Source organism: Rhodococcus sp. WS1, from assembly GCF_003797745.1.
Lineage (GTDB): Bacteria > Actinomycetota > Actinomycetes > Mycobacteriales > Mycobacteriaceae > Rhodococcus_F > Rhodococcus_F erythropolis.
The window spans coordinates 114,295-167,365 of the sequence record NZ_RKLZ01000005.1; the positions used below are offsets into that span (position 1 = coordinate 114,295).

The window sequence follows — 53,071 nt, forward strand, 5'->3', positions numbered from 1 at the left end:
TTGACCGCAGGACGCGACGGAAGATGCGTTCGTCTACGTCGATGCCTGAGAAGAACGACAGCGTGGTGGTGGATGCATGGGATGCGAGAACGAAGGCTAGATCAATGTCCGAGTGGGGAAGTCGCTGGACAACACCGGAGACGATCCTGTCGAACAGATCGATCGTCTGTGGCCGGTATGGGCCGTGTAGGTAGTACGACGATAGTCCGACGTTCTCCACGGCGAGGTTCCGCAATTGCCCATTTACCTCGACGAGGTAGTTGATCCAGTCGTCGGAGGAGTCCACCACCGTGTCGATGGAGTCGAGTAGTCGGGCAGCCGTGCGCCCGCGCAACTCCTCCCGACTTCGGACGTAGTTGTACAACGTGCCCTCGCTGACGCCGAGATGATTCGCGATCTGCGCCATCGTGAATGTGTCGAGCCCGAAGTGCAACACCGCATCGAGTAGCGACCCGAGGTCGAGACGCTTGGGACGGCCAACTGCCCTTTTTCTCGGTTGACTCGGTGTCGTATTCACTGAACCAGTCTAGGCAGGCCGATGGATGCAGAGCAGACCTCTGTCTGCCTTGGTGTCGGCGTAGTTTATGAGTGTTCCTCATTAATAGGTTACCCTTACTGTATGCCTCGAACAGTGATGATGAAGGAACCTCCCCGAACAATGCTTGCGCGCCGCAATGCCGTTTGTCGCGCTGCAGCGATCGCGTCAGCAATTGCAGTGGTGCTGACGGCGGTAGTTGGCTGTAGTGCCGATGTCGGTGAAAACAAAGTGATGGAGACATCGACGTCGAACGCTTTTCCTGTCACCGTGGAGCACGCACATGGTGAGGTGACGATCGAAACCGCTCCGTCCAGGGTTGTGGCTCTGGGTGCGGGGGACGCTCAAATTGCGTCCGCTTTGGGAATGGAAATTGTTGGGGCGGTGCGTAATCCGTCGTCGCTGGACGGAAACTGGTCGGGGATGATCCTTCCATCCGAAGTTCTCACATTGGATTCGACAACCCCGAATATCGAGGCGATCGCAGCACTTGATCCTGACGTCATTCTCGCAACTACGGCGCAGGCCGAGTACGACAAGGCCTACGAGGTGCTCAGCCGTATCGCGCCGGTGATTTCCTACAAGACTGCGCTCCTTCAAGATTCGGGTGATGAATTGACCGAGTTGATCGGTATGGCTCTCGGTCGCAGGGGAGCGGCCGAATCCCTCGTGGTTCAAGCGAGGGGTGCAATTGCTGATTTCAGATCGAGTCATCCAAATCTGGAAGGGAAGTCGTTTGCGTACGGTCAATATGCAGGTGGGACATTGTATTTGCTTGGCCAGGAGAGCAACCCGTCTGCGCGGTTCTTGTCGTCGCTAGGTATGAGGGGATCTTCCGCGGTATCGGCGGCAGCAACCGAATCAACGGCGGCTTTTGTGAAATTCTCCCCGGAGGGTTTCGGCATACTGGATACCGCCGACGTAGCCATGATCAGTACATACGGTGAAGGTTCGACCGAGGAATTCCTATCTCTCCCGACCGTGACAGGTCTCGTTTCGACAGGGGAACATAGGTTGATCGTGATCGATCAGGAACTTTCGAGTGCCCTACTGTTTCCCAATCCGGCGACTACCGAGTTTCTATTGGATCGGATGTCCGGAGTACTTGCCATTGAGGATCGGGCCGGAGGGTGACGTCGGTTCGACGTGCGCTGCACCGCCTACTTTCGGATCCTTCAGAGTATCCGTTTCATGGTGAAGCGGTGGTTCGCGAAGTGTCCAGGGTGGGTGCGAACTTCATTCGGCTCACACTGCATAGCAAGGACTTCGATCGATACCAGGACCCCGCGCCTGGTGACGCGATGAAGCTGCATCTTGCACCCGGTGAGCATCGCGTCTATACAGTCAGGAGGTTTATGCGTTCTGAATCCATCGTCCTGGTCGACATTCTCGATCACGGCGATGGGCTCGGTGTAAGGTGGGCTGTCGCTGTCAGGCCAGGGGACACGGTCGCCTTCACCGGCAGGCGTCCGGAATTTCTTCCGTCGGATGATGTCGACGGGTACCTCTTCCTTGCCGACTCTGCTGCTGTTCCGGCTATCGCCGCGATCTTCGAGAGTCTTGGTGAAACAGACTCGGTCACTGCGGTTCTGAAGACGCCGGCATATGAGGATCGCGCTCTGGTTCGGGTCTGTCCGCGCTGGGATGTGGAGTGGTTGGCCGCTGGCGACTCTCTCGTGGACGCAGCCAGATTGCTGTCTCCGACGCCCGCTCGACTGCAGGGGTGGATCGGTACCGAAACAGTTACTGCACACCAGTTGAGGGAATTGATGCTCGACAGGTACATGCACATCGACGATCTGAAGGCAGGCGTGTATTGGTCCAGTGAAGAAACCTGGACCGAGAGCTACAACCGATCCGTGGAACGATTTCTACGACTGAAGGCGGAGGGGCAGGACATGACCGATCCCAACGTTCTCGAAAAGCTGACCTTCGACGATCGGCATTCATGAAGCACCTACGGAAAATGGGGCCGACAATGTCGGCCCCATTTCGAGTTACGCCCTGGCAGGGGTGTGGTGCAAGCGAATCAGCTGAGGTTGAGCTTGGCGATCAACGGCTGGACGACCTTGATGATGTCGATGACGGCGCTGAGGGTGTTGATGGAACCCATGTTTCGGTCCTCCGTGTCGTATGTACAGGTTTGTATGTACAAGGTTGTGTCTGCGTGGTGTTTCTGTACGACCTTGTGTCGCAGACACAAGTTAGCAAACTGGACGCTTGTTTTGGTCGAAATGACCACTTTGCGCTGAAGTTGCTGAAAAGTTCACGGATTGTTCAGGAGCGGAAACAAAAAACAGGCCGGACTCCCCGAAGTCCGGCCTGTCGATGACGCTTTGCGATCAGCTGAATGCCGAAAGTGCGCTGATGAGGCCGATGCCCGCAACTGCGACCTTGAGGACACTCAAGACGTCTTCGAGCTTGACACCCTCGGGCAATACGTTTTCGACAGACTCCATGTTGGATCCTTCATGTGTTGGGGTCGTGGTCCAGCGCCACTGCAAGCAAGATACCCAATCGTGACCACCTGTGAAACCCCGGCGCGAAGATCACAGTTTTGTTGCGCCGGACTCACTGGCCGTCGCAGCCATGGTGGCCGCCACTATTTGTTCCACGCTGATGCCCGCCGCCGGTAGGCAGTGGTAGAAAATTCGTTCGCAGAGGTCGACCATCTCGCCTCGTTCGAGGGTCGGCTCGTCGATCCAGTTGACGACTATTTCCTCCATGAATGCCTGCCACCCGGCGATGGTCGCCTCGACGGTCGCATTCGATTCGATGCCCAAATTTGTGAGCGCGGCGACGATCCATGTGGTGAACGTTCGGCGCATCCCGCGATAGATCGTGCGCATCCGGACGTCGCCACTGCCGGCCATACGCATCACGGCGAGGTAAATGGTGGGGTGCTCGATAACGGCATCGACGAAAGTTTCGATACCTGAACGCAGCTGGGACGTGATCGGTAGTTCGGGATCCGGTCGCATTCGATCTTCGAGATCGGCCGAGGCAGCCTCGAGGATGGCGTTCTGGAAACCCTTCTTGTTCTTGAAGTAGTGAAACAGCAGTGGCGGCGAGACACCGGCCTCGGCTGCGACGCGATCCATCGACAGTTGGTCGAAAGGCTCGGTCCGCAACATGTGTACTGCTACCTCGAGGATTTGCCTCTGACGGTCTTCGGGGGAGCGGGGGACTGCGGCCATTCCGACATCTTATGTATTGGTTCGGAAGGTTCATTGACTTTTACTCAACGCTGTCTATAACGTGAGGTAACACATACGTGAGGCGAGGAGTCCGACAGTGTCTGCTTTCGACATCGTGGTCAACGACGGGTTGTGGTTCGACGGGACGGGGGCTCCTGGTCTGCGTCGAAATCTCGGAATTCGAGACGGCGTGGTCGCGGAGGTGTCCACGACGCGCCTGGAGATCGGGCCGGACACCGAGGTGATCGACGCGGCCGGCAAGTGGGTTCTCCCGGGCTTTGTCGACGTCCACACGCACTACGACGCCGAAGCCTTGGTCAGTCCAGGCCTCCCGGAATCGGTTCGCCACGGCGTCACTACGGTCGTGCTCGGCAATTGCTCACTGTCGACGGTGTATTCGACCCCGCGTGAAATCGCTGACCTGTTCAGCCGGGTCGAAGCAGTTCCCCACGACGCGGTGCTGCGCATCCTCGAAGCGAACAAGACCTGGACCGGTCCCGCGGCCTACACCGCCGCACTCGAAGCCCTTCCCCTCGGACCCAATGTCGCGGCATTCATCGGCCACTCCGACATCCGCACGCACGTACTCGGATTGGGGCGCGGCACCGACAAGAAGGTCAAGCCGACCCGCTCGGAACTCGGCCGGATGGGCTCGATGCTCGAGGACGCCATCGATGCGGGGATGCTTGGCCTGTCGTCGATGACCAATGCCCTCGACAAGATCGACGGCGACGAATACCGTTCTCGCTCTTTGCCGTCGACGTATGCACGGTGGAAAGAGCTCCGATTCCTCAACCGCATCCTTCGTGATCGCGGAAAGATCTTGCAGAGCGCTCCGACCATCAACCTGCATCCGAACGTCGCGGCGTTCTTCGCCGAAAGCTCCGCCATCGGACGCAAGAAGCCGCTCAAGACGTCGCTGCTCTCCGGTGCGGATTCGAAGGCCTACCCGGTGATCGTGTACTTCATGCTCGCTGCGGCCCCACTGCTCAATCGCTTCGCGAAGACCGATTTCAAGTGGCAGCACCTTCCGGTTCCCTTCACCGTCTACGCGGATGGAATTGACCTCGTCGTGTTCGAGGAGTTCGGTGCCGGCGCCGCCGCTTTACATCTCAAGGACCAGGTGGAGCGCAACGAACTGCTCCAGGACGAGTCGTACCGTCGCGCATTCCGTAAGGACTACGACAACAAGTTCTCACCCCGCATCTGGCATCGCAATTTCTACGATGCGGTCATCGTGGGATGCCCGGACGAGACGTTGATCGGCAAGAACTTCGGTCAGGTCGGTGACATCCGCGGAGTGCACCCGGTGGACGCGTACCTCGACCTGGTGGTGAAGTACGGGCGAGATCTTCGCTGGCGCACCACCATTGCCAATCACCGGCCCAAGTTCGCGAAGAAACTCGCCGCGAGTTCCGGTGTGCAGATGGGCTTCGGCGATGCCGGCGCACATCTGCGCAACATGGCGTTCTACAACTACCCGGTGCGACTCCTCAAGCGCGTCAAGGACGCTCAGAGTGACCGCAAGCCGTTCCTCACCATCGAGCGCGCAATCCACCGCCTGACCGGTGAACTGGCGGACTGGTACGGCATCGACGCCGGACATCTACGCCAGGGCGACCGCGCGGACTTCGTTGTCATCGATCCAGCCGGGCTCGACGAGTCGGTCGACGGCTTGTTCGAGGCAACCGTTCCCGAGTACGGCGGGATCAGTCGAATGGTCAACCGCAGCGACGATGCGGCCGTCGCGACAGTGATCAACGGCCGACTCGTCTACCGCGAAGGTGAATTTGCCCCGGGATTCGGCATCGAAAAGACAGGCCAGTTCCTGCGCGCAGGTGAAAAGGCTCCGATTACACGGGCCGCGAAGACTAGCGTGGCGCTATGACTACGCCGGCGGATCGCCTCACCTCGTACTCCCGGTCCGGGCTGACTTTCGACGTACGCGACGAAGGACCGGCAGACGGTCCGGTCGTGGTCCTCCTGCACGGATTTCCGCAGGATTCCCGCTCATGGGATCACCTCGCGCCGTTACTGCACGCCCGCGGCTTCCGCACCGTGGCGCCGGACCAGCGAGGGTACTCACCCGGTGCCCGGCCGAAAGCGCGCTGGGCCTACCGCGGGTCCGAACTCGCCGCCGACACTGTCGCGCTGATCGACACACTCGGTGTGGGGAAGGTGCACCTGGTCGGCCACGACTGGGGTGCCGCGGTCGCGTGGCAGGTGGCTGCCGAACGGCCGGATTTGCTCGATACCGTTACCACGGTGTCGGTTCCGCACCCGCTGGCCTTCATCAAGGCGATGGTGACCAGCACTCAGGGACTGAAATCGTGGTACATGGGGGCGTTCCAATTACCCTTCGTTCCTGAGAAGATTCTGGCCTCGTCATCGCTGGGCGAGAAGTTCCTGGTCTCGAGTGGGCAGACGCCGGAGAATGCGCGGCGCGATCTGAACGCCATGCTCGCTCCCGGCAGACTGCGCGGCGGTCTGAACTGGTACCGCGCGATGTGGATGACCAAGCCGAACCCGGCAGCTGCCCGGGTCACCGTGCCGACCCTGCACGTCTGGAGTGACGGCGACGCCGCCATCGGGCCCAAGGGTTCTGCCCTCACTCCCGCGTTTGTCGACGGTCCGTATCGGTTCGAAGTTCTCCGGGGTGTGAGCCACTGGATTCCCGACGAGGCGCCGACGGAGTTGGACCGGTTGCTCAGCGAGCATTTCAGCAGCTGACCGAGTTGCGGACTGAAGCCCCCGCCGTCCGGCGGGGGCTTCAGTCGTCAGCGAGGTCGTCGACCAGCGGTGGTCAGCGAGTTCCGAATCGCTCCTCCACCTGTTCCTTCGTCAGGCCGAACTCCTCGAGCGTGTACTTGTGCGACGGTTTGCGAGCACCCGAGCGGCTTTCCTCGTGCATGGCCTCCATCGACTGCTGGGCGGTAGATGTCAACGGGATGTCGAAGTGCGTGTAGATGTTCTCGACGGTTCCCAGTGGATCGGTGACGAAGTCCTGATAGTCGACGTCGATGAACTGCGCGGGATTGTGGTGTGCGCGTGCACTGTCGAACTGCTCGAGCCCCCTGGCCCACAATTCGAGCTGACTTTCGCCGATCACCTTGTCGGTGAACGTGTTCGACCAACCCTCTGTCGCCTGGGCGGCCAGGCTGCATACCGACGGAATGATCGTCGTAGGGGAGCGGTGAGTCTGGATGACGAGAGCGTCGGGGTACGCCTCCATCAATTCGTCGAGCGCAAACAGGTGGCTCGGGTTCTTGAGGACCCACCGTCGATCCTGATCGGGCAGACCGATCAGCTGCAGGTTCTTCTTGTGTCGTGCATAGGCGTTCGACCACTCCTGGTCCTTCAGCCATGCGGAGTACGTGGGTAGATTCGCCAGGCACTCGTACGACACGGACTTGAACGTCTGACGCAAGAGTTGCCAACATTCTTCGACTTCACTGGCCGACATGTAGTGCACGCCCATGAATTCGGGATGCTCGACGTGGTGTTGACCGAATGTCTCCTCGATCTTGGCGAAGACCGGGTTCGATTCCCACGTATCGCGAGGCGGGCGAGGCTGAGGGAACTCGGTCAGCCACATCTCGAGGCCCTGGTGAGCCGGGTCGACCGTGAGGAGGCGGTGCAAGGCAGTGGTGCCCGTGCGTGGCAATCCGGTGACGAAGATCGGCCGCTCGATCTTGACGTCGGCGTGTTCCGGATGCTCCTTCCACGCCGATTCGCTGAGGAGACGGGCCACCAGGGCGCCGCGAAGGAATACCCGAGAGATCTTGCTGCCGAAGGGCGTCAGATCCTCGTCGCGGTCGTAAGACTCGAGGAGGACCGACAGAGCCTCGGTGTAATCGTCGACGCCGAAGTCCGTCAGGCCGGTCATCCGCGTCGCCGAGGCATGGAGATCCTCGACGGTGCCGACGTGAGTGCGTTCAGTCATGGTGCTCCTAGTGATGGAATTCGCCGCAGTTGACGTCGATGCATTGGCCGGTGATCGCGCTGGCCATCGGGGACGCCAGGAAGATCGCCGCATCGGATACTTCATCCGTCGTCGGCAGGCGCTTGAGGTCGGTGTTCGACGCAGTGTGCTCGTAGATCTGCTCGACAGTCATGCCGAACTTCTCCGCCTGGTGCGCGAAGTAGCCCTTGAGGGTGTCGCCCCAGATATAGCCGGGTGCAATCGAATTGACACGAATTCCCTGCGGGCCGAGTTCGGTGGCCAGGGACTGCGACATGGCGAGCAGGGCCGACTTCGCCATCTTGTAGCTGCCGTAACGCTCTTGCGAATGCCGCAACACCATCGAATTGATGTTCACCACGGAGCCGTCCGACTCGGCAAGTGCCGGCGTGAACAGCTGAGTCAGGCGCAACGCCCCGAGAACGGTCAGTTCGATGCTGTCGCGGATGTGCTGGTAATCGGTGCGAGCCAACGGTTTCATCGACGGAATCGAGAATGCATTGTTGATCAGAGTGTCGACTTTGCCGTAGGCGGCAATGGACTCGGCCACCAGATTCTCGGCGGAAGCCTGGTCGGTGATGTCGGTGGCAACGGTGACGGCGCGCCCACCGGCATCGACTATTTCCTTCGCAACGTCGTCGAGTCGCGATTGAGTACGTGCTGCGAGAACAAGACTCGCGCCGGCCGACGCACATCGAAGGGCCAGAGCGCGGCCGAGTGCCGGGCCGACTCCGGAGATGACTACTACACGGTCTTCGAGCAAGGCGGTCATGATTACCCCAGCATTCGGTTGTCGATGGCGGCCTGGCGCTGGGCAATGCGCGCTGCCCAGTCCTCGGCGGTGATGGTGTTGGTGTCGAAATGCGGCAGGTGCTTCGCAATATCTGCGACGGCGACAATTTCGACGGCGGGACCGTCCTGCGGCGTCAGCTCGCGGGACACGCGCTGCCAACGGAACTGCAGAATGCCGCGCGGATGTCCGACGGTTTCGATCCAGTTGGTGACACCGGGGTTCTTCTCGCTGACCACGATTCGGACCATCCCGTCCGGATCGACCTGTGCCTGGCCGTTGTTGAGGGAGGTCTGATGATTGAGGTAGTCCAGTGAGATGTACCAGAGGCTCCCCAGTTGGAAGCCGAGATACGGTGCGTCGGAGGCGGGAACGGTGATGATCATCGCCTGCTCGTCGGTGAGTTCGTAATGTCCCACCGACGAGTACTGCGTTGCCAGCCCGCCCGGTGTCAGGCGTGGTTCGGTCATGGTGTTGACCGTGAGCTTGAGGTAGAACCACTCCGGGAACTGGAGCCACGTCTTGACCCGCGTGACCAGTGCCTTCCCAGCCCGGGCGTAACGCTTCTCGGTCTCTTCGGCGGTGAGAGGTGGCGGCGCGATCCCGATCGAATCGGTGCGCTCGATGCGGATCACGCCGCGCTGCTGACTCCAGTCGCTGTAGACCTCGCGAACGACCAGCTGCGAGGATCCGGGGGCCAGGGTGTAGTAGTTGGCTCGTCCGTCGGCGGGGCCGGGGCCGAACCAAGCGACGAAGTTGCCGTCGTCGTCTATCTCCAGCTCGCGGTCGTCGAAGGCGATTTCGCTGCCGGGAACGTTCGAGTTGGTGTAGTTCCCACTCAACACCTGGAAGCTGAGATCGGCTGTGGTGCCGCGCTTTCCGGTGACCTTGTATTCCTTGTCGTCGTTGATACGGGCGCCGAAGTAGAGGGTGTCCGGGTTGTCGAGACCCATCTTGGTGAATGGTCCGGTGCCCTGGATGAAACTCGGATGGGTCTTTTCGCTGGCCCAGGCGGCATGCGTCGTCGCGATGATTCCGCCTGCCAGATATTGGTATCCCTCCAGTAGATCCTGTTCGGATCTGATGTGCGGCGCAGTCTCGATCAATTTCTCGGCTTCGGCGATCGCCTCGGCAAACGGGTCCGTCAGCACGCTGGCTCCTCACAGTTCCGACTATGTCGCCGGTCCAGAGCGTCGTGGTACAAATATGTACCTATTTGGTAGATGTTGGGTATTTCGACAATAGAACGCGTTCTAGGGAGTGGTCAATGGGTGGACCGGAGAAGACGCCTGAAGAGGGACGCCCGCGGGGGAGGCAATCGCCTCCCACCGAACGGGTGGTTCAGGTGCTCGACTACCTCGTCGGCCGCCCTGATCAGCGGTTCGGGCTGTCGGAACTGGCCCGCGCGCTCGAGATCAGCAAGCCCACCTGCCTGGGAATCCTCACGGCGCTGGCTGATCGTGGATACCTGACTCGGGACGAGGTGTCGAAGACCTATGGGCTCGGTCCGGCCTTGATCGCGGCCGGACGTGCAGCTCAGCGAGGATTTGCCGTCGGACCCATTGCCCGCACCCATCTGGAGAAAGTGAGCACGGAGTTCGGAACGACGTGCACGGCGTCCGGTGTGATCGGTGATCAGATCAGCGTTCTCGAAGTGACCGGACCGATCGGAGCGCGTCGCGCTGCCAAGGTCGGTCAGGTGTACCCGTTCGCACCACCGGTCGGACTGATGTACGTCCTCTGGGGTTCGGATCACGACATGGACAGTTGGCTGAGCAAAGAGCCGAGCCTGCCGGTGCGCTTGGATCGCGAGCGTCTGTGGAACGTGGTCCGCGAGTGTCGCGCTGCGGGGTATCTGGTCGAGAGTCTGGATCCAGTCGGGCAGCGACTGCACACGTTGATGGCGGGCGTTGCGACGCACGATCTTCCGCCGGAGGTGCGTGAACTGCTCGGGGAGATGGTGTCGAGCCTGGGCGAGAGGGTGTACCTCGGGCGCGACATCAGCTCTGACGACGAGCATCCCGTCAGTCTCATCGCGGCCCCGACCTACGACGCCGAAGGGCATCAGGCCCTTGTGCTGACACTTTATGTGGGCGGGGCGATTACGGGCGCCGAGATCGAGCGAAGGGCTGCGGCGCTGGTTGCGGCGGCGGATGCGGTGACGGCGGAAGTTGGTGGCCGGAGTCCGGTTCGCGGTTTGTGACGTCTGATTGCCGGTCATTGACCTTTGGGTAGAACGAGTTCTATTCTGTGATTGCGTTCAATTTAGAACCAGTCCGGTACATAAATGTACCGATGCGGAAATGGTGTTCCGCACGGAGTACGTGATGCTCAGGAGCGAAAGACATGGCAACACTCCAGACCCCGCCCGCCTACGAGTTGTCGCATTTGCGGGCACTCGAAGCGGAGGCGGTCCATATTTTCCGCGAAGTCGCAGCGACTTTCGAAAAGCCGGTCCTCCTGTTCTCCGGAGGTAAGGATTCCGTCGTGATGCTGCACGTAGCGGCCAAGGCATTCTGGCCTGCTCCATTGCCGTTCGCCGTGATGCACGTCGACACCGGTCACAACTTCGACGAGGTGATCGAGTTCCGCGACCGCACGGTCGATCGCTTCAACCTGCGTCTTGTCGTCTCCAGTGTGCAGGACGACATCGACGCCGGACGCGTCATCGAGGACACCGGAGTGGGTTCCAGTCGCAATCGCCTGCAGACGCACGCGTTGCTGCGCGGAATTCGCGACAACAAGTTCGACGCCGTGTTCGGTGGTGCTCGCCGAGACGAGGAGAAGGCGCGCGCCAAAGAGAGGGTGTTCAGCTTCCGGGACGAGTTCGGGCAGTGGGATCCCAAGGTGCAGCGACCTGAACTGTGGAACCTGTACAACGGCAAACACCGTAAGGGTGAACACATTCGGATCTTCCCGCTTTCCAACTGGACAGAGCTCGACATCTGGCAGTACATAGAGAAGGAACGGATCGACCTTCCCGGCATCTACTACGCCCATCGTCGCGAAGTTGTTCCGCGCGACGGAATGTTGTTGGCACGCACCCGCTTCCTCGAACTTCGTGCCGGCGAGGAGTCCTACGAGGCGTTGGTGCGCTTCCGTACGGTCGGCGACGCAACGTGTACCGGATGCGTCGAATCGTCGGCCGAAACACCGGCCGCTGTCGTGGAAGAAGTTGCGGCGAGCCGTATCACGGAGCGTGGCGCAACCAGAGCTGATGACCGGATTTCCGAAGCTGGCATGGAAGATCGTAAGAAAGAGGGGTACTTCTGATGCCGCAACTGCTGAGAGTCGCTACAGCGGGCAGTGTCGACGACGGAAAATCGACACTCATCGGCCGGTTGCTCTACGACTCCAAGTCGATCTTCGAGGACCAACTCGAGGCCGTGGAGCGGAGCAGTCGAGAACGCGGCGACGAGTACGCCAACCTCGCGCTACTGACCGACGGATTGCGCGCCGAGCGTGAACAGGGCATCACGATCGACGTGGCCCACAGGTATTTCGCGACCCCTCACCGGAAGTTCATCATCGCGGACACACCCGGGCACGAGCAGTACACCCGCAACATGGTGACCGGCGCTTCGACGGCCGACCTTGCCCTGATCCTGGTGGACGCACGCAAAGGTGTGCTCGAACAGACGCGACGGCACGCTTTCTTGTCGACTCTCCTGGGGATACCCCACCTCGTGCTGTGTGTGAACAAAATGGACCTCGTGGGCTGGTCTCAGGAACGGTTCGAGGAGATCAAGGAAGAATTCCGGCAATTCGCGATCAAACTGGACGTCCACGATCTGACGTTCATTCCGGTGTCGGCGCTGTTGGGGGACAACATCGTTGCCCGGACCGAGAACATGTCCTGGTACGACGGGCCTTCTCTGCTGCACCATCTCGAGCAGGTGCACATCGCTTCGGATCGCAACTTGATCGACGCGCGTTTCCCGGTGCAGTACGTGATCCGTCCGCAGAAGCAAACGGATGCCGACCTCCACGATTTCCGGGGATACGCCGGAACGGTTGCCAGTGGCGTCTTCAAGCCCGGCGATGAAATCGTGGCATTGCCTTCAGGATTCACCTCGACGGTGAAGGCAGTCCACGGGCCGGGCGGTGACGTGATCGACGAGGCGTTTGCGCCCTCGGCCGTATGCATCGAGCTGGCCGACGATCTCGACGTCAGCCGAGGGGACCAATTGTGTCGGCTCAACAACCGGCCGCAGGTCGGGCAGGAAATTGATGCGATGGTCTGTTGGTTGACTGAACAGACCACCCTGTCGGAGAACAACCGCTACTCGTTGCTGCACACCACGCGCTCCACGAAAGCGCAGATCGTCAAGCTCGACTATCGCCTGGACGTCAATTCTCTGCACCGCGACGAGAAGGCAGAATCTCTGTCCCTCAACGAGATCGGTCGCATCTCGATCAAAACGCAGCAGCCGTTGATGTTCGATCCCTACCGCCGCAACCGCGTGACAGGCAGCTTCATCCTCGTGGACGAGACCACGGGCAATACCGTCGCAGCCGGAATGATCAACGGTCCGACACTCAAGGAATCGCGCGTCGTCTGGCACAGTGCGGAGGTTTCTCGCGAGGAACGTGCGACTGCCGGCGCCACCGTCTGGCTCACCGGTCTCTCGGCCTCGGGCAAGTCGACGATCGCCGTGGAACTCGAACGCCGCTTGGTAGCCGCGGGTATCCCGGCGTACCGCCTCGACGGCGACAACCTCCGGCACGGATTGAACGCGGATCTGGGATTCAGTGCCGAGGACCGAGCCGAGAACGTCCGCCGAGTCGGCTCGGTGGCGCAGTTGTTCGCTGATTCAGGTGCAGTGGCGGTGGCCTGCCTGATCAGCCCGTACCGCGAAGATCGTGATCGAGTGCGGGCGGCTCACGAGGCCGCCGGGCTGAAGTTCGTCGAGGTTTACGTCGACACCCCGATCGAGCAATGTGAAGCCCGCGACCCCAAGGGTATGTACGCCAAGGCCAGGGCCGGGGAAATCAAGGGTTTCACCGGAGTCGACGATCCGTACGAGGCTCCAGCCAGTCCCGAGCTGGTGATCAGACCCGAAGACGGAACGCCTACCGAACTTGCGCTGCGAATTATGGAAGTGTTGGACCGGTGAGCGAATCCACACACAGCAGAATCGCCGACGAGGCACTCGCGGCGGAATTGGCGCAGGCCGCTGGTGCGATCCTCCTGGGGATCCGAGCCGAGGGCCTGGGTGTCGACGACGGTCGTGAGCTAGGTCGCCGGGGCGACAAGGCCGCCGATTCCTACATCCTCGACCGGTTGGCCGCCGAGCGGCCGGAGGATTCCGTGCTCTCGGAGGAGTCTGCCGATGATCGCAATCGTCTGGACGCATCCCGGGTTTGGATCATCGATCCGCTGGACGGCTCCAAGGAATACGGCTTGCCGGATCACGCGGATTGGGCAGTGCACGTGGCGCTTTGGGAGCGCGGTAGCGGAATTACCGCAGCCGCGGTTGCTCAGCCGGCGCTCGGAGCGGTGTACTCCAGTGGCGACGAGGCCGATTCGGTTCCCCCGAATTCGCCGCTCCGCGTAGTAGTCAGCGGATCGCGACCACCCGCATTCACCGAGGCGGTGGCAGCCGAACTCGGCGCCGACGTGGTGCACATGGGATCGGCGGGCGCCAAGGCGATGGCGGTGGTGCGAGGCGAGGTCGACGCCTACCTGCATGCCGGTGGGCAGTGGGAATGGGATTCGGCCGCACCCGTCGGCGTCGCACAGGCGGCCGGGCTGCATTGCAGCCGCATCGACGGTTCGCCGCTGCTCTACAACGAATCTCACCCCTACCTTCCGGATCTCGTGATCTGCCGACCGGAGTTGGCTGAGTCGATCCTGGGTGCAATTGCCAAGCACTCCACGGAGTCTGCGGTCAGTGGGCGCGTCGCCATGGCGCGTGAATACGTGAACGCGTTGCTCACTCACGACGCAACGAAGGTCCGATTCGCCGCTGACGCCTGGCGGGTCGAGAACGGTCAGCGAACCGGTGACACCGGCGCTTTCATCAGCAACGAGCTCGAACAGGGGCAGCAATATCGCGGAATCGTGGCGATACGTGAACTCGCGCTGCGTGAGTGGGGCGAGAGCGTCGTCGCGCGGTATCTGCTCGACCTCGGAACACCTGGCCAGGCACCGGCCGTCACAGTTTTCGTCACCGAGTACTTCGGGATACCGGCAGGCGAGATCGAAAGCATCCTGGCAATCATCGAACCCTACGACAACGATTCGAAAGAGGATGGAACACAATGACATCGGACAAGCTGATCACCGATTTCTGCGCGCTGTGGGCGGCCGCCGATGTTGCAAAGATCGTCGACTACTTCACCGATGACGTCGTTTATCACAACATTCCGATGGAGCCCGTGGTCGGTCGCGAGGCCGTCCGGGCGTTCATCGAGCAGTTTGTCGGTGCCTTCGGCAACATCGACTTTCAGATCAAGCGTCAGGTCGCGGACGGCAACACCGTCATGAACGAGCGCGTCGACGTCTTCACCATCAACGGCGCCGAGGTAGCGCTCCCGGTCATGGGGGTATTCGAAGTCGAGGACGGAAAGATCAAAGCCTGGCGCGACTATTTCGACATGGCACCGATCAACGCGGCAGCCGGCCAGGCCTGATCGGGGCGCCTATTCCGCGATGACAGCGTGCGGGTAGTCCGCCGAACGGTGCTGGAAACGCGTAATGGCGGGATTCACGATGACGCCGTCACGGATTTCGATGGCGCGGTCGACGGTCTCGTCTGCCTTCCAGGCCGTCTCTCCTGCCATCACAGTGGGCAGGTAGGGAAGAAGTGATTCGCTGATCTCCCACGACGCGGAGTTCCACAGGTACGACGGGCTGTGATCGACGCCGTAGTAAGTGATGTTGTCGCCGACGATGAAGGTCGGATCCGCGAACGAGGTGGGACGAGCCCAGCTGAACCCCATGCCTTCGTCGCACGAGACGTCGACGATGAGGCTTCCGGGTTGGAAGTCCATGAGATCTTCCTCGGTCAGGAACGTCAGCGGGGCATCCGTGTTCTGCAGTACGCAGTTGACGACGATGTCGTGCTCGGCCAGGAAGCCCGGTACCGGCACGCTGTGGTTGTCGAGCATGACGTGGCTGCCGCGGACATCGCCGTTGTTGTTGTCGAACGAGACCATTCGCGCCGAGTGGATGGGGGAGCTGACGGCGGTGACGCCGCGCTGAGTCAGTACGTCCACTTCGTGGATACCGTGCGCCTTTAGTGCAGTGACAGCGCCGCGTGCAGTGGCACCGAAACCGATCACGGCGGCAGTGAGACGGCGGCCGTAGTCTCCGGTGGAACCGATCAACTGCAGGGCGTGCAGTACCGAGCAATAGCCGGCCAACTCGTTGTTCTTGTGGAACACGTGCAGATTGAACGATCCGTCGCTGTGCCAGAAGTTCATCGCTTCGAAGGCGATGAGAGTCAGTTTCTTGTCGATCGCGATCTGTGTCAGCTCGGTGTCCTGGACACAGTGCGGCCAGCCCCAGAGAACCTGACCCGACCGTAGTTCGGCGAGGTCACGCACCAGCGGCTTCGGTAGCAGAACCACATCGGTTTCCGCCAAAATCTGCTTGCGCGTGCGGATTCCGGCCACCAGACGCGAGAGGTAGTCGTCGGAGTAGCCGAAGGGGTGGCCGTAACCCTCTTCGAGGTAGATCCGAGAACGTAGTTCGGCATCGATGCGATCGAAATGCGCAGGATGGATCGGCAACCGGCGTTCTGCCGGTTTGCTCGACTGTCCGATGACTCCAAGGGTGCGTGCGTTGTTCAATTGTGTATCTCTCGATAGGAGCAGGTAGAGATGTCAGGCAGGCGCCTGAGGGACTAGCAGAAGCCGCAGGAACGCTGGCAGATTGCCTCGGCCAGGATCGCGTGAAGGCGTGCCGGCTGCGCTGCTGTCGATCGCCGACGGCAACAGAAAGGCGCGCCGGTATGTGCTCAGTCTAGTCCTGAACGGTCCTCGCCCGGCGGCCGGGCGAGGTGCGGTGCTGCTCCGACGTAGGGCTACTGCTCGCGCAGGCGTGAATCCAGCACGGCCAGTTGAATTTTGCTGGCATCCGTGTGTACTTGACGACCTTTGTCGGTGACGTCGATGAAGACTCCGCGCCGGTCAGCCTCGCACAGTGCTCGCTGAACCAGTCCGGCCTTCTCGAGGCGGGCGACGCTGCGGGAGAGCGCACTGGGACTCAGGTACATCTCCGAAGCCAGATCCTGCATCCGTGGACGCTCACACGAGGTGTCCATGAGTCGGTCGAGGGCCTCGAAGTCGCTCATACTCAGGCCGTGCGCCGACTGCATCTGGCGATCGAGTTCGCACGCGATGTCGTTGTAGCTGGTCGACAACGAGCGCCAGGTGTTGCGCAATTCCGATTCCGACGTCACGACCGCATTCTAGTTGAAGACTCGATTACGTGCAATTGCATTAAATGCTTGTGCATTAAGTGCATGTGCATCTATTCTCGCTGACGTGACTTGCACAGACTCGACACTCAAACCATTCGATTCGCCGGAATCCCCGGGTTCTACGGAATCCACGGATCCGGCCACAGGAGAGGGCTGGTCCCTCAAGCTGTGGGGCATCCTCGCGGTGCTCTGCCTCGTGTTGTTCCTCGACGGTCTCGATGTGTCGATGGTGGGCGTCGCTCTACCGTCCATCGGCAACGAACTGGGCCTGTCCACTACTTCGCTGCAGTGGATCATCAACGGCTACGTCCTCGGATTCGGCGGCTTGTTGCTACTCGGCGGACGTACCGCCGATCTTCTCGGGCGCAGGAAGGTCTTCCTGATCGCGCTGACCGTGTTCGCAATCGCTTCGCTGGTCGGTGGCCTTGTCGACAACGGAACACTGCTGATCGCATCACGATTCGTGAAGGGACTGGCGGCGGCCTTCACTGCGCCGACTGCAATGTCCATTCTCACCACGACGTTCAAGGAGGGTCCGGCCCGTAACCGTGCGCTGTCCGTGTTCTCCGTGTTCGGCGCCAGTGGTTACTCGTCGGGCCTGATCCTGGGCGGGCTGTTGACCAGTGCCGGTTGGCGATTCACGTTCCTGATGCCGGTCCCGTTTGCCGTCATCGCTCTGATCGGTGGGTACTTCCTCATTCCGCGGGACCGTCCCGCAGATGCCGGGGGACACGACCTCGTCGGCGCCGTCACCCTGGTGACGGGAATGCTTCTCACGGTGTACACGATGGTTTCGGCTCCGACTCGTGGATGGGCACACCCGATGACGCTGGGTTCGTTCGCCGTCGCTGCTGTGCTTCTGGCGACGTTCTTCTTCGTGGAGAAGAAGGTGGCGCATCCGCTTGTGCGACTTGGGCTTCTACGCGTCGGCACCATCGTTCGTGCGAATCTGGCCATCATCGCGCTCTTCGGTTCCTACCTGAGCTTCCAGTTCATGATGACGATCTTCCTGCAGTCGGCCCTCGGCTGGTCACCCCTGAAGATGGCGATGGCACTGCTCCCCGCGGGCATCATCGTCGCCTTCGGATCGCCGTTCGTCGGACGGCTGGTCGACTTGTACGGCAGTGCCAAGCTCATCATCGCGGCACTGACCTCGCTCAGCGTCGGGTACCTCTGGTTCCTCTTCGCGGGCAGCGATTCACCGTCGTACGTCGTGGCGATTCTGCCGAGCGTCATCCTGCTCGGACTCGGATTCGCGTTGGGCTACACCTCGATCATGGCCCAGGCCACCTCGGGTGTCGACGACTCGGAGCAGGGTTTGGCGTCCGGGCTGGTGAACACCTCCGCTCAGGTCGGTGCGGCGCTCGTACTCGCTCTGACTACCGCCCTCGTGACCGCCGGATCGCACACCGCGTCCGGTGCCGGTACCGCCGGATTCGAACAGTTCCATCCCGGATTGATCCTGGTTACCGGAGTCGCGCTGGTGGGCTTGGCGATCACCGTCTCGCCGCTGGTACGTGGAAGGTCGCTGCGGGGAAGATCCGTGCGTGAAAGGCGCGCTGAGGAAGAAAAGGAATTGGCCGAGGTCAACTGAATACTTGCTTCATCCGCGAATGCGCTCGGCCGCGTAGGAGACAATCCTGCGCGGCCGAGTTGCTGTGTCTGAACTATCGGGTGGCAGATTTCAGGGCTGCGTCTTTCGGGGCTGCGTCTTTCAGGGCTGCGTCGAAACTCGTCGACGTAGCTTGCGAACCGAGAATCAAGGCAAGGCGCACCAACATGGCTTCGCGGTCGGACGGATCAGCCTGATCCAGTGCATTCGACAGTGTCAACCAGACGTGCTCGCGGTGGCCCTCGTCGTCGATCACCGCAGTTGTCGCCGACTGTGCCGTATCGAAGTGTGTCGGCGCAGTGCCGGCGGTGAGGTGCTTGGCCACGTCGTTCAATTGCGTGGGATCGCTGATGCGGCAGAGCGCCAATCCGTCGGGCCGAATCACGAAGATCTCGCCGACACAAGCACCGAGGGCAGATGCGAGATTGCCTTCGGCATCGGGAATCGTGGAGTCAGTAGTTCCCGCGGTGATCACCCGTACGGTTTCCGGTGCAAGGGCCTGAGCAAGGATTTCGGCTTGCGTGTCGAGTTCGGATACCAGCTCAGCTGACAGTCCGAAAGCCAGCAGGCCGAATCCAGTACCGCGCAGACTGTTCAAGGAGGTTTTCGAACCGTCCGCCGAGACCTGGACGACTCTGTCCTCCAGCGGATCCCCGGGTAGTACGCCCTCGGTGCCCGCAGCTGTGGGCCACGTCAGCGGCGAGAGACGGGCGTGCGTTGCACTCGACTGGCGCGGGTTGATGAGGTGCGCGAATTCGCTTCGCTTGGTGGCGAGTTCGAGTACGGCGTCGCGGGTGGTCCGGTAGCCGTGACTGCCGGGCGACATGATGAGCGTCGACTTGCCTGCATTGTCGACGTTCTGCTGCCACGCGCTACGACGTTCCTTCGAATACGCGTCGAGGATGGCGGTATCGGCAGCTCCGTTGATGACGGCCGCCAGTTGCCACACCAGGGTCTCGGCATCTTCCATGCCAGAGTTGAGGCCACGAACACCGAAGATCGGAACGAGATGCGCGGCGTCGCCGGCAAAGAGCACACGGCCGTGAGTGAAATCTTCCAGGGCGAGTGCATGGGCGCGGTAGAAGCCGAACCATTCCAGGGTCCAGGGGATATCGCTCTCGAGCCATTCGAGGTGACGCGTGATGCGGTCACGGATGCGATCTTCTTGCGTCTCCGCCTCCGGATCGTCCGACGCGTCGAGCTGGTAGTCGATGCGCCAGATGTCCCGTGGTTGGCGGTGCATGATGATCGTGGAGCCCGGGTTGCTGGGTGCGTCGAACCACACCAGACGCTCGGCCGGGAGTTCCGATTCCCAATGAATGTCGGCAATGACGTAGTTGCCCTCGTAGCTGTTGCCCTGCAAGCGGATTCCGCTGAGTTCGCGCATCTTGCTGCGTCCACCGTCGGCAGCCACGACCCACGCCGCACGCAGTTCGCGGGTTCCGAACGCGGTGTCGACGGTCAGAGTTACCTCGTCGTCACCGCCGGAGATGCCGGCGATCGACGACGACCAGTGGAAGTTCACCAGTGGGTGGGCGAGCAATTTGTCGGTCATGATCTGTTCGAACTCGGATTGCGAGACGTTGACCATGGGTCCGCGCGCGTCGTGCTCGGCGGATGCCATCCGGAACTGCAGTACTTCCTGATCGCGGTAGTAACTCCGACCACCCACCCACGGCAGAACGATGTCTTCGAGCTCGGCACCGAAACCAAGGCGTTCGGCAACTTCGAGGCTGTGCCGTGACACGCAGATCGCGCGACTGCCGAACGAGACCTGATCGGCCGCTTCGAGAATCGTGACGGCAATGCCGCGCTGCGCCAAGCCCATGGCTACGCCCATGCCGACTGGGCCGGCTCCGACGATCACGACGGGAAGTGCGTCGGCCGAAGGCGCCAGGGAAGCGAAGTCCTCGGGTGCGTACTTCTTCGGATGAAAGTAGGTCGACATGGTCACGAGGCTTTCTGTGCGGCAGTGTTTTTCGGGATCAGTTGAGGTTCCGGGAGTAGCAGGATGGAAACCAAGCTGATCACGGCAATGATCACGAAGTAGACGGTGATGGCGAACGAGGTGTCGAAGGCGGCGTAGAGCGCGGTGGCGATCATCGGGGCCAGACCGCCGCCGAGGATTGCGCCGATCTGGTAGCCGAGTGACGCTCCGCTGTAGCGGATGTGTGCGGGGAACAATTCGGCGAACAGCGCCGCTTGTGGGCCGGCGCAGCAGCCGAGCGTGAAGCCGAGGGCGATCATCGATACGAGCATCACCGGGACGATCGCTGTGTCGATCAGCGGAAAGAACACCGCCGCCGCCACTACCAGGGCGATCGAACTGCGGATGTAGACGGTCCGGCGTCCGAGAGTGTCCGACTTGTGAGCGCTGAAAGCCATTCCCGCCATCCAGAACGGGCAGGATGCGATGAGGAGGAAGAGCATCGTGGTTTTGCTGAAGCCGAGTTCGGACTCGCCGTATTTGAGCACGTAAACCATGTACGCGTAAGCAATTCCGTTGGTGGCGATGAAGGTTCCACCGGCGAGGAGCACTGTCTTCCAGTGTCTGGTGAGAACCTCGAGAATCGGCATGGACTCCGCCGGTGCTTCGGACTTCGAAGCGGTGAACTCGTCACTTTCCTCGAGGCCGAGACGGATCCACATCGCAACGCCCACAAGAACTGCGCTGAGCAGGAACGGGATTCGCCATCCCCAGGAGTTGAATGCATCGTCGTCCATGAAGGCGGCGAGGGGGAGATAGACGAGATTGGCCACCAGTACGCCTGCGGGAACACCGATTTGTGGTGCGCTGCCGTACAGCCCCTTCTTGCCCTCCGGTGCGTTTTCGGTGGCGACCAGAACTGCGCCGCCCCACTCGCCGCCGACACCGAGTCCCTGAACGAATCGCAAGGTCACCAGGAGTATGGGGGCGAAGACGCCGATGGCGGCGTAGTTGGGTAGCAGGCCGATGGCAACGGTGGCGCAGCCCATCAGCATCAACGAGGTGACCAACATGGATTTGCGTCCGATGCGGTCGCCGAAGTGGCCCATCACGATTCCGCCGATGGGACGCGCGACGAATCCGACGGCGAGGGTGGCGAAGGCGGCCAGGGTGCCGGCCAGATCGGACGTGCCGGGGAAGAACTGCTTGCCGAGCACGAGCGCGGCGGCGGTGCCGTAGATGAAGAAGTCGTACCACTCGATGGCGGTGCCGACAAAGCTGCCGAGTGCGGCCTTGCGCGCCTTGACCGTCGCGGCGGTGCGCGTAGCGGTCGGTGAGGCGATGGAGGTCATGAAGTGCCTTTCGAGATGAATGTGGCTTGAAGAAACAATGACGTGCGCCACAACAATTGAAAAGCGAAAGAATTGGAGGTTCTTGCACGGAAAATCCGTGGAATCAGCTCCGCTGCCTGGTAGTGGGACTATTGGGCAGGTTCCGAGGGTGAAACGAATTCTATGAAAGCGCGTGCGACGCGGCTGAGGCGAGTGTTCTGGTGCCACGCGAGAACTACGTGCACCGACGGCACGACAGGGGAAGCGATGGTCTTGACGACTACCTCGAGCCCCTCGTACGTGACGTCCATCTTGGGGCGCTGGAGCAACAGCGTCCAGCCGAGTCCGCGTCCGACAAATGCCCGCGCCGTCTCGAAGTTCGCGGTTCTGTATGCAACCTTCGGGATGAATCCGCCTGCGCGGCAGACGTCGAGCGCGTGTTTGGTGCTCGGCGGCGCGTCGAGGAGAACCATCGGGTGTTCCGCGAGATCCGGAAGATGGATCGGTCGCTCGGACCGCGCGAGTGGGTGTTCTGCACCCAGGACGATCAAGGGTTCGCGGATGGCCAACGGAACTGTGCGCAATTGTGGAGACAGGTCCAGGTCGTAAGCGATCGCGAGGTCCAACTCGCCGTTCTCGAGATGTGCCTGGAGCCGATTCTGAGTGTCCTCGCGGAACTCCACCTGCGCGTCGGGATTCTCACGGGTGAACCCGGCGATCATCGACGGCAATACCGTCGGCCCCAGAGCGGGATAGCAACCGATCGCGATGGGCCCCGACACGCTTCCGCCGGTTCCGAGCGCATCGGATTCGAGCTCCCCGGCTTGCTGAAGTAGCGCCCGGGCGCGCACCAGAACGGATTCACCGGTGCGGGTCAGTTGAATGCCGAATGAGCGACGGCGAACGCACAGTTGAACTTTGAGCGCGCGTTCGAGTTCGGTGAGCGACGCGGACAGGGCGGAGGGGGAGAGGTGCAAGCGCTCGGCCGCGCCGCTGATCGTCCCGGTCTCGGCTACCGCGACAAACGCAGCCAGCTGACGCATCGTGTACGTGGGAGCAGGATCGATGCGAGGCATGAGATCGACAGTAGTCGGATAGATTGCCCTGAAATGTTTGGTGTGGCACCGTGAAGTGGTCGATGATCAATCGCTGACCTGCGTCTTCGTGGTGCCCCCGGCAGGATTCGAACCTGCGACCTTTCGCTCCGGAGGCGAACGCTCTATCCCCTGAGCTACGGGGGCGCACCGAACTTTCGGTGTGCCGATTGGGCTGCGTTAGCGTAGCGCATCACGGGGGGCCAAGACCAAACCGGCACCCGTCTCGGCATGGCGTCGTCGCGGGAGGCAGTCGAGGATGCGGCCGGGGACCATGGTCGTCGAATCATCTGTACCGACTGACTCGGATGCTTTTTACGCCTAGGCTCGGCTCTGAGCACAGGCTCGGGCGGACTGCTCGGGCACCCTCGTGAGGTACGGGAGTCGTTGATGACCGATCACCACTATTCCGAAGACCAGCTCGCGCTCGACCTGAAGTGGTGGGCAGCGGCCAACTACCTGACCGTTGCGCAGATCTATCTGAAAGACAACACGCTTCTGCGGGAACCGTTGCGAGCCGAGCACATCAAGCCTCGACTGCTCGGGCACTGGGGGACCAGCCCCGGCCTGTCGATGATCTACACGCTCCTCAATCGGCACATCGTCACCACTGATGCTGACTGGCTGTACGTCACCGGCCCGGGGCACGGCGGCCCGGCGCTGGTCGCGTCGACGTATCTCGAGGGAACGTATTCGGAGATCTATCCGGAAGTCTCGGACGACGCCGAGGGTATCCACCGGATGTGTCGGCGATTCTCGGCTCCCGGCGGAGTGCCCAGCCATGTGAGTGTGCAGACACCCGGAAGCATCCACGAAGGAGGCGAGCTCGGCTACGCCCTTGCGCATGCGGCCGGCGCTGCCTTCGATCATCCGAACCTCGTGGTGGCCTGTGTGATCGGCGACGGCGAAGCGGAGACCGGGCCGTTGTCCGGCTCGTGGAAGCTCCCGGCGTTCTTGAATCCACGACGCGACGGCGCGGTGTTGCCGATCCTGCACGTGAACGGCGCCAAGATCGCGGGCCCGACCGTGTACGGGCGCAGCAGCGACGAAGACATTCAGGCCTACCTCGGCGGCCAGGGGTGGGCGCCGATCGTCGTCTCCGGTGACGACCCCGACGTCGTGTTTCCTCAGTTGTATCAAGCGATCTCGCAGGCACACGAGAAGATCCGCGAGATGCAGGGTGCCGCACGCCGCGGCGACGAGTGGACGGGTTCGTGGCCGGCAATCGTCTTGCGGACGCCGAAAGGATGGACCGGTCCACACACCGTCGACGGAATCTTGGTCGAGGGCACACATCGTGCGCACCAGGTGCCGTTGTCCGGCGTGCGAACCAACGAATCGCATCTGCGGCAACTCGAAGAGTGGATGCGGTCGTACCGTCCGGACGAGTTGTTCGACGCCAACGGATCACTGGCCGCGGAACTGGCGGCGCTCTCGCCGGCGGGGGACAAACGCATGGGGAGCACTCCCTACGCGAACGGTGGGCGACTTCGCGTCGATCTCCCGATGCCGCCGCTCGAAAAGTACGCGCTTCCCATCCAATCCCCGGGTTCGACCTTCCACGAGACGACACGAGTTCTCGGCGAGCTTCTGCGCGACATCTACGCCGCCACGGAAACCGAGGACAGCGGCGGGATCTTCCGACTCTTCTGTCCGGACGAGACGTCGAGCAATCGCCTCGGCGCCGTGTTCGAGACAACCGACCGCTGCTGGCAACTGCCGATCACCGACTACGACGACGGGCTGTCCGCGGACGGTCGTGTCATGGAGGTCCTCAGCGAGCACCTCTGCGAGGGGTGGCTCGAGGGTTATCTGTTGTCCGGTCGACACGGGATGTTCGCGAGCTACGAAGCATTTGCGATGGTGAGTGTGTCGATGCTCATCCAGCACGCCAAGTGGCTCCAACATGCCGTCGACCTGCCGTGGCGGGCGTCCGTCGCTTCGCTCAACGTGCTGCTGACCAGTACATGCTGGCGCAACGATCACAACGGATTCAGTCATCAGGGCCCCGGCATGATCGACGCCGTTATTCCCTTGGCACCCAGTGTGATCCGCGTGTGGCTGCCGCCGGATTCCAACACCTTGCTCTCGATCTCGGATCACTGCCTGCGTAGTACCGACCACGTCAACTTGATAGTCGTGGACAAGCAACCGCATCTGCAGTACCTCACGCTCGAGCAAGCGCACGAGCACTGTGCGGCGGGCGCTTCGGTCTGGGAATGGGCCGGAACCGAGGCTCGCGGACAGGAACCGGACGTGGTGCTGGCCGCTGCGGGAGATGTGCCGACGCAGGAGATCCTGGCTGCCGCGCAGTTGCTGCGCGATCACACACCCGAACTGATCACCCGCGTCGTCAACGTCGTCGATCTGATGGCCTTGCTGACGCCAACCGAGCATCCCCACGGATTCGGGGAGCGGGTCTTCCTCGATCTGTTCACCGCGCAGACCGACGTCGTGTTCGCATTCCACGGGTACTCGCGTGCGGTGCACGAACTGATTCACGGGCGTCCGAGTCCCGAGCGCTTCCACGTTCGCGGATTCAGTGAACAGGGAACAACCACAACACCGTTCGACATGGTTGTCCTCAACAAGATGAGCCGCTACCACCTGGTGATCGAGGCGCTACGACGCTCCAAGCGTCGGCCGGCCGGGGCTTCCGAGTTGGCGGAGTTCTGCCGGACACAGCTCGAAAAGCACTCGCGTTACATCGTCGAGCACCTCGAAGACATGCCGGAGGTAGAAAACTGGACCTGGTCCTGAAATTCAGGACCAGGCCCAGTTGGGTCTGAACATTCTCGGTTCAGTGCAGTGCAGTGCAGCTCAGTTCATGGGCAGCGGCACTGCGCCGCGAGCCGCCAACATGTCGGTCATCAGCTTGGACTCGCTCTGCTGCGTGTTGACCATGGTCTGTGCCAGGCTGCGCACCGGACCCTCGGTGGCGTCGGCAGCTGCGTACTCCATCATCGGAAGCCCACCTTCGTGGTGACGAAGCATCAACTGCAGGAACAAGGTGTCGAGTTGCAGGCCTTCCGCCGCGCGGAGAGCCGCGAGGTCCTCGGGGGACGCCATGCCGGGCATCGTGTCGACCGGGCCGGAATGAGCCATGTCCATCGTGGCCGAAGTCCCGTGCGATCCGTGGCCGGAGCCCGAATCCGACGACATCCACTCCATGTACGGACCCACCTTGGACAGCGGCTGATCCCACATGGTCAGCCACGCCTGCATCTGACCGAGCTGGTTCTGCTGCGTGGTCAAGATGTCGAACGCCAGCGTGCGTACGTCGTTGTCCGTGGACTTCGTCAGGGCGATGGACGCCATGTCCACGGCCTGGCTGTGGTGCACGCTCATGTCCTGAGCGAAGCCCACGTCCACCGAATCCGAGGCCGGAACGGTCAGTGACGACTTCGCATCGGGTCCGAGGAGGTTGGTCAGTGCGCCGAGGGCAAAACCGACGGCGATCGCGCCGATCAGACCGATGATCAGCAGCGCGGTGCGCTGACTCGGCTTCGAAGGCTGATCGGTGGTCTCTGAACTATTCACCGGACTATCCACCGGCGGGAATCTGCTCGTCGGTGGCCGGGGTAGCGCCCGTGCCGTCCATCTGGATGGCGTCGGCGCCCGGAGGCGTCGGATCGAACGGCGACGTCGACGGGGTGAACAGCGGGTTGGTGCAGCTCGCTCCGACCTCGGGGTAGACGTTCGGGTTCTGGTTCAACGCGGTGATGAACTGATCGATGCGATCGTCGTCGGCCTTGTCGATCTCGAGGCGATGGCCCCACGACTGCAGAGAAATGGGGCTGCTCTGACCGGGGTACGGCGACATCAGCATGTAGGACTTGCCGTTGACGCGTGCGGCGAGGCTGTCGATCTGGTCCTGGTCGACGAGATCGGGGTTGTACGTGATCCAGATGGCGCCGTGCTCGAGCGAGTGGACTGCGTTCTCGGTGCGAATCGGGTCGGCGTACACGGTTCCGGTGCAGTTCGCCCAGGTGGCGTCGTGCGGGCCACCGAACGGCGGAGTCTGGTCGTACGCCACGCGCTGAGTGGAATCGACGTGCTGGCCGGCCGGGTACTCGATCTTGAGGACGCCGTCGATCTTGTCGGACGGATCCTTGTTCTCGGAGCTGTACTTGTACGGCTCGAGGGCCTGCCGCTCCTCGACCTTGGGCCACAGATTGATACCGAGCACGGCGATGAGTGCGAGCACAGCCACACCGGCGCCGATCGACAGCCAGGGGATCTGGCGGGGAGCGGGGACGCCGCCCTTACCCTTCTTGGCCGGCCGACTGTTCTTGTTGGCGGCCTTGATGGCCTTGGCTGATTTGGCCCCGGAGTTCTTGTTGGGACCGCGACTATCGGAACCGCTTGGCATCGATTGGGCTCTTTCGGTGTGTGGGCTTGAGGTGTGGCGCGCCCGCGCATGAAGGTACGCGGTGGTAGCTCGGGCATTACCACTGTACTTTCCGAGTCTGAGGGCAAACTTTGAGAGTGGCGTGCGACACGCCACAGCGGCCCCGCGCACGTTCACGGAGAGCGAGGCGTGAGGCGAGTCTCCACTTCCGGTGTGCAGGCAATAGGATGAATACCTGTGACTCCAGCTGACCTTGCCGAACTGCTCCGCGGAACCGCAGCGAGCGTCCTTGCCGATCGTGGCCTCGACGTATCCGTGCTGCCCGAAACCCTTACCGTCGAGCGACCACGCAACCCCGAGCACGGCGATTACGCCACCAACATTGCCATGCAGGTAGCCAAGAAGGTCGGCACTAATCCCCGCGAGCTGGCGGGCTGGATCGCCGAAGCCCTCACCGCTGCCGACGGAATCGAATCCGCCGAGATCGCCGGACCCGGCTTCCTCAACATTCGGTTGGACAAGGACGCCCAGGGCGCGATCGTCGTGTCGGTTCTCGAAGCCGGTGCGTCGTACGGCTCGGGCGACTCTCTCGCCGGCAAGAAGATCAACCTCGAATTCGTCTCGGCCAACCCCACCGGACCGATTCACCTCGGTGGAACCCGTTGGGCTGCAGTCGGAGACGCGCTCGGACGCATTCTGTCCGCGCAGGGTGGATTGGTCACACGTGAGTACTACTTCAACGATCACGGTGCCCAGATCGACCGCTTCTCGCGTTCGCTGATCGCTGCAGCGAAAGGTGAACCTGCTCCGGAAGACGGTTACGCCGGTGCATACATCGCCGACATCGCCGCCTCGGTTCTGAAGCAGCGTCCCGACGTCATGGAGCTGCCCGCCGACGAGCAGCAGGAAACCTTCCGCGCCATCGGCGTCGAATTGATGTTCACGCACATCAAGCAGACCCTCCACGACTTCGGCGTCGACTTCGACGTCTACTTCCACGAGAACTCGCTCTTCGAATCCGGTGCGGTCGAGAAGGCCGTCGAATCCCTCAAGGGTTCGGGCAACCTCTTCCACGAAGACGGTGCGTGGTGGCTCAAGAGCACCGACTACGGCGACGACAAGGACCGCGTCGTCATCAAGAGCGACGGCAACGCCGCCTACATCGCCGGTGACATCGCCTACTTCCAGAACAAGCGCGCCCGCGGGTTCGACCTCTGCATCTACATGCTCGGTGCCGACCATCACGGATACATCGGCCGTCTCAAGGCTGCCGCGGCCGCATTCGGCGACGATCCGGACACCGTCGAGGTGCTGATCGGCCAGATGGTCAACCTCGTCAAGGACGGCACTGCCGTCAAGATGAGCAAGCGCGCAGGCACCGTCATCACCCTCGACGACCTGGTCGAGGCAATCGGCGTCGACGCCTCGCGTTACGTCATGATCCGCTCGTCGGTCGACTCGAGCATCGACATCGATCTCGACCTGTGGACCAAGACCAGCAGCGAGAACCCCGTCTACTACGTCCAGTACGCGCATGCACGCCTCTCGGCGATCGCTCGCAACGCCGCGGACCTCGGTCTGTCCGCCGACGCGAGCAACCTCGCCCTGCTCACCGTCGAGCAGGAGGGTGACCTCATCCGCACGATCGGCGAGTACCCACGCGTCGTGTCGAGCGCGGCGAATCTGCGTGAGCCGCACCGTATTGCCCGCTACCTCGAAGAACTCGCGGGTGCGTACCACCGCTTCTACGGCGCGTGCCGCATCCTTCCGCAAGGCGACGAAGACGCCACCGACGTGCACCGCGCGCGTCTGGCTCTCTGCGCCGCCACCCGACAGGTCCTGGCCAACGGCCTCGAACTGCTCGGCGTCACCGCACCGGAGCAAATGTGAACGCGCACCCCGCCGGCCCCAAGCATGCCGAGCAGTTGCAGGCCCCCGGCTTGCCCGACCGTCCTGCCAGCCCCGAAGCCTTCGGTGAACTCTCACCGCAGGTGTGGCCGCGCAACGCTTCTCGCGGCGACGACGGTGAAGTGACCCTCGCGGGTGTCAAGGTCGGTGAACTTGCCGAGAAGTACGGCACCCCGCTGTTCGTCATCGACGAGGACGACTTCCGCTCGCGTTGCCGCGACATGGCCCGCGCCTTCGGCCCGGATGCCAAGGTGCACTACGCATCCAAGGCATTCCTCTGTGGCGAGATCGCACGCTGGGTCGCCGACGAAGGCCTCTCGCTCGACGTCTGCTCCGGCGGTGAACTGGCGATCGCGTTGCACGCGGACTTCCCGGCCGAGCGAATTGCCATGCACGGCAACAACAAGTCAGTCGCCGAACTGGCCGCTGGTGTCGCCGCGGGCGTCGGGCATGTCGTGCTCGACTCGGCGATCGAGATCGACCGACTCGATCGTGTCGCCGGTGAGGCCGGTGTCGTTCAGGACGTGTTGATCCGACTGACCGTCGGCGTCGAAGCGCATACCCACGAATTCATCTCCACCGCACATGAGGACCAGAAGTTCGGTTTCTCGCTGGCCGGGGGAGCGGCGATCGACGCGGTCCGTCGCGTCTTCGCTGCTGACAACTTGCGACTGGTCGGCCTGCACAGCCACATCGGTTCGCAGATCTTCGACGTCGACGGTTTCGAGGTGGCAGCGCACCGCGTGATCGGTTTGCTCCGCGACGTCGTCACCGAGTTCGGAGTCGAGAAGACCAAGCAGATTTCGATCATCGACCTCGGCGGCGGCATGGGGATCTCGTACATCCCCTCCGACGACCCGCCGCCCGTCGACGAACTGGCAGCAAAGCTCGGCCACATCGTGCGCAACGAGTCCGCCCTGGCCGGATTGCCGGAGCCGACGCTTGCCGTCGAACCCGGCCGCGCCATCGCCGGACCTGGCACGGTGACGCTCTACGAGGTCGGCACCATCAAGGACGTCACGGTGGGTAGCTCGCTGACACGCCGCTACATCAGCGTCGACGGCGGGATGAGCGACAACATCCGCACGTCCCTCTACGGTGCGGAGTACGAAGCCAAGTTGGTTTCGCGAACTTCCGAGGCTGATCCCGTCGTTGCACGTATCGTCGGTAAGCACTGCGAGTCCGGTGACGTGGTCATTCGGGACACCTGGATGCCCGAGGACGTCGGGCCCGGTGATTTACTAGCGGTAGCAGCGACCGGTGCATACTGCTATTCGATGTCGAGCAGGTACAACCTGCTCACCCGCCCAGCCGTGGTGGCGGTGCGTGACGGAGTCTCACGCGTGATTCTGCGGAGGGAAACAGTGGAAGATCTGCTCAGCTTGGAGGTATCGCAGTGACGAGCGAATCGGCGCATCGCGCTATCGGTGTGGCCGTTCTCGGCCTCGGCAACGTCGGGAGCGAGGTCGTCCGGATCATTCGTGAGCAGGCCGAGGAACTCGAAGCTCGCGTCGGCGCCCCGTTGGAACTGCGGGGAGTTGCCGTCCGCCGTATCGGCTCGGACCGCGGAATTCCCGAGGAACTGCAGACGACGGACGCCGAGTCCCTGGTCGGTCGTGACGACGTCGACATCGTGGTCGAGGTGATCGGCGGAATCGAGCTCCCTCGCAAGCTGATTCTCTCTTCCCTCAACTCCGGTAAGTCGGTCGTGACCGCCAACAAGGCGCTGCTCGCGGACCACACCGGTGAATTGGCGGAGGCTGCAGAGGCCAACTCTGTCGACCTGTACTTCGAGGCCGCTGTTGCCGGTGCGATCCCCGTGATCCGCCCGCTCACACAGTCGTTGGCCGGAGACCGTGTCAACAAGGTCGCCGGAATCGTGAACGGCACCACCAACTTCATCCTCTCCGCGATGGACGAGACCGGCGCCGACTACGAGGAGACCCTCGCCGAAGCCGGACGCCTCGGATACGCGGAAGCCGACCCGACCGCGGACGTCGAAGGCTACGACGCCGCGGCGAAGGCTGCGATCCTCGCGTCGATCGCGTTCCACACCCGCGTCACTGCCGCGGACGTGTACCGCGAAGGAATCTCCACGATCACCTCCGCCGACCTGGCGTCGGCGAAGGCACTCGACTGCACGATCAAGTTGCTCTCGATCTGCGAGCGCATCGTCACGCCCAAGGGCAAGGAGCGGATTTCCGCTCGCGTGTACCCGGCGCTGGTTCCGCTCAGCCATCCGCTGGCCTCGGTCAACGGCGCGTTCAACGCCGTTGTCGTGGAAGCAGAGAACGCCGGCCGGCTCATGTTCTACGGCCAGGGCGCTGGCGGCGCCCCCACCGCTTCCGCGGTGATGGGTGACCTGGTGATGGCGGCGCGCAACAAGGTTCACGGCGGCCGCGGCCCCCGCGAGTCCAAGTACGCCAAGCTCAAGGTCGCCCCGATGGGCGACATCCTCACGCGCTACTACGTGAACATGGAGGTCGCGGACAAGGAAGGTGTGCTGTCCGCAGTCGCCGCCGAGTTCGCCAAGCACGGCGTGAGCATCTCCGTCGTCCGCCAGGAGGGCGCCGGCGCCGGCGCGCGTCTGGTGGTCGTCACTCATGTAGCAACCGACGCGGCTCTCTCCGAGACCGTGGCGGCCCTCAACGAACTCGAATTCGTCACCGCTGTGACCAGCGTGCTGCGACTGGAAGGCACTGAACAATGACCGGCATCGTCAACCCCGTCCACAAGGCATGGCCGGGTCTCATCGAGGCATACCGGGACCGTCTCGCGATCGGTGACAACTGGAAGACCGTCACCCTGCGCGAAGGCGGCACCCCGCTCCTGCCGGCCGGCCACCTCTCCGAGATCACCGGCTGCGACGTCTACCTCAAGGTCGAGGGTCTCAACCCCACCGGTTCCTTCAAGGACCGCGGCATGACGATGGCCGTCACCGACGCCTTGGCCCGTGGCCAGCGCGCAGTTCTGTGCGCGTCCACCGGCAACACCTCCGCCTCGGCCGCTGCGTATGCAGCCAAGGCAGGCATGACCTGCGCCGTGCTCATCCCGCAGGGCAAGATCGCCATGGGCAAGCTTGCGCAGGCAGTCATGCACGGCGCCAAGATCATTCAGGTCCAGGGCAACTTCGACGACTGCCTCGAGCTGGCACGCAAGACCACGGCGGAATTCCCCACCATCGGTCTGGTCAACTCCGTCAACCCGGTGCGTATCGAAGGTCAGAAGACCGCGGCATTCGAGATCATGGACGTGCTCGGCAAGGCTCCCGACGTGCACGCTCTCCCGGTCGGAAACGCAGGAAACATCACCGCGTACTGGCGCGGATACTCCGAGTACTACGCCGACGGTCTGACCACGGTCAAGCCCCGCATGCTCGGCGTCCAGGCAGCCGGTGCGGCTCCGCTGGTCAACGGCGCACCCGTCAAGGACCCCGAAACCATCGCTACCGCAATCCGAATCGGTTCCCCCGCTTCCTGGAACGGCGCTGTCGCCGCGAAGGAAGAGTCGAACGGTGCATTCCGTGCCGCCACCGACGAGAAGATCCTCGAGGCTTACCGTCTGATCGCCGCCACCGAGGGTGTCTTCGTCGAACCGGCGTCGGCAGCCAGTGTCGCCGGCCTGCTCGCCGCACGTGCAGAGGGCTGGCTCGAGCCGGGCCTGACCGTCGTGTGCACGGTGACCGGTAACGGTCTCAAGGATCCTGACACGGCTTTGAAGGGTATGCCGAACGTCGAGCCGATCGGTGTCGATCCCGTTGCCGTCGCGGCTGCCCTCGAGCTTGCATAGTGTCCGTGGATTCATCGACCACTCCGCGGAATCCGGTGTCTGACATGACTATAACCCTGCCTATCGGCCTTTCGGTGACTGCTCGCGTCCCGGCCTCGAGTGCAAACTTGGGGCCGGGGTTCGACACCCTCGGTCTGGCGTTGGGGTTGTACGACGAAATCGTGGTCACCACAACGGATTCGGGCCTTCAGATTCGCGTCGAAGGTGAAGGCGCTGCCGACGTACCTTGGGGTCCTTCGCATCTCGTGGTTCGCGCTATCGAACGCGGTCTCGAAGCGGCCGGGGTGTGGGCCAGTGGCCTGGACGTGTTGTGCCGCAACGCGATCCCGCACTCGCGCGGGTTGGGATCCTCGGCTTCTGCGGCTGTCGGCGGACTGGCAGCAGCCAACGGTCTTGCGCGCGCACTCGATGCCGAGATCGGCTTGACGGAAGAGCAGTTGGTTCAACTCTCGTCCGAGTTCGAAGGTCACCCGGACAATGCGTCTGCCAGTGTTCTCGGTGGCGCAGTCGTCTCGTGGAGTTGCCCACCGGCCGTCGAAGGCGACGAGCCGATCTACTCCGCGGCGAAACTCGATGTCCATCCCGACATCCGTGCTGTGGCACTGGTTCCCGAGGAGCGGTCGTCCACCGCACACACTCGTGGCCTCCTGCCCGAATTGGTTCCGCACCAGGATGCCTCGTTCAACGCGAGCCGCAGCGCGCTGGCTGTCGTTGCGCTCACTGCTCGGCCCGATCTGTTGATGGCAGCCACCGAGGATCGCCTGCATCAGGCGCAGCGCGCACCCGCACTTCCGCTCACGACGCGATGGATCGGGATCCTGCGCGAGGCGGGCATTGCCGCGACCGTTTCGGGAGCAGGCCCCACCGTGTTGGCGCTCAGCACAGAGCCTTTCCCCGTCGAGCTCGCCGAAGCGGCGCGGGCAGACGGACTACGTGTGCTCGAATTGGACATCGCCGACGGCGTCGAAGTATCCACGACGACGGTCTGATCCCTGCCTTGGTCCTGGTGATCGCCCACTACCGATCGGTAGTGAACTGACACACCCAGTCGTCCAAATTCTTGCCGGACTCAGGTTTGGACGCTATCCTGGGCTATGTCCGTACATCGTGCGCGTCAGTCGCCGGTGCATCACCAGGGGGCAAAACTCCTTCCCAATCGGGGTCCACAGTCCTTGGCATGATTCTCGCAGGCATGATCCTCACGCTTGTACCTTCTCCGAAGGTTTGAATCCTCCGCGGATCGAACACTCAGAGGTTCCATATCTCTGGGGTTCAACACACGGGGGAGTGAATCGTCGACGAAGGCGCGTTGGGCAGGTTTGCGAGCGCATGAAAAGTTTGAGGCGAGAGTTTCCGACAATCATGTGACGGCGGACAAGCCGGCAGTTCTGGACAGCAACCACGTACGGCACCACCGAGTTCGGTATTCAATCGAACTGCGGGACGAACCCTCGACTTTGCGCAGTGCGAGTGAGGGAAGGAAAGGACCTCCGTGACCGATACGGACCTCATCGCCACTTCTGCACCCGCCGGGTCGGAATCAGGCGACAATTCTCAGGCGTCATCTTCAGCATCGAACGGTGCGGTGGCGACCTCCACGAAGCGTGCCGAGACGCGCCGTGGTGCCGGACTCTCCGGCATGGTGCTCACCGAACTCCGCACTCTTGCGGGTGAACTGGGCATCAAAGGCACTTCCGGCATGCGCAAGGGCGACCTGATCGCAGCCATCAAGGAGCGCCAGGGCGGCAGCGCAAAGGCTGCACCCGCACAGAGCGAACTCACTCTCGACGACGCACCCGTTGCGCGCACTCGTGCCAAGAGCGCCCGCGCCGCACGCACCGAAACCCCCGCAGCCGAAACGGCTCCCGCGGCAGAATCCGCTCCTGCCGAGGCAGCGCCTGCGCGTACCGAATCCGCCGAGGATTCCGATCAGAGCGCACCCCGTCGTGGACGTCAGCGTCGCGGCGCCGCTCGTCGTGCAGGTTCACCCGACCAGGGTGAACTGAGCATCGAGCAGGACACTCCTTCGGCAAAGTCCGACGCGGACACCTCGAAGGCTGTCGATACCTCGAAGGTCACCGAGACCGCCAAGGCTGAGGCTCCGGTCGAGCGTCCTGCGCGCACCGAGGGCAAGTCCGACGCTGATCAGGCTCCCGCCGAGCAGGGCAACGAGCGTCCCCGCCGCGAGCGCAACCGGGACAATCAGGGCCAGCGAGATAACCAGGGCCAGCGCGAGAACCAGGGCAACCGGGGTAACCAGGATCGCCAGGATCGCCAGGACCGTCAGGATCGCGGCAATCAGAACAACGCCGGCCAGAACAACGCCGGTCCGCGTACGGACAACCGCAACAACGGACCGGACGACGACGAAGAGGGTGGACGCGGACGCCGCGGACGCCGTTTCCGCGAGCGCCGTGGCCGTGGTCGCGACCGCGGTGAGGGTGGCGCACCCAACGATTCGCGTGAGACCGAAATCCGCGAGGACGACGTCCTTCAGCCGGTCGCCGGCATCCTCGACGTGCTCGACAATTACGCCTTCGTGCGTACGTCCGGGTACCTCGCCGGTCCCAACGACGTCTACGTCTCCATGAACCTGATCCGCAAGAACGGCCTTCGCCGTGGCGACGCCATCACCGGTGCCGTCCGCGTCTCGCGTGACGGTGAGCAGGGCAGCCAGCGTCAGAAGTTCAACCCGCTGGTCCGCATCGACACGGTCAACGGCGGCGACGTCGAGGCCGCGAAGAAGCGCCCCGAGTTCAACAAGCTCACGCCGCTGTACCCGAACCAGCGTCTGCGCCTCGAGACCGAGCAGCACATTCTCACCACGCGTGTCATCGACCTGGTGATGCCCATCGGTAAGGGCCAGCGCGCCCTCATCGTGAGCCCGCCCAAGGCCGGTAAGACCAGCGTGTTGCAGGCGATCGCGAATGCCGTCGCCACCAACAATCCTGAGTGCTACCTGATGGTCATCCTCGTGGACGAGCGTCCCGAGGAAGTGACCGACATGCAGCGCAGCGTGAAGGGTGAGGTCATTTCCTCCACCTTCGACCGCCCGCCGGGAGATCACACCGCAGTTGCCGAGCTGGCAATCGAGCGTGCGAAGCGCCTGGTCGAGATGGGTAAGGACGTCGTCGTACTGCTCGACTCCATCACGCGTCTGGGTCGTGCGTACAACAACTCCTCGCCTGCGTCCGGACGCATCCTCTCCGGTGGTGTCGACTCGACGGCGCTCTATCCGCCGAAGCGTTTCCTCGGCGCTGCCCGCAACATCGAGAACGGCGGATCGCTCACCATCATCGCCACCGCGATGGTCGAGACCGGATCCACCGGCGACACCGTGATCTTCGAAGAGTTCAAGGGCACCGGCAACGCCGAGCTCAAGCTCGATCGCAAGATCGCCGAACGCCGCGTGTTCCCGGCCGTGGACGTCAACCCGTCCAGCACGCGTAAGGACGAGCTGCTCCTGAGCCCGGACGAAGCTGCGGTGCTGCACAAGCTCCGACGCGTCCTGTCCGGTCTGGACTCGCATCAGGCCATCGATCTGCTGATCGATCGACTGAAGAAGAGCAAGAACAACCTCGAGTTCCTGATGCAGGTCTCCAAGACCGCACCGGGTGCGATCGACGACTGATCGACTCGACGTAAAAAGGCCCACAACCAGCTGGTTGTGGGCCTTTTGCGTGGGCGGAACAAAACTGAGGGGCAGTGCGTTGACAACTTCGTACAGCCACCCCGAGGCGTGCGAGACGCGGATTATCTGGTGAGGTACCGCATCTGGCATACTGAACGGCCGAGTCCGGTTCCGGTTCACGATGTCGATTGGCGACGTCGACCCGGCGACCATTGAAAGGGACACCATGAAGGCAGGAATCCACCCAACCTACGTAGCGACCACCGTCGTCTGCGGTTGCGGTAACACGTTCGAGACCCACAGCACCAAGGAGTCCGGACGCATCAACGTCGAGGTTTGCTCGCAGTGCCACCCGTTCTACACGGGCAAGCAGAAGATTCTCGACACCGGTGGACGCGTCGCTCGCTTCGAGGCTCGCTACGGCAAGCGCGCAGACAGCAAGGTCCCGGCCACCGAGTCCTAGCTGTTCCGCCGACGCCCGATCTGCCATGCGCAGATCGGGCGTCGGCTTTTTTGTGCCTGCACTCGGTTTGCGCGTTTCCCGGGTCCCGGCGTCGAAATACCTTCAAGCGCGCACCGTAGGAATCGAAACTCAGAGCGGAGCGAACCATGGCAGGCGCAACCCAGCCCTCGGCCATCGACGACATCTTGGCGGAGCACGCCGGTCTCGAAGCGCAGATGTCCGATCCGGCGCTGCACAACGACCCTGCCGCTGCCAGGCGCGTCGGTAAGCGGTTCTCCGAGCTCTCGCCGATCATGTCGACGTACAACAAGCTCACGGCTGCGCAGGACGATCTGGAAGCTGCGCGCGAACTCGCCGCCGACGATTCCAGCTTCGCCGCCGAGATCCCCGATCTCGAAGCCGAGGTCGCGCAGCTCGAGCAGACGCTTACCGATCAGTTGGCGCCGCGTGATCCGCATGACGGCGACGACATCGTCCTCGAAGTGAAGTCCGGTGAGGGCGGCGAAGAATCCGCGCTCTTCGCCTCGGACCTGGCCCGCATGTACGTCCGCTACGCGGAACGGCACGGCTGGCGCGTCGAGATCCTCGACGCGACAGTCTCCGATCTCGGCGGATACAAGGAAGCCACGCTGTCGATCAAGAGCAAGTCAGACACCCCGGACGGAGTGTGGGCGAGGCTCAAGTTCGAGGGCGGGGTTCACCGCGTCCAGCGAGTGCCCGTCACCGAATCCCAGGGACGCGTTCACACTTCGGCCGCCGGCGTTCTGGTCTACCCGGAGCCCGAAGAGGTCGAGCAGGTCCAGATCGACGAGAGTGACCTGCGTATCGACGTCTACCGTTCGTCCGGCAAGGGCGGTCAGGGCGTCAACACCACCGACTCCGCGGTTCGAATCACGCACCTTCCGACCGGCATCGTCGTCACCTGCCAGAACGAGCGCTCACAGCTCCAGAACAAGGCGCGTGCCATGCAGGTGCTTGCAGCCCGTTTGCAGGTAGTCGCCGAGGAAGCCGCGGACGCAGAAGCGTCGGCAGGTCGCCAGAGTCAGGTTCGGACGGTGGACCGTTCGGAGCGCATCCGCACCTACAACTTCCCTGAGAACCGCATCACCGATCACCGCATCGGATTCAAGTCGCACAACCTCGACGCAGTGCTCGACGGTGAGCTCGACGCACTTCTCGACGCATTGGGCAAGGCGGACCGAGAGGCGCGTCTCGCGGCCGAGTAGACGCAGACCATGACTGACCTCCATCCCGCCGGGAACTCGGTGAACCGCGTGTCGGTCGAGCGTGGCAGGCTGTACCCGTGAGTCGACTTCCACTTCGTTTGGCGCTGATCGAAGCTGCAAAACAGCTCGACGCCGCAGGTGTGCCCAGCCCACGCACCGACGCCGAGTTGTTGGCATCCCACCTGCTCGGCGTCGAACGCACGCGTCTCGGGCTGATTCCGTTGGTCGATCCCGAGGTCATCGCGGCGTTCGACGAGTTGGTTGCGCAACGCGTGAAGCGGATTCCGTTGCAGCACATCATCGGAGTCGCATCGATGGGCAACATCGACGTCGCTGTCGGCCCGGGTGTCTTCATTCCGCGGCCCGAAACCGAATTGCTCATGGGTTGGGCGCTCTCGTTCCTCGAAGGTTGCGGAAGTAAGCCGCCGGTAGTTCTGGACCTGTGCACGGGATCGGGTGTACTCGCGCTGTCCATCGCCGAGGCCCGTCCAGACGCCGTCGTTCACGCCGTGGAGAAGGAGCCCGCCGCGTTGGCGTGGGCGCGTCGTAATGCTGCCGACCGCGAGGCCGCCGGTGATACACCGATCCATCTGCATCAGGGTGATGTCACCGATCGGAACCTGTTGCCAGGGCTCGAGGGCGGCGTCGATCTGGTCGTGTCCAATCCGCCGTACATCCCCGAAGGCGCGCAATTGCAGCCTGAGGTCATGGATTACGACCCGCACACCGCGTTGTTCGGTGGCACCGACGGTCTGTCCGTCATCAAACCCATGATCAGCAACATCGCGAGGTGGCTTCGAATCGGCGGCGCGGCAGGCATCGAGCACGACGACACCAACGGCGACGGCGTCGCTGCGCTGTTCTCGGCGCGCCGGGTGTTCGGCGACGTTGCACAGCATCCCGATCTTGCCGGTCGTCCGCGTTTCGTCGTCGCCAGACGTGTCGCCACCGACGTCGAAGCGCAGCGGAATCGAACGCCCGAAGTGCAGAGTGAAAGGATGGCTGAGTGAGCACCGTGTACGACTGCAGTCAGACAGATTCCCGAACCGCAGGCTTGGCCGCCGCGAAGAACGCGCTCAAGGCCGGCCGACTCGTAGTTCTCCCTACCGACACCCTTTACGGACTCGCCGCGGACGCGTTCGACAGCGAAGCTGTCACGAGTCTGTTGCGTGCCAAGGGACGCGGGCGAGACATGCCCGTCCCGGTACTGGTCGGATCGTGGAACACCATCGACGGGCTCGTCTACAGCGTGCGCCCCCAGGCCCGGGATCTGATCCGCGCGTTCTGGCCCGGCGGACTGAGCTTGGTCGTCGAGCAGGCGCCTTCACTTGCCTGGGACCTCGGTGATACCCGCGGAACCGTCATGCTCCGCATGCCCCTGCACCCGGTTGCCCTCGAACTGTTGCGCGATGTCGGACCGCTTGCCGTCTCGAGCGCCAACATTTCGGGGCGTCCGCCGGCAACTACCGTCGAGGAAGCCCGAGATCAGCTCGGCGGATCTGCCAGCGTGTATCTCGACGGAGGCAAGGCCGAACACGCCGTTGCTTCCACGATCGTCGACCTGACCGGCAATTCACCGCGTATCTTGCGAGTGGGTGCCGTCTCGGCAGAATCCATCGCCGAGGTATTGGGCACCAGTCCGGAAAGCCTCGTAGAGGGAGTTTCGTAACGATGGTCGGCGCCGGCGGCGAGCGCGCGGGGGAATCCACGTATTGGGGACCGGATTTCGGTGAGCTTGCCACGGCGGACCCCGAGATCGCGGCTGTTGCGCTGGCCGAACTCGAGCGTCAGCGCGGCGGGCTTCAACTCATCGCAAGCGAGAACTTCACCAGCCCCTCGGTACTGGCTGCCTTGGGTTCGACCCTGAGCAACAAGTACGCCGAGGGCTATCCGGGTCGGCGTTACTACGGCGGGTGCGAGTACGTCGACGTAGCCGAGAATCTGGCGATCGACCGGGCAAAGGCACTGTTCGGCGCCGAGCACGTCAACGTCCAGCCGCATTCGGGGGCCACCGCGAATCTCGCGGTGTACGCCGCATTCGCCAAGCCCGGCGACACCGTATTGGCGATGAGTTTGCCGCACGGTGGGCATCTGACTCACGGGTCTCGGGTCAGCTTTTCGGGGCAGTGGTTCACCACCGTTCCCTATCACGTCGATTCGGCCACCGAATTGATCGACTACGACGAGGTTCGCACCCTGGCTCTGGCGCACAAGCCGAAAATCATCGTCGCCGGCGCGACCGCGTACTCCCGAACCATCGACTTCGCAGCCTTCCGGTCGATCGCGGACGAGGTCGGTGCGATCCTGTGGGTCGATGCCGCCCACTTCATCGGACTCGTGGCAGGCCGGGCGATACCGTCGTGTGTTCCGTATGCCGACGTGGTCTCCGCGACGACGCACAAGGTCCTCAGAGGCCCGCGCGGCGGAATGATCTTGTGCCGCAGCGAGCATGCCTCTGCTGTCGATCGCGCGGTGTTCCCCTTCATTCAAGGCGGCCCGATGATGCATGCGATCGCTGCGAAGGCGGTTGCCTTCAAAGAAGCGTCGACGCCGGAATATCGTTGGTATGCACAGGAAGTGGTTGCCAATGCGTCGGCGCTCGCGCAGTCGTTGGAAGCTCGCGGCCTGCGCACCGTTTCCGGTGGAACCGACACGCATCTGGCGCTTCTCGATCTGCGCGCAAGCGGTGTCACCGGAGTCGACGCCGAGCGTAGGTGCGGACTGGCTTCGATCACGCTCAACAAGAACGCGATTCCGTTCGATCCGCAGTCGCCGGCCGTCACGTCCGGAATCCGCGTCGGATCCGCGGCCGTGACGACACAGGGGTTCAACAGTTCCGACATGAGCATCGTGGGGGAGTTGATCGCGCGTGCAGTCGTAGCGGATCCAGCCACCACGTCAGGGGAGGCCGAGTTGGCATCGGTTGCCGACGGCGTTCGCGAACTGGTACGGGCAAAACCTGCCTATCCCCGCCGGACGGGTGATCTCGCGCAGTGATCACTTCGTACGAGGCGACCACATATCTGGCACAGGGTGGCGGGGGAGCGGGTGTGCCCATCCGTGAACTTTTGCTCGTGCTGTGTACGGCGGCGGTAGTGACATACCTTGCGACTGGCGCAGTCCGGTTGTTGGCGCTGCGGTTCGGCGCCGTCGCCATACCGCGTGATCGGGACGTTCACGTCGAGCCGATTCCGCGCCTCGGTGGCGTCGGAATGTATATCGGCATGGTTGTCGGTCTGCTGTTCGCGCAGCAATTACCGGCGCTCACAAGAGGTTTCGGCTTCGGTAGTCCAGATGTACACGCTGCGCTCGTAGCGGGCGCCGTCATCGTCCTCGTGGGCGTGATCGACGACAGGTGGGGTCTCGACGCTCTCACCAAGTTTGTGGGTCAGGTGACTGCTGCCGGAGTTCTTGTGGTGATGGGCGTCAGTTGGTTCATCATCTACAACCCTTTCGGTGGTGACGGTGGGTCCACGATCATCCTCGATCAGATTCAATCGGGACTGTTCACGGTGGCTATCGCCGTGGCGACTATCAACGCGATGAACTTCGTCGACGGTCTCGACGGATTGGCCGCCGGTTTGGGCCTCATCGCGGCCTTGGCGATCCTCATCTTCTCGATCGGTCTGCTCCACGATCAGGGCGGCGACGCGAGTGTCTACCCGCCTGCGATGATCGCGGCGGCCTTGGCAGGCGCTTGTCTCGGTTTTCTTCCGCACAACTTCAATCCAGCGCGCATCTTCATGGGCGATTCCGGGTCGATGTTGATCGGTCTCATGCTTGCCGCGATCTCGACCAGTGCATCCGGTCGTATTCCGCTCACTGCTTACGGAACCCGCGACCTGGTCGGCCTCCTCGCGCCGTTGTTGCTGGTCGGTGCTGTGATGTTCATCCCGATGCTGGACATGCTCCTGGCCGTGATCCGCCGGACTAAAGCGGGCGTCAGTCCGTTCAGTCCGGACAAGATGCACCTGCATCATCGCCTCCTGCAAATCGGACACACGCACCGACGGGTTGTGCTGGTCATCTACCTGTGGGTCAGCGTCCTGGCGTTCGGTGCCGTCGGATCCTCGCTGCTCAATCGACAGCTGGTTGTCGTACTGGTTGCGGCCGGGTTGGTCATTGCCTTGTTCTTCACCGCGGTGCCGTCCCTGATCGATCGCAAGCAACAGCGTCGCTAGCCAAGTTTCCCGATCCATTACCCTTGGGCATCGTGACGAACACGCCGCAGCCTGTACCTGCCTCGCAACCCATCCCTGATTCGACCGCCGCCATGAAGTCGGCCGTGAAGTGGGGTGTGATGGGGCTGATCGCGCTGGCCGTGGTCGGCGCGCTCCTGGGCGGGCTCTTCGCCGGCAAGGAAGGCGTCTACGGCGCTTTGATCGGCGCGGCCGTCGGCGGCGGGTTCATCCTGTTCACGGCGCTGGGCGTGCTGCTCACAGCGAAGCTGCCTGCGCTCACGGCCGGTGCAGTTCTGCTCGGTACCTGGCTGCTGAAGATGATTCTCGCGATGGTGGTTCTCTTTGTCCTCTCGGACATGGATTTCTACAACAAGACCGCCCTCGTCCTGGTCATCATCATGTCGCTGGTCGTGGTGCTCGGTGCGGAGACTTACGGCGTCCTGGGAACCAAAACTCCGTACGTCGATCCCACTCCCAGCAGCAACGTCGACGACGACGAGTAGTACTACAAGAGGTAACTAATCGGACTTCCAGGTACCCCATCTACACAATGTCGTAGATGACTTGATAAGGTTCGGTTCAAGCGAGAGCAATGGTGGGCCGAGTAACACTCAGCCGACGATGCCATGTGCTCGCAGGTGGTCGAAATTCTGACCACTGAGTCGACGAGAGTCGCCGACACCGACAGACGCCAGGCCCCTCTAGGGTTCTCCAGCTGCTGACGAATGCGCGAGTCGAACTTGTCGACTTGTAGATCGTCAATGTCCGATCGAACCGCAGTCAATGATGGCTGCGGACCGACTACGGGAGAGAACGCTGAGCGTCACCACCCTGGCCGCGGATGAATTCCATGCGCCGTCACTAGACGATTTTTTCCCGCCCTCCGTGTTGATTCACGCGGGCCCCTTCGAGCTCGACCGTCTGATGCTGATTCGTCTGCTGATGTCGGTGCTGGTCGCAGCCTTCTTCGTGATCGCGATGCGCAGCCCTCGATTGGTTCCCCGTGGGATGCAGAACGCCGCTGAGCTTGCGCTCGACTTCGTTCGTATCAACATCGCCGAGGAGATCCTGGGCAAGGAACAGGGCAAGCGCTTCCTGCCGGTCATCACGACGATCTTCTTCATCGTGGTCGCCAGCAACCTGGCCAGCATCATTCCTTTCCTGAACATCTCGCCGAACGCACGAATCGGTATGCCCCTGGTACTCGCGGCGCTCGCCTACATCGTGTTCAACTACGTCGGAATCAAGAAGTACGGCTTCTTCAAGTACGTCAAGAGCAGCATCGTCGTTCCCGGCGTTCCGCTGCCCCTGCACTTCTTGTTGGTGCCCATCGAGTTCATCTCGACCTTCATTCTGCGCCCGTTCACGCTGATGGTTCGTCTCATGGCCAACATGTTGGCCGGCCACATCCTGCTGGTGCTGTTCTTCAGCGCGACGAACTACTTCTTCTTCGTGTCCGGCGGATTCCAGGCGATCTTCGGCGTTCCGTCGATCATCGCCGGTATCGCATTCACGTTCTTCGAGCTGCTGGTCATCTTCCTGCAGGCTTACGTGTTCGCGTTGCTGACCGCGGTGTACATCGATCTGGCGCTCCACGCCGACGAGCACTGACCTTTTACCTCCTCACCAGCTACACCAAGAACTGAGCCTCTTGCCGAATCCGGCGGAGGTCAACAGAAAGGGAATGGAACACCATGAGCATCGCTTACCTCGCTCAGGAAGTTGTCGAGACCAAGTCGCGCGGCTACGGAGCCATCGGCTACGGCCTCGCAGCAATCGGCCCCGGCATCGGCGTGGGCATCGTTGTGGGCAAGGCAATCGAAGGCATGGTCCGCCAGCCCGAGATGGCCGGCCAGGTTCGTACCACCATGTTCCTCGGTATTGCATTCACCGAGGCCCTCGCGCTGATCGGCCTCGTCGCCGGCTTCATCTTCTAAGACCGACATGGCAGCCACCATCGCAATTCTCGCGGCGGAGGGGACGACTGAACACAATCCCCTCATCCCCGAGACATACGACATCGTGTGGTCCGCGGTCGCGCTCGTAGTAGTTGGTTTCGTCTTCTGGAAGCTCGTTCTTCCGAAGTTCCAGAAGGTCTTGGCCGAACGCACCGAGCAGATCGAGGGCGGCATCAAGAAAGCCGAAGACGCACAGGCAGAGGCAGCGGCCGCGCTCGAGCAGTACCGCGCGCAGCTCGCCGAAGCTCGTACCGAGGCAGCGCAGATCCGTGAGGAAGCGCGTACCCAGGGTCAGCAGATCATCGCTGACATGAAGGTTCAGGCGCAGGACGAGAGCGACCGCATCGTGGCCGCAGGCCACAGCCAGCTCGTCGCCCAGCGTCAGCAGATCGTCGCTGAGCTCCGCTCGGATCTCGGCAAGACCGCTGTAGACCTGGCCGAGAAGGTCATCGGGGAGTCTCTCGCCGACGACGTGAAGCGCGCCGGAACGGTTGATCGTTTCCTCAACGAGCTCGACACCGTCAGCGCTGATTCAGCCAGGAAGTGAGCAACATGTACGCAGCGAGCCGTGAAGCCTTGGCGCAGACTCGTTCTGCGCTGAGCAGTGCCCTGGGCGCCGTCTCTGCAGGAGCGGCAACTGCTGCTTCTGCTCAGGCTGGGTCCGAGCTCTTCTCGGTGGTCGAGGTACTCGACGGCCAGCGCGCTCTTCGCAGCGCGCTGGCTGACGCTTCGGCACCGGCCGCTGGTCGCCAGGCTTTGGCAGAGCAGTTGTTCTCCGGAAAGGTCGGCGCCGAGGCGCTCGCCACCGTGAAGGCAGCTGCAGGCCAGGACTGGTCTGCGGCCCGCGACTTGGTCAACTCGCTCGAACTGCTCGGACGCGAAGCTCTGCTCCGCGCCGCAGCCGATCAGAGCCAGTTGGACACCGTTGAGGACGAGCTCTTCCGTCTCGGTCGCATCGTGGCAGGGGATCCCAGCCTGGAGCAGACGCTCTCGGATCTGTCGGTTCCCGCAGCCCGCAAGCGTGAGTTCCTCTCCCGCTTGCTCTACGGCAAGGTCACCGCGGTCACCGAGGCACTCGCCGGACAGGCCGTCGGCCGGTTGAAGTCTGCACCCGCAGACACTTTCGATCAGCTGTCGAATCTTGCCGCAGCGCAGCGCGATACCACCGTTGCTCACGTTCGCAGCGCCTCGGCGTTGAGCTCGGAGCAGTCGGATCGCTTGGCCAGCACTCTTACCCGCACCTACGGGAAGCCGGTAGCAGTACACGTCGAGGTTGATCCAGAACTCCTCAGCGGCTTGGTCGTCCGGGTGGGCGACGAGGTTATCGACGGCAGCGCAGCGGGTCGACTCGCAGCACTGCGGAAGAACCTCAAGTAGTCCTTCAGCCGAACACATACTCCAGATCTTTTCGAAGACCAGACACCGAGAGCAGGAAAAACATGGCGGAGCTGACGATCTCCTCCGACGAGATCCGTAGCGCGATCGACAACTACACCGCGAGCTACTCCCCGGAGGCCTCCCGTGAGGAGGTCGGCACAGTGACCGACACCAGTGACGGCATTGCGCACGTCTCTGGCCTGCCTTCGGCTATGTCCAACGAGCTGTTGGAGTTCCCCGGTGGAATCGTCGGCGTCGCGCTCAACCTGGATGCCACCGAAATCGGTGCCGTCATCCTTGGCGATTACCAGAACATTCAAGAAGGCCAGGAAGTAAAGCGCACGGGCGACGTTCTGTCGGTTCCCGTCGGCGATGCTTTCCTCGGCCGCGTCATCGACCCGCTTGGTGCGCCCATCGACGGCCTCGGCGAGATCGAGAGCACCGAGAATCGTGCACTCGAGCTCCAGGCCGCTTCGGTGCTCGAGCGCCAGCCGGTCGAAGAGCCGCTCCAGACCGGTATCAAGGCTATCGACGCCATGACCCCGATCGGCCGCGGCCAGCGCCAGCTCATCATCGGCGACCGCAAGACCGGCAAGACCGCGGTCTGCATCGACGCCATCCTGAACCAGAAGGCCAACTGGGATTCCGGCGATGTCAACAAGCAGGTGCGCTGCATCTACGTTGCCATCGGTCAGAAGGGTTCCACCATCGCGGGCGTCAAGGCTGCCCTCGAGGAGAAGGGCGCGATGGAGTACACCACCATCGTTGCTGCTCCGGCCTCTGATTCCGCAGGCTTCAAGTGGCTCGCACCGTACACCGGCTCGGCCATCGGCCAGCACTGGATGTACCAGGGCAAGCACGTTCTGGTCGTGTTCGACGACCTGACCAAGCAGGCAGAGGCGTACCGCGCCATCTCGCTGCTGCTGCGTCGCCCGCCGGGACGCGAGGCTTACCCCGGTGACGTCTTCTACTTGCACTCCCGTCTGCTGGAGCGTTCGGCGAAGCTGTCCGACGCACTCGGCGGTGGCTCGCTGACGGCTCTGCCGATCATCGAGACCAAGGCGAACGACGTCTCGGCTTACATCCCGACCAACGTCATCTCCATCACCGACGGTCAGGTGTTCCTCGAGTCCGACCTGTTCAACAAGGGCGTTCGCCCCGCGATCAACGTCGGTATCTCGGTCTCCCGCGTCGGTGGCGCTGCACAGACCAAGGGCATGAAGAAGGTTTCCGGTTCGCTGCGTCTGGAACTGGCTCAGTTCCGTGAGCTCGAAGCGTTCTCCGCTTTCGCATCCGACCTCGACGCTGCCTCCAAGGCTCAGCTCGAGCGCGGTGCCCGTCTGGTCGAGCTGCTCAAGCAGGATCAGTACAGCCCGATCCCTGTCGAGGACCAGATCGTCTCGATCTACCTCGCCGGCGAAGGCATCTTCGACAGCGTTCCGATCGGTGACGTCCGTCGCTTCGAGAAGGAACTGCTCGAAGACCTCAAGCACTCGGCTGCTGGCGTCTACTCCAGCATCAACGGCGGTAAGGCACTCGATGCCGACAACGCTGCTGCGCTGATCGCTGCAACGAACAAGTTCAAGGAAGGCTTCATCGCATCCGACGGAAGCCGGGTCGTGAACGAGGCCGAGGCTGACGCTTTGGGCGCCGACGAGGTCGAGAACGAGCAGATCAACGTCAAGCGCAAGACCGTCAGCAAGTGACGTACGCGCCCATGACACTGCGAATTCCGAAGGGAGAGTGATTGATCGATGGCGAGCATTCTCGAATTGCGGTCTCGTATCAAGTCGGTCAACTCGACCAAGAAGATCACCAAGGCACAGGAACTGATCGCGACTTCGCGTATCACCAAGGCTCAGATTCGCGTCGCCGCGTCCAAGCCGTATGCCGAGGAGATCACGAAGGTACTCACCGAATTGGCGAGTGCGTCTGCTTCGCTCGATCACCCGTTGCTCAACGAGCGCCCGGAGCCCAAGCGGGCTGCGGTCCTCGTTGTCACCAGTGACCGCGGCATGTGTGGTGGCTACAACTCCAACGTCCTCAAGCAGGCAGAAGAGCTCATGGCTCTCCTCCGCAGCGAGGGCAAGGAGCCGGTCGTGTACGTGCTCGGTTCCAAGGGACTCGGCTACTACACGTTCCGCGGCCGCGACATCGGTGCTGCGTGGACGGGCTTCTCGCAGGATCCGGGTTACTCGGATGCAGCGAAGGCCAGCCGCCACCTGGTGGAGCTGTTCATGGCTGGTTCGGGTAACCAAGTTGCTGCTCCGAACGGTGAAGGCACGATCGAGGGCGTCGACGAACTCCATATCGTCTACACCCGCTTCGTGTCGATGCTGACGCAGACTCCCGAGGTTCGCCGTATGGCTCCTCTCGAGGTCTTCGTGTCGGAAGAGCGCATCGAACTCGGTGACGACATGCTGACCAACGGCCACGACGACGACCATGACAATGGCCCCGTCGCGGACTTCAGCTTCGAGCCCGAGCCCGAGAAGCTTCTCGGTGCTCTTCTCCCGAAGTACGTCAGCACTCGTATCTTCTCGTCGCTTCTCGATGCTGCGGCATCGGAGTCGGCAGCCCGTCGTACCGCCATGAAGGCCGCGACGGACAACGCAAACGAACTGGTGAACACGTTGAGCCGTCAGGCCAACCAGGCTCGCCAGGCCCAGATCACCCAGGAAATCAGCGAGATCGTCGGCGGCGCCAACGCGCTCGCCTCGAGCGCAGGAAGTGACTAGCACATGACCGCAGCAGTAACCGAAAACAACGGGGCAGGTTCGGCTTCGGCCGTAGCCGGCCGCGTCGTGCGGGTCATCGGTCCCGTCGTGGACGTTGAATTCCCGCGTGGCGCTGTTCCTGAACTGTTCAACGCCCTGAACGCCGAGATCACGCTTCCCTCGGTCGCCAAGACGCTGACGCTCGAGGTTGCACAGCACCTCGGTGACAACCTGGTCCGCACCGTCTCCATGCAGCCCACCGACGGCCTCGTCCGCGGCACTGCAGTGACCGACTCGGGCAAGCCGATCTCGGTTCCCGTCGGTGACGTCGTCAAGGGCCACGTGTTCAACGCCCTGGGCGATTGCCTCGACACCCCCGGCCTCGGCCGCGACGGCGAGCAGTGGGGCATCCACCGCAAGCCACCAGCCTTCGATCAGCTCGAAGGTAAGACCGAGATCCTCGAGACCGGCATCAAGGTCATCGACCTTCTCACCCCGTACGTCAAGGGTGGAAAGATCGGCCTGTTCGGTGGCGCCGGCGTCGGCAAGACCGTGCTGATCCAGGAAATGATCACGCGTATCGCTCGCGAGTTCTCGGGCACCTCGGTGTTCGCAGGCGTCGGTGAGCGTACCCGTGAGGGCACCGACCTCCACCTGGAAATGGAAGAGATGGGCGTCCTCCAGGACACCGCCCTTGTCTTCGGCCAGATGGACGAGCCGCCCGGAACGCGTATGCGCGTCGCCCTGTCCGCACTGACGATGGCGGAGTACTTCCGCGACGTTCAGGGCCAGGACGTCCTGCTGTTCATCGACAACATCTTCCGCTTCACGCAGGCAGGTTCCGAGGTTTCCACCCTCCTCGGCCGTATGCCTTCGGCAGTGGGCTACCAGCCCACGCTGGCGGACGAGATGGGTGAGCTCCAGGAGCGCATCACCTCGACCCGCGGTCGCTCGATCACCTCGCTGCAGGCTATTTACGTGCCCGCGGACGACTACACCGACCCCGCGCCGGCTACGACGTTCGCGCACCTCGATGCCACCACCGAGCTCTCGCGCCCGATTTCGCAGATGGGTATCTACCCCGCTGTGGATCCGCTGAGCTCGACCTCCCGCATCCTGGAGCCCGGCATCGTCGGTGCCGAGCACTTCCGCGTTGCCAACGAGGTCAAGCGCATCCTGCAGAAGTACAAGGAACTGCAGGACATCATCGCCATCCTCGGTATGGACGAGCTTCAGGAAGAGGACAAGGTCCTCGTCGGCCGCGCCCGTCGTATCCAGAAGTTCCTCGGCCAGAACTTCATCGTTGCCGAGAAGTTCACCGGTGAGCCCGGCTCCGTCGTGCCGCTCCGCGACACGATCGAAGCCTTCGACCGCGTCTGCAAGGGCGAGTTCGATCACCTGCCCGAGCAGGCATTCAACAGCTGCGGTGGACTCGACGACGTCGAGGCTGCAGCCAAGAAGATGGCCGGGAAGTAGTCCACGATGGCTGAGATGACCGTAGAACTCGTTGCCGTCGAGCAGCGCTTGTGGTCTGGTTCGGCGACGCTGGTCAGCGCTCAGACCACTGAGGGCGAAATCGGCATCATGCCCGGGCATGAGCCGGTCCTCGGCCAGCTGATCGAGGGCGGAACCGTGTCGATCACCCCGGTCGACGGCGAGCGTATCGTTGCTGCAGTACACGGAGGGTTCCTCTCCGTCACTGCGACGACGGTGACGATTCTTGCCGAGTCCGCGGACATGGCACAGGACATCGACGTCGAGGCAGCCAAGGCTGTCTTGGCCGAGAACTCGGGCGACCTCGAAGCGATTGCGGTCGCCAAGGGTCAGCTCCGGGCCGTCGAGCGCGCGTAAGTTACTCGAGTAAAGCCGCGACGGGAGCCGACGAACAGTGACATTCGGAATGACTGTGTTGATCATTCTGGTTGTGCTGCTCGCGGTTCTCGTCGCGGCTTTTCTGTATCGTCTGCTGGTTCTACGTCGCGGCGGTACCGCTGCACTGCTTCGTGTTCTGCCATCCCCGGGGGACAGCGGGTGGCGTCACGGAATCATTCGCTACGGCGAAAGCACCTTCGTCTTTTTCAAACTGTCGAGTCTGCGGCCGGGCCCGGACTCCAGGATTGATCGTCAAGGAATCGAGGTCGAGAGCCGTCGCTCTCCCTCGGGTACCGAATTCGACATCATGAGCGACGACATCGTCGTGGTCAAGGTCAACGACGGATCGTCGGCCTACGAAATCGCCTTGGACAGTGGAGCATTGACAGCTTTCCTGTCCTGGGTCGAATCACGGCCGGACGGGCGCGCCCGTAGGCGACGCACCGCCTGACCGGTCCCGCTCAAGCCCCGGCGCCGGGCTTCCAGAGCACATCGCCTTCAGGATTTGCCACTCTTCCCATGATGAAGAGCAGATCCGACAATCTGTTGAGATATTTCGCGGGGAGGACGCTGGTGTCTTCCGGGTTCGCATCGATGGCGGACCAGGCCGCACGCTCCGCACGCCGCGAGACGGTTCTTGCTACGTGAAGCAGGGCGCCCAGGGCAGTTCCGCCGGGCAGAATGAACGAATTCAACGGTGCCAGTTGCTCATTGAGCTCATCGCACCATCCTTCGAGTCGATCGATATAGGCCTGAGTCACTCGCAGCGGTGGGTACTTCGGGTTCTCGACGACAGGGGTGGACAGGTCGGCCCCCGCGTCGAAGAGGTCGTTCTGGATCTGGCGCAGCATCGCGAGCAGATTCTCCGGGGGTGTGCCGAGGGCAACGGCCACACCGATCGCCGCGTTGGTCTCGTCGCAATCCGCATAGGCGACCAGACGCGGATCGTTCTTGGAGACTCGCGAAAAATCACTGAGGCCGGTGGTCCCGTCGTCGCCGGTCCGGGTGTAGATCTTCGTCAGGTGAACAGACATAGGGCTACGGTACCGGCGCGGTGCCGACGAGGTTGTGGCTCTAGGCTGTGAACCGTGAGTGAGCACTTTCTTGTGACCGGGGGTAACCGCCTCGAAGGTGAAGTACTGGTGGGAGGGGCCAAGAACAGTGTGTTGAAGCTGATGGCCGCTGCGCTGTTGGCCGAAGGCACCACTGTGGTGACCAACTGCCCGGACATTCTCGACGTGCCGCTGATGGCGGACGTCTTGCGAGGGCTGGGCTGCGAGGTCGAACTCGAAGACTCCGAAGTGCGGATCACGACGCCGGCCGAGCCGAAATATCACGCTGATTTTGACGCGGTCAAGCAGTTTCGGGCGTCGGTGTGTGTGCTTGGTCCGCTGGTCGCGCGTTGTCGACGCGCTGTTGTCGCACTTCCTGGCGGCGATGCGATCGGTTCGAGGCCACTCGACATGCACCAATCCGGGCTCCGCCTGTTGGGCGCGCGCAGCGAAATCGAACACGGATGTGTCGTTGCCGAGGCAGACGACCTTCACGGCGCGAACATTCGCCTGGTCTTCCCGTCTGTGGGTGCAACCGAGAACATCTTGATGGCAGCAGTGCTCGCCCGAGGTGAAACGGTGATCGACAACGCTGCACGTGAGCCCGAGATCGTGGATCTCTGCAACATGCTCAACGAAATGGGCGCCAAGGTATCGGGCGGCGGAAGTTCGACGCTCACCATTCAAGGCGTCCGCAAGTTGGAACCGACTACGCACCGCGTCATCGGTGACCGGATCGTTGCCGCAACATGGGGTGTCGCTGCCTCCATGACCAGGGGTGACGTCCGAGTTCGCGGGGTGAACCACAAGCATCTCGGGTTGGTCCTCGACAAGCTTCGGACAGCCGGCGCGGAGGTGACTCCCGAGGTAGACGGTTTCCGTGTCATCCAGCGTGAACGGCCCAAAGCAGTCAATTTCGCGACATTGCCTTACCCCGGATTCCCGACCGACCTGCAGCCGATGGCAATCGGTTTGGCGGCGGTTGCCGAGGGCACGTCGATGATCACCGAGAACGTATTCGAATCGCGTTTCCGATTTGTCGAGGAAATGATCCGACTCGGCGCCGACGCTCGTACCGACGGTCACCATGCTGTGATCCGCGGAGTTCCAGTGCTGTCGAGTGCGCCGGTGTGGTCTTCGGACATTCGGGCAGGCGCCGGGCTCGTGCTTGCCGGGTTGGTCGCGGACGGAACCACCGAAGTCCACGACATCTTCCACATCGACCGTGGGTACCCGCGATTCGTCGAGAATCTCCGTGGACTCGGGGGAGTGATCGAGAGGGTGAGCTCCGAATAGGTTCGGTGCTCGGCGTCACACTCGGGCCTATTCGCGATTGGCGGAAAGGCTCAACTGTCTGACCTGGCCTTGGCTAGTGAATCGGTGTTGTGACCAGGCGATTTGTGAATTGATTGAAGGTTCGCGTAACTTATTCCAAGTCAGAGCGACACGGACACCGACTCCCGCCTTCACGGCGAGTGACACGAGGTTGTACGAAGTGCCTGACCAAATTTCGAAGTAGTTTCCATCATGTATGGTTGTGCTTCACCTCCAGTTCTTCCCCGAATGTTCAGCGGTTTGCGCCGATGATCATGATGGGATAGGCTGGAAAAGTTGCCCCGGAGCGGCGGCCATAGGGTCGTGGTGATGGTGTGTGCGTGTTCTTTGAGAAC

48 protein-coding genes and 1 tRNA gene (1 of these 49 cut by a window edge) are annotated in these 53,071 nt (G+C 62.5%); 34 read left to right on the plus strand and 15 right to left on the minus strand.

What is annotated here, in order from left to right; all coding sequences use genetic code 11:
* A protein-coding gene (locus EEB12_RS30130; protein WP_141489194.1) for a TetR/AcrR family transcriptional regulator crosses the window boundary here: on the minus strand, positions 1–517 show its 5' portion. It extends 86 nt beyond the left edge of the window; 517 of the gene's 603 nt are visible here — the first part of the coding sequence; the start codon lies at positions 515–517; the stop codon falls past the left edge of the window.
* Positions 518–658: 141 nt separating this feature from the next.
* Here EEB12_RS30130 and EEB12_RS30135 point away from each other — a divergent pair, with 141 nt between their 5' ends.
* A complete protein-coding gene (locus tag EEB12_RS30135) occupies positions 659–1,669 on the plus strand; it encodes an ABC transporter substrate-binding protein (RefSeq protein WP_181447642.1) in 1,011 nt (336 codons plus the stop codon).
* Positions 1,670–1,836: 167 nt separating this feature from the next.
* A complete protein-coding gene (locus EEB12_RS30140; protein ID WP_141489196.1) occupies positions 1,837–2,487 on the plus strand; it encodes a siderophore-interacting protein in 651 nt (216 codons plus the stop codon).
* Between the two features lie 77 nt (positions 2,488–2,564).
* Here EEB12_RS30140 and EEB12_RS31020 read toward each other — a convergent pair whose 3' ends face one another.
* Positions 2,565–2,690, minus strand: a complete 126-nt coding sequence (locus EEB12_RS31020) for a hypothetical protein (protein WP_255246884.1) — start codon at positions 2,688–2,690, stop codon at positions 2,565–2,567.
* 394 nt (positions 2,691–3,084) lie between these two features.
* The gene (locus EEB12_RS30145; RefSeq protein WP_019749202.1) at positions 3,085–3,732 is read right to left on the minus strand and encodes a TetR/AcrR family transcriptional regulator; all 648 of its coding nucleotides are present in this window, start codon (positions 3,730–3,732) and stop codon (positions 3,085–3,087) included.
* A 97-nt stretch (positions 3,733–3,829) separates the two neighbouring features.
* Here EEB12_RS30145 and EEB12_RS30150 point away from each other — a divergent pair, with 97 nt between their 5' ends.
* Both EEB12_RS30150 and EEB12_RS30155 read left to right on the plus strand, forming a co-directional pair.
* Positions 3,830–5,620, plus strand: coding sequence for an N-acyl-D-amino-acid deacylase family protein (locus EEB12_RS30150; RefSeq protein ID WP_141489197.1), 1,791 nt, complete (start codon positions 3,830–3,832; stop codon positions 5,618–5,620).
* Positions 5,617–6,462: an alpha/beta fold hydrolase gene (locus EEB12_RS30155; RefSeq protein WP_141489198.1), complete on the plus strand. Its 846-nt coding sequence runs from the start codon at positions 5,617–5,619 to the stop codon at positions 6,460–6,462. Before EEB12_RS30150 ends, EEB12_RS30155 begins: the two co-directional genes overlap by 4 nt.
* 73 nt (positions 6,463–6,535) lie before the next feature.
* Here EEB12_RS30155 and EEB12_RS30160 read toward each other — a convergent pair whose 3' ends face one another.
* The 3 genes from EEB12_RS30160 to EEB12_RS30170 are packed head-to-tail and all read right to left on the minus strand — an operon-like array spanning position 6,536 to position 9,634.
* The gene (locus tag EEB12_RS30160) at positions 6,536–7,675 is read right to left on the minus strand and encodes a sulfotransferase family protein (protein ID WP_020908307.1); all 1,140 of its coding nucleotides are present in this window, start codon (positions 7,673–7,675) and stop codon (positions 6,536–6,538) included.
* Between the two features lie 7 nt (positions 7,676–7,682).
* The gene (locus EEB12_RS30165; protein ID WP_007726165.1) at positions 7,683–8,465 is read right to left on the minus strand and encodes an SDR family oxidoreductase; all 783 of its coding nucleotides are present in this window, start codon (positions 8,463–8,465) and stop codon (positions 7,683–7,685) included.
* A gap of 2 nt (positions 8,466–8,467) precedes the next feature.
* A complete protein-coding gene (locus tag EEB12_RS30170; RefSeq protein WP_141489199.1) occupies positions 8,468–9,634 on the minus strand; it encodes a hypothetical protein in 1,167 nt (388 codons plus the stop codon).
* A gap of 116 nt (positions 9,635–9,750) precedes the next feature.
* Here EEB12_RS30170 and EEB12_RS30175 point away from each other — a divergent pair, with 116 nt between their 5' ends.
* The 5 genes from EEB12_RS30175 to EEB12_RS30195 all read left to right on the plus strand — a co-directional run bounded on the left by EEB12_RS30175 (position 9,751) and on the right by EEB12_RS30195 (position 15,119).
* The gene (locus EEB12_RS30175) at positions 9,751–10,686 is read left to right on the plus strand and encodes a helix-turn-helix domain-containing protein (RefSeq protein WP_039972651.1); all 936 of its coding nucleotides are present in this window, start codon (positions 9,751–9,753) and stop codon (positions 10,684–10,686) included.
* Positions 10,687–10,829: 143 nt separating this feature from the next.
* Positions 10,830–11,756: a sulfate adenylyltransferase subunit CysD gene (gene cysD, locus EEB12_RS30180; protein WP_019749195.1), complete on the plus strand. Its 927-nt coding sequence runs from the start codon at positions 10,830–10,832 to the stop codon at positions 11,754–11,756.
* The gene (cysC, locus tag EEB12_RS30185) at positions 11,756–13,600 is read left to right on the plus strand and encodes an adenylyl-sulfate kinase (RefSeq protein ID WP_141489200.1); all 1,845 of its coding nucleotides are present in this window, start codon (positions 11,756–11,758) and stop codon (positions 13,598–13,600) included. Before cysD ends, cysC begins: the two co-directional genes overlap by 1 nt.
* Positions 13,597–14,751: a 3'(2'),5'-bisphosphate nucleotidase CysQ gene (locus EEB12_RS30190; protein WP_141489201.1), complete on the plus strand. Its 1,155-nt coding sequence runs from the start codon at positions 13,597–13,599 to the stop codon at positions 14,749–14,751. Before cysC ends, EEB12_RS30190 begins: the two co-directional genes overlap by 4 nt.
* Positions 14,748–15,119 (plus strand): nuclear transport factor 2 family protein, encoded by a 372-nt coding sequence (locus EEB12_RS30195; RefSeq protein WP_042952314.1) that lies wholly within the window; start codon positions 14,748–14,750, stop codon positions 15,117–15,119. The genes EEB12_RS30190 and EEB12_RS30195 overlap by 4 nt, the downstream gene beginning before the upstream one ends.
* Before the next feature lie 9 nt (positions 15,120–15,128).
* On the opposite strand, the gene EEB12_RS30200 is transcribed toward EEB12_RS30195, so the two are convergent.
* Both EEB12_RS30200 and EEB12_RS30205 read right to left on the minus strand, forming a co-directional pair.
* Positions 15,129–16,280, minus strand: coding sequence for a N(5)-(carboxyethyl)ornithine synthase (locus EEB12_RS30200; protein ID WP_019749192.1), 1,152 nt, complete (start codon positions 16,278–16,280; stop codon positions 15,129–15,131).
* A 233-nt stretch (positions 16,281–16,513) separates the two neighbouring features.
* Complete coding sequence (locus EEB12_RS30205) at positions 16,514–16,891, minus strand: MarR family winged helix-turn-helix transcriptional regulator (RefSeq protein WP_019749191.1); 378 nt, start codon at positions 16,889–16,891, stop codon at positions 16,514–16,516.
* A gap of 85 nt (positions 16,892–16,976) precedes the next feature.
* On the opposite strand from EEB12_RS30205, the gene EEB12_RS30210 reads away from it, so the two are divergent.
* Positions 16,977–18,506 carry an MFS transporter gene (locus tag EEB12_RS30210; protein WP_020908302.1) on the plus strand — a complete coding sequence of 510 codons (1,530 nt, stop codon included), beginning with the start codon at positions 16,977–16,979 and terminating at the stop codon, positions 18,504–18,506.
* Between the two features lie 73 nt (positions 18,507–18,579).
* Here the strand turns inward: EEB12_RS30210 and EEB12_RS30215 are convergent, their stop codons facing one another.
* The 4 genes from EEB12_RS30215 to EEB12_RS30230 all read right to left on the minus strand — a co-directional run bounded on the left by EEB12_RS30215 (position 18,580) and on the right by EEB12_RS30230 (position 23,023).
* Positions 18,580–20,472 carry an FAD-dependent monooxygenase gene (locus EEB12_RS30215; RefSeq protein ID WP_141489212.1) on the minus strand — a complete coding sequence of 631 codons (1,893 nt, stop codon included), beginning with the start codon at positions 20,470–20,472 and terminating at the stop codon, positions 18,580–18,582.
* A gap of 2 nt (positions 20,473–20,474) precedes the next feature.
* Positions 20,475–21,803, minus strand: a complete 1,329-nt coding sequence (locus tag EEB12_RS30220) for an MFS transporter (RefSeq protein ID WP_020908300.1) — start codon at positions 21,801–21,803, stop codon at positions 20,475–20,477.
* A gap of 128 nt (positions 21,804–21,931) precedes the next feature.
* Positions 21,932–22,858 carry a LysR substrate-binding domain-containing protein gene (locus tag EEB12_RS30225; RefSeq protein WP_133729320.1) on the minus strand — a complete coding sequence of 309 codons (927 nt, stop codon included), beginning with the start codon at positions 22,856–22,858 and terminating at the stop codon, positions 21,932–21,934.
* Positions 22,859–22,947: 89 nt separating this feature from the next.
* Positions 22,948–23,023 (minus strand) — tRNA-Arg (locus EEB12_RS30230).
* A gap of 243 nt (positions 23,024–23,266) precedes the next feature.
* On the opposite strand from EEB12_RS30230, the gene EEB12_RS30235 reads away from it, so the two are divergent.
* A complete protein-coding gene (locus tag EEB12_RS30235) occupies positions 23,267–25,636 on the plus strand; it encodes a phosphoketolase (RefSeq protein WP_021344857.1) in 2,370 nt (789 codons plus the stop codon).
* A gap of 60 nt (positions 25,637–25,696) precedes the next feature.
* Here EEB12_RS30235 and EEB12_RS30240 read toward each other — a convergent pair whose 3' ends face one another.
* Together EEB12_RS30240 and EEB12_RS30245 are read right to left on the minus strand one after the other, a co-directional pair.
* Positions 25,697–26,416, minus strand: a complete 720-nt coding sequence (locus tag EEB12_RS30240; RefSeq protein WP_019749185.1) for a DUF305 domain-containing protein — start codon at positions 26,414–26,416, stop codon at positions 25,697–25,699.
* A gap of 4 nt (positions 26,417–26,420) precedes the next feature.
* On the minus strand, positions 26,421–27,248 hold the full coding sequence (locus tag EEB12_RS30245; RefSeq protein ID WP_020908297.1) for a DUF3105 domain-containing protein: 828 nt from the start codon (positions 27,246–27,248) through the stop codon (positions 26,421–26,423).
* Between the two features lie 216 nt (positions 27,249–27,464).
* Between EEB12_RS30245 and argS the strand changes: the two genes are divergently transcribed.
* From argS to EEB12_RS30355, 22 genes are all read left to right on the plus strand, one after another.
* Positions 27,465–29,117, plus strand: a complete 1,653-nt coding sequence (gene argS / locus EEB12_RS30250; protein ID WP_019749183.1) for an arginine--tRNA ligase — start codon at positions 27,465–27,467, stop codon at positions 29,115–29,117.
* Complete coding sequence (lysA, locus tag EEB12_RS30255) at positions 29,114–30,535, plus strand: diaminopimelate decarboxylase (RefSeq protein WP_019749182.1); 1,422 nt, start codon at positions 29,114–29,116, stop codon at positions 30,533–30,535. Before argS ends, lysA begins: the two co-directional genes overlap by 4 nt.
* Entirely contained in the window at positions 30,532–31,845 is a 1,314-nt protein-coding gene (locus EEB12_RS30260; RefSeq protein ID WP_007726192.1) for a homoserine dehydrogenase, read from the plus strand. The genes lysA and EEB12_RS30260 overlap by 4 nt, the downstream gene beginning before the upstream one ends.
* A complete protein-coding gene (gene thrC / locus EEB12_RS30265) occupies positions 31,842–32,924 on the plus strand; it encodes a threonine synthase (RefSeq protein WP_003941280.1) in 1,083 nt (360 codons plus the stop codon). The genes EEB12_RS30260 and thrC overlap by 4 nt, the downstream gene beginning before the upstream one ends.
* A 44-nt stretch (positions 32,925–32,968) precedes the next feature.
* Entirely contained in the window at positions 32,969–33,913 is a 945-nt protein-coding gene (gene thrB / locus EEB12_RS30270; protein ID WP_007726194.1) for a homoserine kinase, read from the plus strand.
* A gap of 503 nt (positions 33,914–34,416) precedes the next feature.
* A complete protein-coding gene (gene rho / locus EEB12_RS30275; protein ID WP_047889191.1) occupies positions 34,417–36,555 on the plus strand; it encodes a transcription termination factor Rho in 2,139 nt (712 codons plus the stop codon).
* A gap of 226 nt (positions 36,556–36,781) precedes the next feature.
* Positions 36,782–37,018 (plus strand): 50S ribosomal protein L31, encoded by a 237-nt coding sequence (gene rpmE / locus EEB12_RS30280; protein WP_003941310.1) that lies wholly within the window; start codon positions 36,782–36,784, stop codon positions 37,016–37,018.
* A gap of 146 nt (positions 37,019–37,164) precedes the next feature.
* A complete protein-coding gene (gene prfA / locus EEB12_RS30285; protein ID WP_003941341.1) occupies positions 37,165–38,244 on the plus strand; it encodes a peptide chain release factor 1 in 1,080 nt (359 codons plus the stop codon).
* Between the two features lie 77 nt (positions 38,245–38,321).
* Positions 38,322–39,254: a peptide chain release factor N(5)-glutamine methyltransferase gene (gene prmC / locus EEB12_RS30290; RefSeq protein WP_046378806.1), complete on the plus strand. Its 933-nt coding sequence runs from the start codon at positions 38,322–38,324 to the stop codon at positions 39,252–39,254.
* The gene (locus EEB12_RS30295) at positions 39,251–39,913 is read left to right on the plus strand and encodes an L-threonylcarbamoyladenylate synthase (protein ID WP_003941345.1); all 663 of its coding nucleotides are present in this window, start codon (positions 39,251–39,253) and stop codon (positions 39,911–39,913) included. The genes prmC and EEB12_RS30295 overlap by 4 nt, the downstream gene beginning before the upstream one ends.
* 2 nt (positions 39,914–39,915) lie before the next feature.
* Entirely contained in the window at positions 39,916–41,241 is a 1,326-nt protein-coding gene (gene glyA / locus EEB12_RS30300; protein WP_047889190.1) for a serine hydroxymethyltransferase, read from the plus strand.
* Positions 41,238–42,425 carry a glycosyltransferase family 4 protein gene (locus EEB12_RS30305; protein WP_019749176.1) on the plus strand — a complete coding sequence of 396 codons (1,188 nt, stop codon included), beginning with the start codon at positions 41,238–41,240 and terminating at the stop codon, positions 42,423–42,425. The genes glyA and EEB12_RS30305 overlap by 4 nt, the downstream gene beginning before the upstream one ends.
* Before the next feature lie 32 nt (positions 42,426–42,457).
* The gene (locus EEB12_RS30310) at positions 42,458–42,928 is read left to right on the plus strand and encodes a glycine zipper family protein (RefSeq protein WP_019749175.1); all 471 of its coding nucleotides are present in this window, start codon (positions 42,458–42,460) and stop codon (positions 42,926–42,928) included.
* A 280-nt stretch (positions 42,929–43,208) separates the two neighbouring features.
* Complete coding sequence (gene atpB / locus EEB12_RS30315; protein ID WP_020970049.1) at positions 43,209–44,036, plus strand: F0F1 ATP synthase subunit A; 828 nt, start codon at positions 43,209–43,211, stop codon at positions 44,034–44,036.
* An 83-nt stretch (positions 44,037–44,119) separates the two neighbouring features.
* The gene (locus EEB12_RS30320) at positions 44,120–44,362 is read left to right on the plus strand and encodes an ATP synthase F0 subunit C (protein ID WP_003941327.1); all 243 of its coding nucleotides are present in this window, start codon (positions 44,120–44,122) and stop codon (positions 44,360–44,362) included.
* 7 nt (positions 44,363–44,369) lie between these two features.
* Positions 44,370–44,930 carry a F0F1 ATP synthase subunit B gene (locus EEB12_RS30325; RefSeq protein WP_003941337.1) on the plus strand — a complete coding sequence of 187 codons (561 nt, stop codon included), beginning with the start codon at positions 44,370–44,372 and terminating at the stop codon, positions 44,928–44,930.
* Between the two features lie 5 nt (positions 44,931–44,935).
* Positions 44,936–45,760: a F0F1 ATP synthase subunit delta gene (locus EEB12_RS30330; RefSeq protein ID WP_003941304.1), complete on the plus strand. Its 825-nt coding sequence runs from the start codon at positions 44,936–44,938 to the stop codon at positions 45,758–45,760.
* A 62-nt stretch (positions 45,761–45,822) separates the two neighbouring features.
* Positions 45,823–47,466 carry a F0F1 ATP synthase subunit alpha gene (gene atpA, locus EEB12_RS30335; protein ID WP_019749171.1) on the plus strand — a complete coding sequence of 548 codons (1,644 nt, stop codon included), beginning with the start codon at positions 45,823–45,825 and terminating at the stop codon, positions 47,464–47,466.
* A gap of 48 nt (positions 47,467–47,514) precedes the next feature.
* Entirely contained in the window at positions 47,515–48,498 is a 984-nt protein-coding gene (locus EEB12_RS30340) for a F0F1 ATP synthase subunit gamma (protein WP_003941320.1), read from the plus strand.
* Between the two features lie 3 nt (positions 48,499–48,501).
* Positions 48,502–49,953, plus strand: coding sequence for a F0F1 ATP synthase subunit beta (gene atpD / locus EEB12_RS30345; protein WP_003941349.1), 1,452 nt, complete (start codon positions 48,502–48,504; stop codon positions 49,951–49,953).
* 6 nt (positions 49,954–49,959) lie between these two features.
* Positions 49,960–50,328, plus strand: coding sequence for a F0F1 ATP synthase subunit epsilon (locus tag EEB12_RS30350; protein WP_019749170.1), 369 nt, complete (start codon positions 49,960–49,962; stop codon positions 50,326–50,328).
* A 49-nt stretch (positions 50,329–50,377) separates the two neighbouring features.
* Positions 50,378–50,800, plus strand: a complete 423-nt coding sequence (locus EEB12_RS30355) for a DUF2550 domain-containing protein (RefSeq protein ID WP_029255703.1) — start codon at positions 50,378–50,380, stop codon at positions 50,798–50,800.
* A gap of 10 nt (positions 50,801–50,810) precedes the next feature.
* On the opposite strand, the gene EEB12_RS30360 is transcribed toward EEB12_RS30355, so the two are convergent.
* Complete coding sequence (locus EEB12_RS30360) at positions 50,811–51,383, minus strand: cob(I)yrinic acid a,c-diamide adenosyltransferase (RefSeq protein ID WP_020908291.1); 573 nt, start codon at positions 51,381–51,383, stop codon at positions 50,811–50,813.
* Between the two features lie 54 nt (positions 51,384–51,437).
* Between EEB12_RS30360 and murA the strand changes: the two genes are divergently transcribed.
* Positions 51,438–52,697 (plus strand): UDP-N-acetylglucosamine 1-carboxyvinyltransferase, encoded by a 1,260-nt coding sequence (gene murA, locus EEB12_RS30365; RefSeq protein ID WP_020970048.1) that lies wholly within the window; start codon positions 51,438–51,440, stop codon positions 52,695–52,697.
* Positions 52,698–53,071 lie beyond the last annotated feature (374 nt).

Bases quoted from the DNA above. Each gene is read 5' to 3' on its own strand.
- EEB12_RS30135 (WP_181447642.1), top strand. From the start codon at position 659: ATGCTTGCGCGCCGCAATGCCGTTTGTCGCGCTGCAGCGATCGCGTCA.
- EEB12_RS30140 (WP_141489196.1), top strand. From the start codon at position 1,837: ATGAAGCTGCATCTTGCACCCGGTGAGCATCGCGTCTATACAGTCAGG.
- EEB12_RS30145 (WP_019749202.1), bottom strand. From the start codon at position 3,732: ATGGCCGCAGTCCCCCGCTCCCCCGAAGACCGTCAGAGGCAAATCCTC.
- EEB12_RS30155 (WP_141489198.1), top strand. From the start codon at position 5,617: ATGACTACGCCGGCGGATCGCCTCACCTCGTACTCCCGGTCCGGGCTG.
- EEB12_RS30160 (WP_020908307.1), bottom strand. From the start codon at position 7,675: ATGACTGAACGCACTCACGTCGGCACCGTCGAGGATCTCCATGCCTCG.
- EEB12_RS30165 (WP_007726165.1), bottom strand. From the start codon at position 8,465: ATGACCGCCTTGCTCGAAGACCGTGTAGTAGTCATCTCCGGAGTCGGC.
- EEB12_RS30175 (WP_039972651.1), top strand. From the start codon at position 9,751: ATGGGTGGACCGGAGAAGACGCCTGAAGAGGGACGCCCGCGGGGGAGG.
- cysD (WP_019749195.1), top strand. From the start codon at position 10,830: ATGGCAACACTCCAGACCCCGCCCGCCTACGAGTTGTCGCATTTGCGG.
- cysC (WP_141489200.1), top strand. From the start codon at position 11,756: ATGCCGCAACTGCTGAGAGTCGCTACAGCGGGCAGTGTCGACGACGGA.
- EEB12_RS30195 (WP_042952314.1), top strand. From the start codon at position 14,748: ATGACATCGGACAAGCTGATCACCGATTTCTGCGCGCTGTGGGCGGCC.
- EEB12_RS30215 (WP_141489212.1), bottom strand. From the start codon at position 20,472: ATGTCGACCTACTTTCATCCGAAGAAGTACGCACCCGAGGACTTCGCT.
- EEB12_RS30220 (WP_020908300.1), bottom strand. From the start codon at position 21,803: ATGACCTCCATCGCCTCACCGACCGCTACGCGCACCGCCGCGACGGTC.
- EEB12_RS30225 (WP_133729320.1), bottom strand. From the start codon at position 22,858: ATGCCTCGCATCGATCCTGCTCCCACGTACACGATGCGTCAGCTGGCT.
- EEB12_RS30235 (WP_021344857.1), top strand. From the start codon at position 23,267: ATGACCGATCACCACTATTCCGAAGACCAGCTCGCGCTCGACCTGAAG.
- EEB12_RS30245 (WP_020908297.1), bottom strand. From the start codon at position 27,248: ATGCCAAGCGGTTCCGATAGTCGCGGTCCCAACAAGAACTCCGGGGCC.
- thrC (WP_003941280.1), top strand. From the start codon at position 31,842: ATGACCGGCATCGTCAACCCCGTCCACAAGGCATGGCCGGGTCTCATC.
- thrB (WP_007726194.1), top strand. From the start codon at position 32,969: ATGACTATAACCCTGCCTATCGGCCTTTCGGTGACTGCTCGCGTCCCG.
- rpmE (WP_003941310.1), top strand. From the start codon at position 36,782: ATGAAGGCAGGAATCCACCCAACCTACGTAGCGACCACCGTCGTCTGC.
- prfA (WP_003941341.1), top strand. From the start codon at position 37,165: ATGGCAGGCGCAACCCAGCCCTCGGCCATCGACGACATCTTGGCGGAG.
- glyA (WP_047889190.1), top strand. From the start codon at position 39,916: ATGGTCGGCGCCGGCGGCGAGCGCGCGGGGGAATCCACGTATTGGGGA.
- atpB (WP_020970049.1), top strand. From the start codon at position 43,209: ATGATGGCTGCGGACCGACTACGGGAGAGAACGCTGAGCGTCACCACC.
- EEB12_RS30320 (WP_003941327.1), top strand. From the start codon at position 44,120: ATGAGCATCGCTTACCTCGCTCAGGAAGTTGTCGAGACCAAGTCGCGC.
- EEB12_RS30325 (WP_003941337.1), top strand. From the start codon at position 44,370: ATGGCAGCCACCATCGCAATTCTCGCGGCGGAGGGGACGACTGAACAC.
- EEB12_RS30330 (WP_003941304.1), top strand. From the start codon at position 44,936: ATGTACGCAGCGAGCCGTGAAGCCTTGGCGCAGACTCGTTCTGCGCTG.
- atpA (WP_019749171.1), top strand. From the start codon at position 45,823: ATGGCGGAGCTGACGATCTCCTCCGACGAGATCCGTAGCGCGATCGAC.
- EEB12_RS30340 (WP_003941320.1), top strand. From the start codon at position 47,515: ATGGCGAGCATTCTCGAATTGCGGTCTCGTATCAAGTCGGTCAACTCG.
- atpD (WP_003941349.1), top strand. From the start codon at position 48,502: ATGACCGCAGCAGTAACCGAAAACAACGGGGCAGGTTCGGCTTCGGCC.
- EEB12_RS30350 (WP_019749170.1), top strand. From the start codon at position 49,960: ATGGCTGAGATGACCGTAGAACTCGTTGCCGTCGAGCAGCGCTTGTGG.
- EEB12_RS30355 (WP_029255703.1), top strand. From the start codon at position 50,378: ATGACTGTGTTGATCATTCTGGTTGTGCTGCTCGCGGTTCTCGTCGCG.
- EEB12_RS30360 (WP_020908291.1), bottom strand. From the start codon at position 51,383: ATGTCTGTTCACCTGACGAAGATCTACACCCGGACCGGCGACGACGGG.